The organism is Zestomonas carbonaria (assembly GCF_904061905.1).
In the GTDB taxonomy this organism is placed as follows: domain Bacteria; phylum Pseudomonadota; class Gammaproteobacteria; order Pseudomonadales; family Pseudomonadaceae; genus Aquipseudomonas; species Aquipseudomonas carbonaria.
This window is the reverse complement of record NZ_CAJFCI010000056.1, coordinates 1-57451: the sequence shown is the minus strand read 5'-3', so window position 1 is coordinate 57451 and position 57451 is coordinate 1. Positions and strand designations below refer to the sequence as shown.

Sequence of the window (57451 nt, the reverse complement as noted above, 5' to 3'; positions counted from 1 at the left end):
TTATGTACTCGTACCGAATCACCCTGCAAAACGTGCGTCGAACCGTCTCTGAACGCAATCATCAATGCTTTGGTAAGCTTGATGCCAATGCTGTCCATGTCGGTGCCGTAGAGATTGTCATTGGCGTACTTAACAATGCGATACGACTCTGCTTCGTCCGGAAACTCGTTTTCTTTAACTTGACGTAGGGTTTCATGTAGGAAGCTTCCTGTGCCACATGCCGGGTCAATTACGCTGTCCTCAGAGGTTATCTCCAGTGCCATAACGCAAGGTCGAATTACCCGTTGAGGTGTAAGAAACTGTCCTTCACCAGATTTTAGCGCGGACGCGCGAAATACTTGGAAAGCCTTGGATAAGACATCCATATCGTCCCCAAGTATACGGAACTGAGACAGCTCGACGACGACTCTATATAGAGTTGCGTCCGTAAGCTTTATCTCATCCTGATCATCTTGGTTGAACACACGGTTTTGTTGCTTAGCAAAGTAATCCTTGAACTGTTTGCGGATAGCCTCAGCGGTTTTTTGGATGCGGTTGTGCTCGCCTCCATAAACTCGGAACCGAACTGGTTCGTGTGAGTGTTTTGGCAGGGAGTAAAAAGCATCATTGTCAAGCTTCACCAGCATGACATGAAGCAGTTCGCGCAGTTGGTCTTCTCTACGCGTAGCTCTTGAGTCCTGCACCACAACCGTAGCGACCAAGCGCTTTAGTGCAGCAGTAAGCTCGACGTCGGTTGGTAAGCGTAGAGTTTTCCATGTCAATGGTGCAGAAGGGGGGCGCGTAAGGTCATCGTCTGGCTGAGGAAGTGCTGCCCCCTCAACTTCTAGCCACTCGTTGATGTGCTGCTTGTATATGGCGAGGCTTTGGCTGCCATTGGTCCAGTACCCCAGCTTGGCCATCGGCTCCATCGAAAGGTAGCGCATCAATTGTTCGCGGCCAGCGCTAATATCTGGGGCTTTGAACTCGAAAATCACCTGCATGGCATAGGACTGGCGACTATTGTCGGCGAAAGCAACCAGGTCTGCGGAGCCTGCGGTGCTGTACTTCTGCCCCCGCTCACGCTTCGATAGATCATGGGGCGTAGATGGGATCTGCCATTCTGGCTTCCACTGTAAACGGTCTGTTTGCCAGCCAAGGGCTTCGAGTTTGGCAATCACAGTTTGCCGGACAACTTCTTCAGGCTTCACAGCTTTCCTTAACGTCGAAAATGAAAGGGCACACTTTACCCTAGTCAGCCGAAATGTGAAAAATGAGCAGCTCATTTTTCAGGGTTTGCGGTGGGCGGGTGCTCGTGATGTCGAGTAAGCCTGATCAGGTGCTACCCATTACCGGGCGCTGCATCGAGAGTCCTTATGCGCACGTCTACAGCTTTGACTGGGCCAGGCTGTCGGGCACCTACATCGGGCAGGAGCTTTCTTTCAATTTCTAGCAGGTCGCCAGAGTTAATCTGACGACCTGGCGGTGACGTTGAGGTGGTATCTGGTACTACGCCCGCCACCCGGTAGTCGGGCAAGGCAGCCCTTTTCAACAAGATCGCTCAGATGGCGTGTGGCGGTGGCTTTCGAGACCTTGGCCACGGACTGGTATTGGGCGGCGCTGATGCCGTTTTCGAAACCTCTCTCGCCGCCATCGAGCAGGCGGTTAAGCACTTTAATCTGCTCGGCAGATAAGGCCTGGCTGCGGTGAGCCTGCCAGAAGCGCGCCTTGACCAGCACGCGGTCGATGCGAGCAAGGGCCTGCTCCAAGCTCTTGAGCAGCGTGGCGAGGAACCATTGCAACCATGCGGTGATATCCGGCGTGCCTTTCTGGCTTGCTTCCAGAATGCGGTAATAGCCGGCGCGGTCGTCGAGGATGCTGGCCGACATGGCGTAAAAGCGGATGGCCTGTTGCTCGCCCTGAGCCAGTGCCAGGTCGGTGATGGCGCGAGTAAGGCGGCCGTTGCCGTCATCGAAGGGGTGCAGGGTAACGAACCAGAAGTGCGCAATGCCAGCACGCAGAAACGGGTCGAGGCTGGCATCGCTACGGCTGCTCTCGAACCAGGCGAGGAAGTCGTTCAGTTGCGCTTCCAGCCCTGCACGGGGTGGGGCCTCGAAATGCACGGTAGGGCGGTCGAGCCGGCCGGAAACTACCTGCATGGGCTCTTCGCCGCGCAGCATGCCGATGCGTAGCGGACGGGCCAGCAGGTGGTCATCGCTGGGGAATAGCCAGCCATGCCAGGTGAAAAGCCGCTGCAGATCGAGTGGCTGCTGATAGCCGCGGGTGGCATCGAGCAGCAGTTCCGCCAGGCCTTCGGAGCGTAAGGTAATGCGGCCTTCTTCGTTCAGCCCCAGGCGCCGCGCCAGTGATGAACGCACGGAGCCGACATTCAGCTGCTCACCCTCGATGGCTGATGAGGTGACGATGTTCTGCAGCATGGCATCCAGGCTGCTCTGAACTTCGGTGTCGTTGCCCACAGCCCCGAGCATTCCCAGCAAGCGGCCCTGAGCCTGGCTGCAAGCGCGCAGCAGCGGGGCAAGCGCATCGGCCTGCCAGCTGAAGTGCGGCCAGTTGGGCTGCTGCCAGATCCAGAGCGGGTCATTCATGGGGGGCTGCTCGTCTGTGAGCCGGTTAGAGAACTTATTCGGCTCACTTGATGAGCCGAATAATGCCAACTATTCGGCTCACTGTCTAATCTTCACAGCCAGGCTGTCGGGTGTATATATCGTGTCGAGAATCAGTGCTTAGATTTTCGCGTGCGCGAAAATCACAGTCGAGAGGTGGGCTCATTTTCTGAGCCAAAGCTAATTCGGCTCCACCTTAGATCGCCCCTTCAGAGCGAAGTTGCTCCAGGGCTTGCGTGTACAAGGTCTCAGCATGCAGTGAGATCTCATCAATGGTCATGCGATTTAGGACAGACAAATAGTCCTCCCCGTCTGGCGTTATTGGTCTTGTGGGCCATGCGGTGCTCGTATTAGTAGCCATGCGGCGAAGCTCAGAAATCTTCCGTTGCTCAGCGGCGGCACAAGGTAGTGACTCCAAGGCAGCAGCAATGGCCAGTAGCTTGATCTTGTAGCGCTCTATGGCTTGATCAGCAGTCTCACCAGGCCTGACGATGAATGACATCAGCTCATTCTCTTCGTTGACGGCAAACCAGAGCGCTCGATGCAGCTCGTCCATGTCAGCAAACAGGCTCCTATACTCGGGTAGCAATAGAGCAAAGAGACTGTCTTTCTCTTTCTGTGTCATAGCATGCCCTCAGTGGCTCACGGAGCAGGGTGGCTGAAAATTCTTCCTGAGCCGATTGTAGTTTTTCGCGCCCGCGAAAATCGGTGCTGCCAGGAATTTTCGCGCGCGCGAAAAAAAGCGCGTGAACTGAATTCCATCGCACCGAAGCCGAAACAGGTGGTGTATCACCCCTCAACACCCCAGCTCTGACACGTGGCTCTGATGACTGTGCGAATACCCTGCTTGGTGTTTTCAATGCTTGTGGGCAGTTTTGAAAGAGCATCCAAGTCGACATGCTTGTTATAGTTCTGGGTGGAGTTTAAGTGTCTGGCTATTTGGTTGATATTTCTACCTATTGCCGATAGTTCGCGGACCATTGCTCGCAGCATCAGCACCTCCTTTTCAGTAGCGACTGGTGCGTTACTAACGTGCGACTGCACCAGTGCGGAGATCCACCTGCTGGTGGCCATTCCTTTTGCTTCTGCGCGCAGCTTCACTGAGTCCATTAGAAACTCTGCCAATGCAATGGTTAAGCGCTCCGTGCCTATTCGTTCAGGTACAGGCTCTGCTGCTTTGAGGGCTTCGTTTTTTCCTATCTCGGCTAATACCAGCCGCCTCAGAAGCTCTGAGGGGGTCAGGTTTTGGCTTTTTGCTGTGCGCTCAAATTGGCTTTTCTCACTCCGCCCAATCCTGGTTATTAGTGTTGCAGTTTTGATCGGCACTGGGCTTCTCCTGGGTGTTTGCCTATTTGTAATACGAAATACGCGCGAAAGCCTATCCTGCACTAGCTATTCAAGTTTCTCGATTTTCATGCCTATGGAGAACAAGTTGATAACAATAGGAGAACAAAACGAGAACAAAACGAGAACAAAACGAGAACAAAACGAGAACAAAACGAGAACAAGGCGTGAACAAAACGAGGGCGAGGTGTGGGCTAAAAGAAATCAACAGGTAAAAATTGGAAGGATTGGTGATTTTTTCGAAGCGCAGTGAAAGGTGTCTGGTTTTCCATGTTTATAGAGTTCGGCAGGTCGCCCTAATGGGGGGATTTGTGTTGTGCAGATTGCTTTGGGTGTGCGGCTTGGGGGAGGGGAGCAGGGGTTAATCGGCTTTTTCTCGGCTGGTGATTGGCGTGTAAAGCACGATTAGAAATGATTATAAAAGATTAGGGCTTTTGCCCTGGCTGCTCAAAGCCTCTGGTATCAAGGGCTGTACGGTGTTTTCGTAGTGGATTCGTTAGCCAGCGCTTCGGGGTTTTCTAGCCACCACTACGGTATTTTTTAGTCAGCGCTTCGGTATGTGCTAGCCACCGCTACGGTATTTTCTAGCCACCGCTACGGTACTCAGTGAGGACTTTTGGGTGGCCGTGGCGGTCGCTTGCCCAGGTGTTTTCGCTGCGTTTTTGTCGGCTGTCGTACGACCTGCACTGTCATCTTTTGGATGGAGTAGCTGAAGGGGTGAGCATGCTCATTGCTGGCCTGGGCCAGGGCATCCAGCGCTCTGCGCAGATTCTGCTCGCCGCTGCTTGCTGATTGATCATTGCTGCCGGCCAGGCGCAGGAGCGTTGCGATGCTCACTGGATATGGCTTGGCATGACTAGAAAAATAACCATGTAGCCATTGCGCCAATGGCTTGCCTGAAAGCGAGCGCCGGACATCCCAATCTATCCGTGTGAATGCTCCTTGTACGAATAGATCGCAGAGCTTTGGGTTCAGGCGTATGACATATCGACCGGTGCTTTCGTCTCGGAAAGCCTCGTCGATCAGGCTCCCCATATAGCTGTAGTTGCCATGCGTTACCTCCACTGCCGAGGCTTTCAAGCGGACTATGCAGTTATGCAGGGTTCTCCGGTTTGTACCAGCGTCGGATTTGCTTTGTAGTTTCAACAGCTGGTAGCTGGTCGTTCGTATCTCGTAACTCTGAGCGTTTGAGCGAGCAAGATGCAAAACTGTCTCCCATACATCCAGGTCGCCCTGGCCTAGGCCGGGGCCACTATAGAGGATTCGCATGTCTCCCTGAGCGTGTAGTTGCTCGCGGGAAATGTAGCGTCGACTGCCTCTAGTCGTTGCGGAAAATAGTGCTGAGCGGAGCACAGCGTTTGGTACGCCGCGGGTTTCCTCTGGCCAAAAAGGTATCTGGAAAAAAGGCATAGCTGCGGTAGGTTGGGCATGCTCTACCTTCGATTTGGGGCGCTCTAATGCTCTTTGCTGTATCCGAGCAACTTTGTCAGCTAGCTGCATCGTGGTTCGTTAGGCTTCGTCAATGAACTGAGCAATAGACACAACGCGAAAATAAACACGGCGACCGATTTTTATTCGTGCCGGTTTTAGTTTTCGGGAGATTTCATTGTCACCGGACAGGGTTATGCGTAGTCCTTCCGGGCTGCGGTGAAGTATTTCGGCTACTTGTCCTAGAGACAGGAGCGGTGAGCCCCCATTGCTGCTTAATATCAACTCTTCGGTAGTCATCGTTAGTTACGCCTACATGCGAAATGTAGGTTGAACTTTACGCAGCGTTATACTTAGGATGGAGACAGATTTTTTAGGTTTTGAGTTGACATGAAACGTGCCAAAAGCTTTGCTTTCCATCTCCAGTCGCTTCAGGCGTTTGATCATTGCGATCCGGAATTTGCCAAAGCTCTAGATCTGTTTTCTAAATCCTTGACTCCTTCCCATAGTCTGACATCTCGAAGGTATTCCGTCTGGTCAGCGGTCAGGTCGTTTTTAGATGAAATATTCGTGTGTGTGGTCGAGAGCTACTCTGGGGTATGGCAGGCTGAACTATTGGATCGCGTAAAGTTGTCAGAAATGTGTAAGAGTCCGCCGGTCTGGCGCGCTGATCCTAAAATCTTTGAGAGTCCTAGCGGTTATTGTCGGGCAGAGCTGAATGTTTTCAAGGTTGATAAGTTAGAGGTTAAGGCGGCTGATACGTTGTCGATCAACTGGCAGGTATCTAATCTTGAGCTGTGGGATGCAAATCTGAGGTATGCGATTCGAAGTGCCCAAGAAGCAGCGAGTGATTCAAATGAGTCTTCCTGTAATCGATTTTGCGGCACGCTGGATACTGTAAGGGGGCTTTTCGATTTTCTGGCTGCTCTACGCCCGGGCCGCACGATGCACTATGGCAATTGGCTGAGTGATAGTCGGACTAGGCCGCAGGCGACCTCATATTGCGCACTCTGTTGGCGTACGACCAAGCGTTGGGCGGCGTTTACGGATGCCGAGGATGGGGCTGGTAGATACTCCCCCGATGCTAGATGGCGTAAGTTGAGTAACCGCTACTGTGAGATCCACGATCCCAGTGATCCTGATTCCATGTATCACTGTGATCTTCCCTACAAGCCAGCATTTCTCCGCGAGCTGGAGGCTTTAATGCAGCGGGGTCGATCCGAATTTTTGTTTCGTTTTCCATTGCCAAATGGCGCCGATATACAAGAGCTGCGTAAGACTGCTTATGATCAGGTGCATGCGGGATTACGGCCCGCTACGACTTCTCTTTCAGTTACGCCGGGGCTGCGTGAAAGGGTTTGGGTGCTGCATAGAGAAGGGCTGCGCCAGGCTGAAATTGCTAGGCGGCTTGGCGTTTCTCGGCAGGCAGTATCTAAGGCCTGGAAAAGCCTTAAGGAGTTGGTCAGTCAGCGTCAGGCTGAGGTCTATATCAATCCTGTGACCGGAGAGCCAGATATAGCGCCTAGTGTGTTAGCTGATCTGGCATCACTCCACGCGCAGGGGGTGCCAATCGCTGAAATTGCACGGCGCACGCGGTTGCTGAAACGCACGGTTGAGGTTCTGATTTACCGCGCTGGCTGAAGCATTCGGTACGACCTTCTAATTCTGGCGTACTGCGGTGACAAGCTCGCATGATTCTAGGTGGGCTCCCCCAGGCCGGGCGGACAAGTCCGCCCGGCCTGGGGGAGCAGTATTGAGAGGCGGGTGATTCAGAACATTCTGGTTCATCCTGATTCGGGCGCGCTTGTGCTCAGGCCTTTACGTGTCCCTCTTGAGCCTATCCAATTTTTCGACCAAGTCCTCAGCCCGCAGGTGCGTGTAGCGCTTCAGCATCTGCATCGACTTGTGCCCGCTGATGGCGGACACCTCCTGGTCGGATAGGCCGCCCTCGACCAATCGGCTTACCGCCTCATGTTCTACTAGCATCAAGGTGTTGCTGACAAATATCCTTAAGAATCAGCACACTACCATCATGGTGTTGGTAGAAAGGAAAGGCCTATGCGGGTGTTCTACACGGATGAGAGTTTCGAGCTGAATGGCGTGCCCTTGCCAGGGATTCCGTTCCTGGCCAACGCCGATGCAGAGCTGATCGAGCCGGCCAATCGTTACCTTTTCCACATCGCGGTCGTGCGAGGGCGCACTCGTTCTCCTGCCACCTGGCGAACCTACGCTGACCACCTCTACGAGTTTTTCTCCTTCCTCGAAGAGAACGCTTTGTTCTGGAGCCGGGTGACTCAGGAGCACATCGCGGTCTGGCGCAACTCGATGCTGGATCGTGGCCTGTCCCGCTCCACGATCAACAAGCGCCTTTCGACCACCAGCGCGTTCTACACCTGGTGCGCTCGCCAGGGGTTGGCCGAACAGTTGCCTTTCGAAACCCAGGATGTGCTCGTGGCGAAGCCGAAAGGATTTCTGGCCCACGTCGATGCTTCAGGGAATCGTGTTCAGGCCAATGAGTTGACCTTGCGCATTCACCAGCAACTCCCCAAGTTCCTGAGCATCCCGGAAGCCGTCCAGTTTATCGGGGCGCTGTCGCCTCGCAGGACGCAACTGGTGGCCTACCTGATGTTGCTATGTGGTCTGCGTCGTGAGGAGGCTTGCGCGCTCGATGTTCGGGTCCTGCCGACGCCGGCCGGACATTCCTCAGGTAAGGCCATCAAGATGACACTCGATCCAAGCCTTACGCCGACTAAGGGCTCCAAGGAGCGTTGGGTGATGGTGCCATACGACCTGGCCGGTCACCTGTTCGACTACATGATGCGGGAGCGACCGAAACTCGCCCAGATGTACCGCAAGCATCATGGTGCGGAGACGACCAAGCTCTTCCTGACCAGGGCCGGCGATGCATTGTCATTGGATGGCCTGGATGTGAGCTTTCAGCGCGCGTCGGCCAAGTCTGGGGTGAAGTGCACGCCTCATCGCCTCCGGCATACCTTCGGCACCTACGAGTTTTTGCGCATGTCCGAGCGGCGCGGAACGGATGGTGCGTTGCACTGGGTGCGGGATCGTCTGGGCCATTCGAGCATCACCACCACCGAGGTTTATGTGCATGCGGCGGACTTACTGAAACATGATGAGGTGGACGGTTACGTTGAAGAAGTTCTGCAGCGCATGGGGAGTCGTTCATGATTGGCAGGAAGCGGGTCGTCCGGAAAGTCGAGTCCATCACTCTGGATGGAACTGTCGTCGATTTGCCGCCGGCATGGTGCTTCACCATCCGCTGTCAGCACCATGGTGAAATCCGCCTCGATTTCGCCCCCTGGCGCCGGCGTGGCCGCGACGATCTGGTGACGCATGTGCGGGATGCCGTGTGGTCGCTGCGACATGAACTGGTGGGGATTACCCTGCAAGGGATATTTCAGAACCTTGCCACTTACTTTTGGCCATTTCTGGATGACCTTGAGGAGAGCGGTTGCGCTGTTAGCCACTTGAGCCAGATTGACGAGAAGGTAGTCAGAGATTTCCTGGCGTGGCTCGAACGACGCATCGCTGGCGGAGGCCGGCGGGCCGGTCAGCCGCTGTCGCTCTCGGCGAAGAAAAACGGCTATTCTGCGCTGAAGACGGTACTGACCAACCGGATGAAAAAAACGCCGGAGTCGGTCAGCGCTCAGTTGAGGTTCCCCAAGTCGCCCTTCCCCAATATCAATCGGTTGGTGCCGAAGCGCGCGTCCTATAGCAAGGGCGAGCAGAGCAGGATCGTTGCAGCGTGCAATCAAGACTTGAAGCGGATCCACGACCAGCGAGGCGGAGACGCTTTGTCGTCGGCCCAGGTGTTGGCGGTGCACCTGATCGTCTTGGCATTGGCCACCGGCCGGAACTTTCAAGGCCTGCTTGAGCTGCGACGAGACAGCCTAAAACCCCATCCGCTCAAGGATCGGGAAGTCCTCATCACTGAAAAACGCCGCAGCGGTTCCACGCATGTCGCATCATATCGGGCGCAGGCCGCCGACCAGGGGGCTGAGCAAGAGCAAATACTCACGATCCCCACCACCGTGGGCAACCACTTCCGGTGGCTGGCTGAATTCACCCGCTCATTGAGCGATGAAGCGCGCGCCGAGGAACGCGACTTTGTGTTCCTGTGGCAGGTGCCCTATACCGGGCGCCACCCGAGATCCACCCGTCAGGGACGGGTCAACCGCTTCACCCAAGTGGATGCCCGAAACGCCATTGCGGATTTCGTGGCGCGGCATGGACTGGTCGATGACCGTGGGGAGCGCCTTCTCTTCAGCGTCGCTCGTTGCCGCCCGACTTTCGGCACCAACCTGTATGCCCGAACACGAGATATTCGCAAGGTCCAACTCGCGCTGGGCCATGCATCCGCCGAGACCACCGCACGCCACTATGTGTCGTTACCGGCAGTTGCTGAGCGGGATCATGTCTTTGTGGGTCAAGCGATGGTGGGCTGGATCACTTCCGCGGATGAGACAAAAGCCACGGCGCTGGCCGCCGATGGCAGGATTCCGCTGCAGAACGTGCACGAACTCCTGAGCGGCGGATACAACACCGTCGTTGCTCGCTGCAAGAATCCCTTTCGCGAGGGAGGAGAGGTTTGCGGCAAGTACATGGTCTGCTTCAGATGCCCGCAGATGGTGGTTTTCGAGGACGATCTCTGGAAGATGTTCAGCTTCTACAACAAGTTGCTTGCCGAAAGAAACAAGATCGCCCCGCATCACTGGGTCAAGACATACGGCTGGGTCATCAAGACCATCGACAACGACATAGCAACGCAATTTCCGGCTGACCTGGTCGAGGCAGCAAAGAGCAAAGCTAGGCTGACACCTCATCCCGCCTGGGCGGTCTCTGGAGCCGCGTTATGATCCCGCTGCCGCTTGACGTTACTCGCCTGGCAGGCCTGACTTTCCTGCAAAAAGCACGTCTGCCTGTCTCGGTCGCCGTCGATACAGCAGGCTCGCCGGTGGTAATCAGCCGGTACGAAGATGACGTCTGGAATTTCTGGCCGTACATCTCGCGGGAGAATGCCAAGGACGGTGAAAAGCGGATCATCTGGGGTATCGGGCTGCCGGACGGTTCAAGGCTGACCGACGAAGCGCATCGTAGCTTGCTGGCTTCGGCCAAGGATTTCATTTGGTCGCTTCATGTCGATCCCATCGAGGGCGGGAAGCGCCCGGGGCTGAAGACACTGATCTCCCTGATGGGCAACCTAGCGTTTCTGCTGCGTTGGATGGTCAGTCAAGGCATCACCAGGTTTGCCCAGTTGGATGGCAGAACCCTGGAGTATGTAGTGGCAGCCAAGGATGGAAAGTCCGCCAAAAGTACCGTGATGAAGAGGTTGCTCCTGGTCGAGAAGTTGTATGCGCAGGTGGGGAAGATCGATGACTGCCTGCCGTCTCATCCTTGGCCATTTGAAAGTGCTGCCCTGCTGGCCGGCATGGACCAACGCATGGCCCACCGAGTGCCGAAAACGCCGGTGATTCCCGAGTCGGTGTTCGTACCGCTTGCTCAGAAAGCCATTGAGTACGTTGAGCAGCGTGCGCCGGCGATCTTGGTCGTTCAGGCCGAGGCGGCGCAGGCCATGGCGGCAGCCGAGGCGCGTGGCGTGAAAGGGCATGCCTATCGACATGTCTTTGGTACGGAAGTGGCCAGGGCACACGGCTATGCAGGGCTCAGAGAACTGCATGCCGAAATGGCGCTACTCAGGACGGCCAGCTACATCTGCATCAACATGTTCTCCGGCCTGCGCAACTCCGAAATGATGTCCTTGGAGTCCGGGTGCATCTCAAGGGAGCCCGGAATCGATGGCAGCTACGAGTGCATCTGGTTGCATGGCACGATCTACAAGACCGGCGAGCGACCGCACAAATGGTTGGTCCCGCCGATTGTGGCGCGGGCGGTCGATCTCGCTGAGCGCATGATCGAGCCTTTCCAATCGATGCTTCGAGACGAAGAGAGGAGGCTTCGCAAGCTGGAAACCATCGAGTCGAAGCATGCAAAACGCTTGGCGGAAATTTCCAGGAGCAGGAACAAGTTGTTCCTAGCGACACACTATAGCCAGCAGGGACCGGTGGCCGTGATGCCGGGCGGTGCCGCCGTCAATAAATGGCTGAAGGATTTCTGCCAGCATTTCCAGATCCGTGACGACAACGGCGAGGTTTGGGATCTTGCCTCTCACCAGTTCCGGCGCACGTTTGCCTACAACTATGCTCGTTCGGAGCTGGGGGATCTGCTGTACCTAAAAGAGCACTATGGGCACTGGAGCCTCGACATGACCATGTTGTATGCCGACGGCGGGGCCGACGAGTACCAGATCGATAACGGCCTGCTGGACGACGTGGTGCGCGCTAAACAGGAGCGCCAAGCGGAGATACTGGCCGGTTACCTCGGCTCCGATACCCCCTTGGCCAAAGGTGAGGATTGGCTGGGCACGTGGCGCCCCATGGTTCGCACCGCCAAGAACAAAGACGAGTTGATTCAGGAGTTGAGCAGCACGATCACCCTCAACGGTACCGGGCATAGTTGGTGCGCCGGTAATGCCAAAGGGGGCAGCTGCGGTGGGCTGTGTCTGTTCGAGGCCGATATGTGCGTCGACTGCAATATGGCGCTGATCGGCCCTGAACACCTTCCTGTTTGGAAAGAAATTGCTGAGCAGCAACTAGTGGTGCTGCAACTACCCGATATGGGCGTACCGGCCAAGAGCCGGGCCAACCGCATTCTGGAGAAAGCGAATCAGGTGATCAGCAAACTCGATGGCAGTAGGTCGGAATCATGAGCGGCGTGGACACAGCAGGTAATCCCGAGGCGCTACGGGCGCACAAGGAAGCGTCGCAGCGGCAGACCCGCCAAGAGCTAGAGTTGGCGCTCGCTCGCCTGAGAAATGGCAATCCGCGCCGCGTTAAGCGCGGCGCTGCGATCAGCGCAACGACAGTGGCGAGAGAAGCGGGTATCGATCGATCCACGCTTTATCGTTTCCACGAGCCCATCCTGACGGCGATCCGCAAGTTCAACGAAACCATGCCGAAGCAGCAACTGGAGGCTAAGCAAGGGGAGCTGGGGGAAGCACGGGCCAAGGCCCGCGAGTACCGGGAGGCGCTGGAGGCGGCGCGAGATGAAATTACTGCATGGGCTCGTCAGAACTATTTGCTGACTCACCGCGTACGGGAGCTTGAAGCCACTATCCAGCAGCGCGACAAGCTCATAGCGGACTTGCAGACTAGATTGACCGTGACTGCGAAGTCGGTCTCGCTGAGATCGGTCGGCGGGCCCCGCGATCAAACTGAGTGAGCCCGGGTCACTTGCAGAACGCAGGTGGTCCCAGCCGACGGCGCCGTTGGCTCGGAACTTTCTTGCGCATCGCTTCCCTGAGTCGTTCGGCGGCTTCAGCAAGAACGGCAGGATCTGCCTCCCGAATAGCCTTCAGCAGTTCCTCGCGCCGCCGAGCCTTGCCCTCCAATATCTCGGCAAAGCTGCTGTCTGACTGGTGAAAGTCGCTCATCTGGGCAACCTCGCGGATAGGGCTGTTATTTAGAGGGTATCACGCAGACCGAACTGGCGTGGGCAAAGGCGCGGGGTTGCCCGTGCCGAGACTTTTGGCCCAGGCCTCGACTAGCTGGTGATCGACCACCAGGTCGGTGTCCACGTCAGCCAACGCTTCGCGTGTCAGATTGGTGTACCTTTCTTCGTCATCGTTCAAGCTGGTCATTTCGCTTACGCCTCGCTGCGTTTAAACCTCAGTCAGGCACATGGAAGACGAGCACGGTGAGGATGAACTCCCGATTTGAATCTCCGGAATGGTGAAAAACATAGCGATAACCGCTCTCGTGTTTCCACGGAAGCGTCCGCTTGTAGTTCGGATGCTTTTCGGCTATCTCCTTGATGCCGCTTAATACTGTCGTGGTATCCGTTCCCCGGTTGAACACTAGGATTGCAGTCTTGGTGTCACGCCAAGCCGTGTAGCCAAGCAGCTGGTCGATCGTCTCGCCAAACTTCTTTGGACCTTTCCAGAATTTGCACTCGGCAATGAAGACGTTGCGGCCGTTTTCGCGGAGAAGAATGTCCGTCTTCCCATTGAGATTGAAGGTTTCGCCAGTGGCACGCCCCTCGAACTGGCCATTCAACTGGAACAGGAACTGATCACGTAGGTGTTCCTCGTTCTGCTTTGCGAATGCGCTGGGCGAGCGCTCCATCAGTGCGGCCATGTTCTGCATGACGGTCAATGCATACTCATAGTGTTCCATAGCCCAAGTAGGCTCTGGCTCAAAAGGAGTAGAAGTTGCTGGAGGCAGCGTAGGCTGCGCTTTCCGGCGAACCTCTGGCACTGCGTAGGTTTTGGGGGCGTTCGCCCGAACTTTTACCGGGATCCCAAGTGATGCCATGCGATTCTGATTCGCGAGCAGCCGTCCGCGTCGGTTTTCGATAGCTTGTTCTGCACGTTGCCGAAGGCTGGCATTGAAGTCATTCACTTGCCCGCGCCCCCATTTCAAGTGTTCCTCAATATCATTGAGCTGACGATCAATGTCGGAGCGGATATCAGGCGCGCTGTCGTTGGCAAACTCGAAGGCCAGAACAAGCTCCTGCCCGCGCACGACCGCACGAGGCGGATTCATGCTGAACTGGTTCGAGCGACAATAAAACAGTTCTGATTCACCTTCGAACGGCACCGCGATTTCGATGCGTTGCCCGGGCATTAGTACAGGGCGGCTCTTGTCATCAACCCATCGGCGTGGGTCATACCTGACGTCAACCTGTGCTTCTTGCTCAGTTGCGTAGCACTGATCTCGAAGAAGCGAGACAGGCTCAAGGCAGTATTTCTGCCCTAAGTACTCTGCGAGATCTGCCGGTGCAGTATTGAGAAGGCGATTTGGATCCAGGCTTTCGACTTCCTTCTGCATAGCAGCGATCTGGTTTTGGATAACGGTTCCCAAATCGTGGGTGGAGAAAAGATAGCCCTTGCTTTTATCTAAATAGCGAAGCATGAGAAAGCGCCCTCAATTGCGCTGTATTCTTATAAGCGTGTGCTGAAGGTATCTCGAAATACCTCCAGCATGCCGAGTCAAGCTAGAGCCTTTACCTTGTTGTACAGGTCGTAAAGGTGAAGTGCCGACATGTCTAGAATCGGCTCATACATAAATGAATTTAAGTGTATGTTTTCAGGGGTCATGAGGTTGACTTGCGAAAGCACCAAGAGCGCATTTTCTTCCTGCGAGTAAAGTCCGGCATATTTCTCGTATAGTTTCAATGTTTGATTTTTAGTAATCGCGCCAACGAAATCCCCATCAGCTATTTTGCTTATCATAAATTGTTCTGCTTTGAGGCGGATGCCTATTGATAGAGTTACTTTAACCTCCAGCTCTACATGGTCATCGCCGTTAGCTGCGAGGGCATCAGCTTGGTCAAATATGATCTGTATTACTGGTAAGTCTGGCGAGGGTAGGTCAAGGTCAGACTTGTCTAGAAGGGTGGATCTATAAATGGATTGCAGGTCAGCAACTTTAACATTTTCGCTGTTTGGCTTTATATGGAGCAGAGAGGTAAGGGTTTCGTACGCGGCACTTTCTTTGCCGTGGCAATATTCCGCCAGATTGCGCACAAATGGAATGCTTGCGACCAGGCATGTGGCACTGTTGGCTAGTTCGCCTTTCCAAACTAAGAAAGGATCGTTTTGGTATTTTTCCTCTATAAACGAAAGAGAGCCCTCTTGCTTCTTGACAAAGAGCCTTCGCGCTCTGGCTATGCCTAGTCGGCTGCTAATTGTTCGATGAAAATCAAAGTTGTGTGTGAGAAAAATGATTCGGAAATATTCGATTTTCGATATTTCATTCAGGTATTCGATTATGGCATATTTGTTTTTGTAGTCAAACGAATCGGCGATATCGTCTATTATGAATATGGTGGGTTGCTGTGATTCGCGACGAGCGTGCACTTCAAAAAGTATATTGAGTATATACAAGGCTCGTTTCTCGCCTTGGCTCAGAACCTGAAGCAATTGCTCCTCGTCGACGCCGCGCACCCCTCTGCCGTCGTCAAATTCGAACCCAATATTAGGTGCATCACCTTTAAGTATTACGTCTTTTTGATTGTGAATGAAAAGTTTGAATGGCACATAGAAACGGTCGTTGAATTGGGCTACTACAGAGGCCCACTTGGTGCTCTCTGACTGCGCTTGTTTGGCTGTAAGTGCCATAACGTCTTTGGCGCTCTCATAAGCAGCATGGAACATGTCGATGGTAGTTTTGGAGAGGTTGAAATAGGCAAGCCACAGCTTTTCTCTGAAATGCGTGAAGTCACCTAACTCTGGCAGAATTTCGGGGTGCTCTGCCAGGTAATCCCGGAATCTCTTCAGTTCGGCATTCTTTTGAAGCTGCTTGTCAACAGCTTCAAACTTGGATGTTAGTTCTTTGTCGCCCAGGATGCGTTCTTTTTCCTTGCTGATTAGTGCATCCAGCTCCTTGGCTGAGGTGATCTCTACTTTGGATTCTCCGTTGGCAACGTTTAGAGAGTGGTGTGCTTCAAAAAAACCATTCGAGACAAGGCTCTTGGAAACGTCGCCGGCTCCGGTCGGATTGAATTTTTTACTTAGAACCGGGGACTGGTCTACTAGCTCTTGATATTTTCCTATGTATTCTTTAAGTTGCTTGCTTAACTCTCCGGACTTTAATGCTGCAAACGTTTTGTCATTAAATATCTCGGAATAAGATATGTTGGAGAATTGAATATTTCCATCTAGTGCTTTTGCCTGGCCAGAGAAAAAGTCATAGATGCTTTCGAATTTAAAGACTTCCTTCAATTCGGCAGTCGGCAGTGTCTTTCCAGCAATCCCTGCATGTTTCTTAAGCTCTTGAAGCAGTGTGCTCAAGGTCTCTTCGATAAGCTTCACTGCGCTCTCATACTTCTCCCTAAGAGCAGGATTCACGAGTAGTGTAGATGAGTTGGCAGATGAGTACCGTTCGACGTATGGTTTAACCACGAATACGGACTCGCTGGTAACGGCGCCCTCTGGTTCTGAGGTAATTGTGCGAGTGGTCGGTCTGTCTGGAAAAATCAGATCCTGGCTTTCACGCTTCTCTTGAATGTCAAGAAAGGTTCGAGCCAGCGAGGTCTTCATAAAGCCATTAGGGGCATAAATCGAATATGAATATCCGGCTTTAACTTTTCCTTCGGATCGAAATGTGAACTTTTCTTTAAGCTTTCGAATCCCGTAGCAGTTCTCTAATTCAATATCCAAGACATCCATATCAGGCCTCGTGAAGTGGGGGCAGGTTTAGATGGTTTTTCCTAGGGGTTCAGCTAGATTTTAGACTGGTAACACAAGATTGTCGGGTGCTGGTCACTCGCGACTTCAAAAGGAGGGCAGTGTGACTCAAATCCCGGATGACCACCGCGGTCACACAATATTTCCGCACGCCTCAGGTCCCACGGCTGGCCCGTGGGTTGCCTCGTACTCTACATGGCGCATCGAGCCGAACAACTCGTACCGCGCAGTCTGTCAAGGCACATTACCTGGCGTATACCAATCGCCTGAAGAAGCTCATGCTGCCGCAGTAGCTGAAGCGAAGCGCAGTCTCGATGCGTTAATCGATTAGAGGTGACCCAAACGATGCGCTGTATTGGGCAGTGGCACCTCGGAACCCAACGCTTCCAGCAAGCAGACAGGCGACCGCAGGCGTCATCCAGCACCGGCCGCCGCTTATGTCAGAAGGTTAAGGCTCCCCAATTCACACCATGCAAACGCACCTCTCTCACTGCGCCAACTGCGGCAAAAGAACGGTCACGGTTTGGCAAAACTCTAGCGCCTATTGCTCCGAATGCGGGGCTTCACATGCGGACATGGCTCAGAGGGGGATGAATACCGCCGGCCCTTGGGATGACTGCCCTTTCTGTCAGGCTCGTCATTACTATGAACTCGTTGACGGCGAGCTGCGGTGTGAGGAGTGCGGGCTTGCCGTAGATGTAGCGCGGGCAAAGGATGAATCGCGCCCGCGTCTGATCTCATGCAGGCCGACTCGGGTGACATCCGGCTCCCTTCTTGAACTCGAATATTTCAGCAAAGACTCGCCTCTGCCAGTAATGCTTTCAGTCAGCTGGCTCCCGCAACACGGTCATACTGACGTACGGCTTCTCACTGAAAATTTCCCGGCGAGCCCTGCCGTATGTCGTATCGCCATTGAAGTCCCGCTAGGGGCAACATCGGCAGTAGTGGTCGATCGGTCTGGACGGTCAAGGAGGTGCGAGATCCCGATCGGTTTTATATCAGTGCCTCATTCGCCCACGAAACGATCCTGGTTGCGCCGACTTCTCGGCTTCAACTGAAAAGTGCTGCGCCAGACGTGGACCCCAAGGTCACGTTAACGCGGAGCGTCCACAAGGTGTACGAAGCCGTGCAGGGGGGGCCATGTACTAAGTCATTGGAAAACCTGCCCACCGCAGTTCGCGAAAACCGTAGCGCATGAATTCTCCGAATTCTGCGAGCTCCCCTTATGCGCAACGCATGAGGCCGATGCGGTCAGGCTCGACCCTTATAGGGTAATAGCTGTGTTTTGCGAAACATTTGCAATGTTGGGAGAATTCGTGTCGCAGATCGTGGAAGCGCAGATCAGGCATGCCGAGTTTTGTTTTCAGCAAACCCCAGGTCTTCGTGAAGGCGTAGGGGCTCCGCTTGCCGTTTTTGCCCGGTTCACCAAAGAACACTAGGTCGCAGTCAATCGGTCGTACTGGATTGTTAAGCGCAGCCTGGAAGGTTTCTGTGGCCCATTTGCTGAGTGGGACGGTACGTGCGCTGTCGTTCTTGGTGTCAGAAAGGCGCACCACGCGCTTTTTCATATCGACCTGATGCCTGCGCAGGGATGTGATCTCGGATGAGCGCATGCCGGTTTCCAGGGCGATGCGGACGATCCAGCCGAGCATGGGGTTGCTGTGATTGTTCACGGCGGTCAGCAGGCGGCGTTCTTCTTCTGCAGACAAGCGCCGGTCACGGCCTTCGCCGGGGCTGGGTTTACGGATGTTCAGTACCGGGTTGAAGCTCAGACCCAGGCCCCACTCCTGAATCGCCACGGTGAACAGGTGGCTGAGCAGGGCCAGCTCCAGGCGCACGGTGTTGTTGCTGGTGGGCTTGCCGCGATTGGTGATCGAGGCCAGGCGGGTGTCGCGGTAGCCGGCGATGATTTCAGCGGAGAGGGCGGCCATGGAGTATTTGCCCAGGTGGCTGATCAGTTGCTGGGCTTTGGTGGCTTCGGCACGCTGGGTGGTCGGCTTCTTGGTGGGGCTGATTTCGCTGAGGTAGCGCTTCAGCGCCATTTCCAAGGTCATGCGTTCGGAGCCGCTGCGCTGGATGTACACGCCCCTGACCATTTCGTCTTCGGTGCGGCGTGCCCAGTCTTCGGCATCACGCTTGGTGCGGAAGGTTTTGGTGTTGGTCGGCCAGCCGGTTTTGCGTACCAGAGCCTTCCATGTGCCTGCTTCCGTTTTGACGATGGTGGCCATTTTTCTTTGCTCCGAAGGCGTGCCGCTGTACCGGCACTGTACTGAATTTGTACCTTTGGACTATAGGACTGGTCTAGCTGCTTTTGCTGCGGATATGAAAAAGCCGCGCAGTGCGCGGCTTTGAAGGTGGTGGGCCCACACGGACTCGAACCGTGGACCAAAGGATTATGAGTCCTCTGCTCTAACCAACTGAGCTATAGGCCCTCAGAAGGAGCGGCGGATTATACCGGCGCCTTGTCGGCGGCGCCAATCGTGTGGCGGGGGATCAGGAAGTGGCTGGCGAAAGTGTCGGCGGGCAGGGGTTGGCTGACCACGAAGCCCTGAATCTGCTCGCAGCCTTCGTGGGCGAGGAAGGTTTCCTGGGCCTCGGTTTCCACGCCTTCGGCGATCACCGTCAATTGCATGCTGCTCGCCAGGGCGATGATGGCGCGGGTGATGGCAACGTCGTGGGGGTCTTCGGGGAGGCCGCTGACGAAGGATTTGTCGATCTTCAGGGCGTCCAGCGGCAGGCGCTTGAGGTAGCTGAGGGAGGAGTAGCCGGTGCCGAAGTCGTCGATCGCCAGTTCCAGCTTGAGGGCCTTGAGTTCGTGGAGGATGGCCAGGGCTTCCTCGGTCTGGGTCATGATGAAGCCTTCGGTGATTTCCAGTTGCAGCAGTTCGGCGGGCAGGGCGAAGTCGTCCAGCAGGTCGGCGATGCGTCGGGCGAGTTGTGGCTGGCGCAACTGGGCGCCGGCGAGGTTGACCGACAGCGAGCCGAACGGCGCGTGCTGGCTGTGCCAGTGGCTCATCTGCCGGCAGGCTTCCCGTAGCACCCAGTCGCCGATGGGCAGGATCAGACCGCTTTCCTCGGCCAGCGGGATGAAGCGGTCGGGCGGGATTTCGCCGAGTACCGGGTGCCTCCAGCGGATCAGCGCCTCGGCGCCGGTCAGTTGGCGGTTGGCGAGGCAGATCTTGGGCTGGTAGTGGAGGCTGAATTCCTCGCGTTCCAGGGCGCGGCGCAGTTCGTGTTCGAGGGCCATGCGCTCGGTGGCCTGGAAGGTCAGGTCGCGGGTGTAGAGTTCGACGCGGTTGCGGCCCTTGGACTTGGCGCGGTACATGGCGGCGTCGGCGTTCTTGACCAGGGTGGCGACGTCCTGGCCGTCCCGGGGGAACAGGCTGATGCCGATGCTGGCGCTGATGAAGAATTCGTGGTCTTCGGCCGGGAAGGGGGCGCTGAAGCAGCTCAGCAGCTTGTTGGCGACCGACGCGGCGTCTTCCGGCTGGTGCAGGCCGGGGAGCAGGATGATGAATTCGTCGCCGCCCAGGCGGGCCACGGTGTCGATGTCGCGCAGTTGCTCGCGCAGGCGCAGGGCGATGCTTTTCAGCAGCAGGTCGCCGACCGGGTGGCCGAGGCTGTCGTTGATGTGCTTGAAGCGGTCCAGGTCGAGAAACAGCACGGCGCCCTGGCGGCCGTCGGTCTGCGCGTCGTGCAGCGCGGCGAGCAGCCGGCTCTCGAACAGCATCCGGTTGGGCAGCCCGGTGAGCGGGTCGTGGTGGGCCTGGTAGTCGAGGCGGGCCTGGGCATGCTTGAGGACGGAGATGTCGGCGAATACACCGACGAAGTGGGTAATGTCTCCGTTGGTGTCGTGCACGGCGCTGATGGTCAGCCATTCCGGGTAGAGCTCGCCGCTCTTGCGGCGGTTCCAGATTTCGCCTTGCCAGTGGCCCTGGGCCGTCAACTGGTGCCACATGGCGGCGTAGAAGGCGCTGTCGTGCTGGCCCGAGGCGAGCAGGCGGGGGGACTGGCCGAGTGCTTCCGCTTCGCTGTAGCCGGTGATTTCGCTGAAGGCGCGGTTGACGGCGGTGATGTGTTGCTGGGTGTCGGTGATCATCACGCCTTCGGCGGTGCTTTCGAACACGGTCGCGGCCTGGCGCAGCTTTTCCTGCATCAGTTGGCGCTCGGTGATGTCGCGGGCGATGGTCAGCATGCAGGGTTCGTCGCTGATGACGAGGTTCTGCACCGACAGTTCGCAAAGCCGGAGCTGGCCGTCGCGGGTGCGGATCGGAGCGATGAAGTCGCGCACGCTGCCTTCGTGCAGCAGTTGCTCGATCATGCGTTGACGGTCGTCCGGGTTGGTCCAGATGCCGAGTTGCAGGGTCGAGTGTTCCCGCGTTTCGTTGGCACCGTAGCCGGTGATGCGCGAGAAGCCTTCGTTGACGTCGATCAGCAGGCCGTCGCGCAGCCGGGTGATCAGCATGCCGTCCGGCGAGGCGTGGAAGGCGCGGGCGAACTTCTCTTCGGAGACCTGCAACTGTTCCTGGGCTTCCTTGAGCTGTTCGATGTCGCGCACCGCGACCACCAGGGCCGGCGTGGTGTCGAGCTGGATGCGCTGGGAAGAGATCAGCCCGGTGAACAGCTCGCCGTTACGGCGGCGGAAGGGCATTTCCAGGTTGTGCAGGTTCTGCTTCTGCATGCTGTCGAGCAGTGCCGGGGCAATGTCGGGAATGGCCCAGATGCCCAGCTCGCTGGAGGTCTTGCCGATCGCTTCGGCGGCGCTGATGCCCAGTTGCTGCTCGAAGGTGCGGTTGACCTTGAGCAGGCGGCCATCTTCGCGGCGGGCGATGACCTGGATGTCCGGCGAATGGTGGAACACCGAGGAGAACTGTTGCTCGGACAGGCGCAGGGCGCGCTCGATCTGCTTGGTTTCGGTGATGTCGATCAGCAGGCCGCGCATCAACAGGCCGCCGGCATGGTCGATCAGGGTGACGATGTCGCGCAGCCAGACGATCCGGCCGTCGGCGGTGAGCATGCGGTATTCGAGGGTGTGGTCGCGGCCGGCGGCGCTTTCGCTGGTGCAGTACTCGATGGCCTGGGCGGCGTCGTCGGGGTACAGGGTGCGTTGCCAGAAGCCGGGTTGCAGCCAGTCGGCCAGCGGATAGCCGAGCAGTTTCTCGGCGTGCGGCGAGACGTAGGTGAAGCAGTAGTCGGACAGGCGCATTTCCCAGGCCACCGCCGACAGGCTTTCGACCAGGCCGCGATAGTGCTGCTCGCTGCTGCGCAGTTCCTGTTCGAGTTCCGAGCGGCGGCTGATCTCGCTGCTCAGGCGGCGATTGATGCGCAGGATCATGGCCAGCACGGCCAGCACCACGAGCAGTATCGGCAGGCCGTAGAGCAGCGCGTCTCGCCATGCCTGGCGCTGGTCGAGTTCTGCGCCGACCCAGGGCTCCTGCAGCGCGGCGATTTCCGCGGCGCTGAGGTCGGAGAACAGTTTGTCGAGGATGCCGATGAACACTGCCTGCCGGGGCGGCGCGGCCATCGCCAGTTGATAGCGATAGGGAGTCTCGCCGCTGATGTAGAGCCCTTCCAGCTTGAGCTGGCGCAGGCTCCAGACGCTGGAGGCGAGGTCGCTGACGAAGGCGTCGGCCTGCTCGGTCGCCAGGGCCTGCAGGGCGGCGTTGACGCTTGGCAGGGGCAGCAGGTTGAGGTCGGGGTGCTGGCTGCGCAGCAGTTCGTGCGGGGCGTAGTCCTGCACGACGGCGATCTTCAGGCCGTAGAGGTCTTTCAGGGCGCGAGGCTGCGGACCGCCCTGGCGGGCGAGGATGACGACCGGGAAGTCGAGGTAGGGGCGGGTGAAGCGCAGGTAGGACTGGCGTTCCGGCGTCGACATGATGCCCGGCAGCAGGTCCAGGTCACCGGCCTTGGCCTGGGCCAGCACTTCGCTCCAACTGCTCGGCTCGATCGGCTGCAACTGGATGCCGAGGCGCTGTTCGATCAGCTTGACGTAGTCGGCGGCCAGGCCCTGGTAGCGGTTCTCTTCGTCGCGAAACTCGAAGGGGGGCCAGGACGCGTCGATGCCCAGGCGCAATTGGCGATGCTCGGCGAGCCAGTCGCGCTCCTCCTGGCTGAGCGTCAGGGCCATGCATGGCGTGGCAAGAAGCGCCAGGCACAACAGCAGTATGGCCGGCAGTCTCGGCATATTGGCCCATCCCCACGCGGTCTCTGATGGCAAAGTGTAGTCGTGGAGAGGGTGGGCCGGAAAGCAATCGCCAAGCCTGGCTCGAAAGGAGAGCGAAGCCCAAAGCAAAACCCCCGGCAGGGCCGGGGGTTCTGGTGTCACTCGTCGAGGAACGATCGCAGGTGTTCGCTGCGGGTCGGGTGGCGCAGCTTGCGCAGCGCCTTCGCCTCGATCTGACGGATCCGCTCGCGGGTCACATCGAACTGCTTGCCGACTTCCTCGAGGGTGTGGTCGGTGTTCATGTCGATGCCGAAACGCATGCGCAGGACCTTGGCTTCACGGGCGGTGAGGCCGGCCAGCACTTCGCGGGTGGCTTCCTTGAGGCTTTCCACGGTGGCCACCTCGATCGGCGACTGCATGGTGGAGTCTTCGATGAAGTCGCCCAGATGCGAATCTTCATCGTCGCCGATCGGCGTCTCCATGGAGATCGGTTCCTTGGCGATCTTCAGGACCTTGCGGATCTTGTCCTCGGGCATGTCCATGCGTTCGCCCAGCTCTTCCGGGGTCGGCTCGCGGCCCATCTCCTGGAGCATCTGCCGGGAGATGCGGTTGAGCTTGTTGATCGTCTCGATCATGTGCACCGGGATACGGATGGTGCGCGCCTGGTCGGCGATCGAGCGGGTGATCGCCTGGCGGATCCACCAGGTGGCGTAGGTCGAGAACTTGTAGCCGCGACGGTATTCGAACTTGTCCACCGCCTTCATCAGGCCGATGTTGCCTTCCTGGATCAGGTCGAGGAATTGCAGGCCGCGGTTGGTGTACTTCTTGGCGATGGAGATCACCAGGCGCAGGTTGGCCTCGACCATTTCCTTCTTGGCGCGGCGGGCCTTGGCCTCACCGATGGACATGCGACGGTTGATGTCCTTGATTTCGGCGATGGTCAGGCTGGACTCGTTCTGCAGGTCGGCGAGCTTCTGCTGGCAACGCTGGATGTCGGCCTGCAGGTTGCCGATCGCCTCGGCGTACTTGGCCTTGCCCTTGGCCAGTTCGGCGGCCCAGGCGTCGTTGACCTCGTTGCCCGGGAACAGGCGCAGGAAGTCGGCTCGCGGCATGCGGGCGTCACGAACGCAGAGCTGCATGATCGCGCGTTCCTGGGCCCGCACGCGGTCCAGGGCGCCACGCACGTGGGCGACCAGGGCGTCGTATTGCTTGGGTACCAGCTTGATCGGCATGAACAGCTCGGCCAGCGCTTGCAGCTCGGCGATGCTCTGCTTGCTGTCGCGACCGAATTTCTTCAGTGCCTTGCGGGTCTTCTCCAGTTGCTCGGACACGGCGGTGAAGCGGCGCAGGGCCTCTTCCGGGTCCGGGCCGCCGTCGCCTTCGGATTCGTCGTCGTCCGAGGATTCGGCTTCTTCGTCTTCCTCCTCGTCGCTGGCTGCCGCGGCGGCGCCGTTCTTCAGCTCGGGCACCGGGGCTTCGCTGGGTTCGGCGATGTCGTCGTCCGGGTCGATGTAGCCGCTGAGGACTTCCGCCAGGCGGCCACCTTCGGTGGTGACGCGCTGGTACTCGGCGAGGATGCTGTCGACGGTGCCGGGGAAGTGGGCGATGGCGCCCATCACTTCGCGGATGCCTTCCTCGATGCGCTTGGCGATTTCGATCTCACCTTCGCGGGTGAGCAGCTCCACGGTCCCCATTTCGCGCATGTACATGCGCACCGGGTCGGTGGTGCGGCCGATATCGGTTTCCACCGCGGCCAGCGCGGCGGCGGCCTCTTCGGCGGCGGCTTCGTCGGTCTCCGCCTCGGCCAACAACAGGGCGTCCGCATCCGGGGCTGCCTCGAATACGTTGATGCCCATGTCATTGATCATGCGGATGATGTCTTCCACCTGTTCCGGATCGGAAATATCCTCCGGCAGGTGGTCGTTGACCTCCGCGTAAGTCAGGTAACCCTGCTCACGACCACGGCTGATCAACTCTTTCAAACGAGACTGCTGTTGCGCTTTTCCGGACATAACACCCTATCCATTGAAGGTCTAGGCGGGCTGAAAACAAGCTGACCATTATAGCCGAGCACAGGCGTCACGCGCCAGTTGGGCTCGGCGTGATGGTGGAAGCGTTGCGGCTGAGGAGGTCGCGCAGCTCGGATTTTTCCTCTGCGCTCAACTCGCTGTTACGCGCTTTGCGGAGCAATTGCTCCAGGCTGCGCTCGCGTTGGCGGGCGGCAAGACTAGTTATAGTGTCGAAAAACTGTTGTTCAAGGTTGTCGGCGCTGATAAGCCATTCTTTCTCCGCCAGCGCCTTGAGCAGACGGCCCTGTTCGGTGCCGTGCCAGCGGGCGATCAACTGCAGGGAGCGCAGTTTCGGATTTTTCTGCAGGGCGCCGAGCAGGGCGACCAGTAATTGTGCATACGTGTCGTCTTCGCCGGCGAAATGGCTGACATCCTCGACCTTGTGGGCGAGTTTCGGATGATGCAGCAGGGTGCGCAGCGCGGTCAGGGTCGGCGATTCGACCTTGATCGGTTCGCGTGGTTTGCGCGGCGTGGCGTCGCGATCACCCTTCTTCCATTTGCCATCTTTCTTCCAGCCTTTGCCGTCGCCTTTCTGCCAGGTCTTCTTCGTTTCGTAGGCTTCGGCGGGCGGCTCGATGTGCTGGGAGTAGTCGGCGATATCGCCGTAATCCGGCTGGGCATCGTAGTAGTCGTAGGAGCCGACGGGCGGCTCGCTGGTCGGCGCGGGCGACGGCGCGTTCTGCGCCAGTTGGCCGAGCGCTTCGCCGTTGAGGCCGGTGATTTCGCCGAGGCGCTGGCGCATCAGCGTGCGCAGGTTGGCGCCGGGGATCTTGTCGAGCAGCGGCGCGGCCAGGGTGACCAGATGCGCCTTGCCCTCCAGCGAGCGCGGGTCGGCTTCCTCCATCAGGTGCTGGAAGAAGTAGTCGGCCAGCGGTTGGGCATGCTGGTTGATGCGGGCGCGGAACGCGTCGGTGCCTTCGCTGCGCACCAACGTATCCGGGTCTTCGCCATCGGGCAGGAACAGGAAGCGCGCGCGGCGGCCGTCCTGCAGGCTCGGCAGGGTGGATTCCAGGGCGCGCCAGGCGGCGTTGCGTCCGGCCTGGTCGCCGTCGAAGCAGAACAGGATGCTGGGCACGATGCGGAACAGGCGCTTGACGTGTTCCTCGCTGGTGGCGGTGCCGAGGGTTGCGACGGCGTTGCGCAGGCCCTGCTGGGCGAGGGCGATGACGTCCATGTAGCCTTCGACCACCATGATCTCGTCGAGATTGCGGTTGTGCTTGCGTGCCTCGAACAGGCCGTAGAGCTCCTGGCCCTTGTGGAATACCGGGGTTTCCGGCGAGTTCAGGTATTTCGGCTTGTCGTCGCCCAGTACCCGGCCACCGAAGGCGATGATCCGCCCGCGGCTATCGCGGATCGGGAACATCACCCGGTCGCGGAAGCGGTCGTAGCGCTTGCCGGTTTCCGCGTTCTCGATCAGCAGGCCGGCGTCGATCATCACCTTCTGCTGCAGGCTGTCGCCGCCCAGGTGCTTGAGCAGGTTGTCCCAGCCCGGCGGCGCGAAGCCGAGGCCGAAGTCGCGGGCGATCTCGCCGGTCAGGCCGCGGCCTTTCAGGTAGTCCACCGCGGCCTTGCGGGTCGGGTGGCTCTTCAGGGCCTGGCGGTAGAAGTCGGCGGCGGCGGTCAGCAGCGGGTAGAGCGGCGAATCGGTCGGCTGTCGCGGCGTGTTGCCTCGCTTGCCTTCTTCGCGCGGCACGTCCATGCCGGCGGCCTTGGCCAGTTCCTCGACGGCCTGGGGGAAGTCCAGGTTGTCGTGGTCCATGACGAAGCCCAGGGCGTTGCCGCCGGCACCGCAGCCGAAGCAGTAGTAGAACTGCTTGTCCGGGCTGACGGTGAAGGAGGGGGTCTTCTCCTTGTGGAACGGGCAGCAGGCGCTGTAGTTCTTGCCGGTCTTCTTCAACTGGACGCGCGAACTCACCACGTCGACGATGTCGGTGCGGTTGAGCAGGTCATCGATGAAGGATTGCGGGATCAGGCCGGCCATGGGGATTCAGGATAGTGGCGCGAGCGAAGCGCGAAAACAACAAAACTCCGCATATTCGCCGGTAGCGAAGCGGAGTCCGGTTTTGCTGCAGTGCGATGCCCGGACCAGGCCGGGCATTCGGAGCGTTGCGCGCTGTATCAGTACAGGCGAACGGCGCGGCGCTGTTCGCGCTGCACTTTCTTGGCGTGACGCTTGACGGCGGCAGCGGCTTTGCGCTTGCGCTCGGCGGTCGGCTTTTCGTAGAACTCGCGGCTGCGAACTTCGGCCAGCACACCGGCTTTCTCGCAGGAGCGTTTGAAGCGACGCAGGGCTACGTCGAAGGGTTCGTTCTCTTTAACTTTGACGGCTGGCATCCAGGTCGTACCTACATTGATTACCGGTGTTGGGGCGCGCTCCCGGCAGTCGGCTCGGGATGCGTCCGTTTTAAGGGTTGCGGATGTTACCGCCTCGCCGCCCGGAATGCAAAGCCTCTGATCGAAAACCGCTGGTCGGCGCAAGGGGGCGCGATTATCATGCGCGCCTTCTTGGTCTGCTGGTGTTGAAGGCACAGAACCCATGCTAGTGCTGGGGTTGGAAACCTCCTGCGACGAAACCGGTGTCGCTCTCTACGATAGCGAGCGCGGCCTGCTGGCCGACGCGTTGTTCAGTCAGATCGACCTGCACCGCATCTATGGCGGGGTGGTGCCGGAGCTGGCGTCGCGCGATCACGTCAAGCGTCTGCTGCCGCTGATCCGCCAGGTGCTGGGCGAGGCGGGCGTGGCCGTCGCCGAAATCGATGGCATCGCCTACACCGCCGGCCCCGGGCTGGTTGGCGCGCTGCTGGTCGGCGCCTCCTGCGCGCAGGCCCTGGCCCTGGCCTGGGATGTGCCGGCGCTGGGCGTCCATCATATGGAAGGCCACCTGCTGGCGCCGATGCTGGAGGAGACGCCGCCGCAATTCCCCTTCGTCGCGCTCCTGGTGTCCGGCGGGCATACGCAACTGGTGCGGGTCGACGGCATCGGCCGCTACCAGTTGCTCGGCGAGTCGCTGGACGATGCCGCCGGCGAGGCGTTCGACAAGACCGCCAAGATGATCGGTCTGGGCTATCCGGGCGGGCCGGAGATCGCCCGCCTGGCTGAACGTGGCACGCCCGGCCGCTTCGTTTTCCCCCGGCCGATGACCGACCGCCCCGGACTGGATTTCAGCTTCAGCGGCCTGAAGACCTTCACCCTGAATACCTGGCAGCAGTGCCAGGCCGCTGGCGACGACAGCGAACAGACCCGCTGCGATATCGCCCTGGCGTTCCAGCAGGCGGTGGTCGAGACGCTGACCATCAAGTGCCGCCGCGCGCTCAAGCAGACCGGCCTGAACAGCCTGGTGATCGCCGGCGGGGTGAGCGCCAATCGCGCGCTGCGCCAGGCGCTGGAAGCCATGCTCGGCGAACTGAAGGGGAGCGTGTTCTATGCCCGGCCGGCGTTCTGCACCGACAACGGCGCGATGATCGCCTACGCTGGCTGTCGGCGCCTGCTGGCCGGCCAGCACGATGGCCCGGAAATCGGCGTGCGCGCGCGCTGGCCGATGGAAAGCTTGCCGAGCTGCGAGCCACAAGCTGCAAGCTGCAAGTGAGCGCGGCGTTCTGCTTGAGGCTTGCCGCTGCTTTAAAAGTGCCGTTCGCGTCCGGCGAACAGGTCGCGTAGATTGCGCCGGTGACGCCAGACGATCAGGCCGGTCAGCACGGTCATCGGCAGCAGCGCGCCGGCCTGTTGCCAGGCCAGCAGCGGCAGGCTCAGCGGGGTGGCGATCAGGGCCGCCAGCGAACTGGTACGGGTCAAGCCGAAAACCAGCAGCCAGGCGCAGATGGCCAGCAGTGCGGCGGGTGGATAGATGCCGAGCAGCACGCCGGCGGCGGTGGCGACGCCCTTGCCGCCACGGAAGCGGAAGTACAGCGGGTAGAGGTGGCCGACCACCGCGGCGAGGCCGATCCAGGCCTGTTGCTGGACGCCGAGGCCGAACAGGGCGGCGGCCAGTACCGGCAGCAGGCCCTTGAGCAGGTCGCCGAGCAGGGTGAGGATGGCGAGTTTCCTGCCGGCGACGCGCAGCATGTTGGTGGCGCCGGGGTTGCCCGAACCGCTGGCGCGAGGGTCCGGGCCGCCGCTGAGGCGGCTGAGCAGGATGGCGAAGGACAGCGAGCCAAGCAGGTAGGCGAGGATCGCCAGAAGCCAAAACATGGTATCCATTCCGGGCAGGGTGGCCCTGATTCTAGCAGGCCGTTGAAAAACGTAGGCGAAGCCGCCGGGACAAGGCCAGAATGGCCGGGGCGCGGAGTTTGCGAGCTGTAGATGAGCGGCCCGGGGCCATTCTGACGTGGTATTGGCAGCGCAGGTGGAGATTCGGCAGCCTGCGACGGGGCGTTGACCCTTCTTGTGGAGCGGAGCGGTTGGACAACGTATTTATCGAGGGGCTGGAAGTCGACACCCTGATCGGGGCCTACGACTGGGAGCGCGACATCCGCCAGTGCCTGCGCCTGGACCTGACCTTCGCCTGGGACGTCAGCGCGCCAGCCGCCGAGGACGACCTTGGCAAGGCGCTGGACTATGCCAGCGTATCGGCGAGCATCGAGGCGTTCGCCCGCGCGGCACGCTTCGAGCTGGTGGAGACTTTCGCCGAGCGCCTGGCGGCGGCCCTGATGAGTGAGTTCGGCATCACCTGGCTGCGCCTGCGGGTGACCAAGCCGGGCGCCAATCCGGCGGCGAGGGGAGTCGGTGTGGAGATCGAGCGCGGATGTCGCTGACCCCGGTTTTCCTCGGCGTGGGCAGCAACAGCCAGCGCGAGGAACATATCGCCGCCGGCCTGGATGCGCTGGCCGGCTTCCTCCACGACCTGCGCTGTTCGCCGGTGTTCGAGAGCGAGGCGGTGGGCATCAAGAGCGGGCCCTTCTATAACCTGGCGGTGACGGCGCTCACCGACCTGCCGCTGCACGAGCTGGATCGCCGCCTGAAGATCATCGAGGCGGACAACGGCCGCTACGCGCCGAACCGCAAGGGCCTGCCGCTGGACATCGACGTGCTGTTGTACGGCGAGCAGGTCGGCAACTTCGACGGACTGGTGCTGCCGCGACCGGAAATCCTCAGGAACGCCTTCGTGCTCTGGCCGCTGGCGCTGCTGGCGCCCGAGAAGCTGTATCCCGGCGCGGGCCAGTCGTTTGCCGAGCTGTGGCGCGGGATGCGCAGCGAGCAGCGGCTGTGGCCGGTGGCGTTCCAGTGGCGCGGTGCCGAGCTGACGCCGGTGGAGCTGCTGCAGGCCTATCCGGCGCTGGCGTAGGTTTTTCGGCTTTCTATTGGGTCCCCGCGTTCGCGGAGATGACGTGGGGGCGGTGGCGTGGGGAGCCTGCGCGTGGGTCGCGGGCATGGCTCGCCTACGGGGTGCGGGCTTCCTTGTAGGCCTTGAGTGCCTTCAGCCGTTCGCGGGACAGTGCCTCGCCCAGCTCGGCGCCTTTCAGACCTTTTTCCAGCAACGGTTGCACGCTCACCGCGCGAGCGGCTGCGGCGGCGCCACGCAGGTAGTCGGCCTGCGGGTAGTCGCGCTGCTCCAGGCCGAGACGGCCACGGGCGTCCATCTCGCAGGCGGCGATGAATTCCTCGAAGCGCTGCGGGCGGCGGTAGATGTCGAAGCGTTGCAGCAACTCCAGCAGGGTGTTCGGGCGCAGCTCCAGGGCGCGGTGGCCGTGGGTGTGGAACTCGCCGACCAGCATGGCCAGTTCCGCGCAATCCCTGGGCGCCTTGCAGCGCTGGTTGACCTCGCCGATCAGCCTCACCCCTCGGTGTTCGTGGGCGATATGCCGTGGCCACTCGCTTTCCGGCGTCAGCCCCTTGCCCAGGTCGTGGAGCAGGCAGGCCCAGCGCACGGTGAGCGGCTGATGGTGCTCGGCGCACTGGCGCAAGACGGCCAGGGTATGCACGCCGGTATCGATCTCCGGGTGGTGGGCCGCCGGCTGCGGCACGCCGAACAGGGCGTCCAGCTCGGGCAGCAGTTCCGCGAGGGCGCCGCAATCGCGCAGCACCTGGATGAACACGTCCGGCCTCGGCTCCAGCAGCGCGCGGGAGATTTCCTTCCAGCTACGTTCGGCGGTCAGTGCCTGCAACTCGCCGGATTCGGCGAGTTGCCGCATCAGTTCCAGGGTTTCCGGCGCCACGGTGAAGCCCAGTGGCGCGTAGCGGGCGGCGAAGCGGGCGACGCGCAGCACGCGCAGCGGGTCCTCGGCGAAGGCCGGGGAGACGTGGCGCAGCAAGCGGGCTTCGAGGTCGCGCTGGCCGCCGTAAGGGTCGATGACCCGGCCCTGGTCGTCCTCGGCCATGGCGTTGATGGTCAGGTCGCGGCGCAGCAGGTCTTCTTCCAGGCTGACGTCCGGGCTGGCGTAGAAGGTGAAGCCGCCGTAGCCCTGGCCGCTCTTGCGTTCGGTGCGGGCGAGGGCGTATTCCTCGCCGGTCTGTGGATGGAGGAATACCGGGAAGTCCTCGCCCACCGGGCGGAAGCCCCGGGCCTGCATTTCCTCGGCGCTGGCGCCGACCACCACCCAATCGATGTCCGCCACCGGCCGGCCGAGCAGGCGGTCGCGCACGGCGCCGCCGACTTTGTAGATCTGCATGTAGGTCCTCCGTCAGGAAGACAGGATAACCGTTGAGGAGATGCGGCGGTCGTCAGCCGTAGCGCTTCTTCGCTTCGATGGCCAGGCCGTTGCCGATGCCGCCGAACAGGTTGCCTTCCACCGCGCGGGCGTTGGGCAGCATGGCGGCGACGCTGCGGCGCAGGGCCGGGATGCCGCTGGAGCCGCCGGTGAAGAACAGGGTGTCGACCTGTTCCGCGCCGATCCCGGCATCTTCCAGCAACTTGTCCACGCCGGCGCGGATACGTGCCAGGAGCTGGTCGATGGCGTTCTCGAACAGCGTGCGGTCGAGGTCGGCGGCCAGGCCGGGCTCGATGCGGCCGAGGTCGATGCGCCCTCGTTCGGTCTCGGTCAGGGCGATCTTGCTGTCTTCCACCTGGATCGCCAGCCAGTGCCCGGCGCGCTGTTCGATCAGGCTGAACAGGCGGTCGATGCCGGTGCCGTCGGTGATGTCGTAGCGCATGTTCTTCAGCGCCAGTTGCGCCTTCTGCGCGTACACCGCGTTGATGGTGTGCCAGGTGGCGAGGTTGAGGTGGTAGCTGGTGGGCATCGGCGCGTCGCTCTTCATCCGGCTGCCGTAGCCGAACAGCGGCATCACGCCCTGCAGGCTGAGCTGCTTGTCGAAGTCGGTGCCGCCGATGTGCACGCCGCCGGTGGCCAGGATGTCCGCCGAGCGATCGGTCACCTCGCGGCGTTCCGGGGCGAGGCGGACCAGGGAGAAGTCCGAGGTGCCGCCGCCGATGTCGACGATCAGCACCAGTTCCTCGCGGTCGATGCCGCGTTCGTAATCGAAGGCCGCGGCGAGCGGTTCGTACTGGAAGGAGACGTCCTTGAAGCCGAGTTTCCGCGCCACTTCGACCAGGGTGTCCTGGGCCAGGCGGTCAGCCTCCGGGTCGTCGTCGACGAAGAACACCGGGCGGCCGAGCACCACCTGCTCGAACGAACGTTCGGCCGCCGTTTCGGCGCGCTGCTTGAGCTGGCCGATGAACAGGCGCAGCAGTTCCTTGAACGGCAGCGCGCTGCCCAGCACGGTCGTCTCGCTCTTCAGCAGGCTGGAACCGAGCAGGCTCTTCAGAGAGCGCATCAGGCGGCCTTCGTAGCCTTCCAGGTATTCGTGCAGCGCCTGGCGTCCGTACACCGGGCGGCGTTCCTCGCTGTTGAAGAACACCACCGAGGGCAGGGTGGGCTTGCCGTCCTCCAGGGTGATCAGCGGCTCGACGCCGGGCCGCCACCAGCCGACGGTTGAGTTGGAGGTGCCGAAGTCGATGCCGAGGGCGTTGGCGGGCTGGGCGTGGGGCATGGCGCGGACGGCTCCGGAAAAAACGGCCGCGCAGTTTACGCGAGCCGCGGCCCGCTTTCAGCCCGGAGCGTCGTGCGTTCGTCCGATCACGTCACATCAGGCGGGTCGGCTGCCCGGCCGCGCGACGCTCCGCCTGCCATTCCTCCAGGTTCGGCGCGCCGTGCTCGCCATCCAGTTGGTGGACGATCTCGAAGTAGTCCTGCTTGAGCGGGTCCTTCATCACTTCTTCGCGCGGTTTGACCCGTACCGCGTAGATGCGCTGGACGTTCTGGTGGTCGAAGGCGCGCCATTCCTGCTCGCCCTTGAGCAGGCTGTAGCGATGACCTTCCAGGGCACGGACCAGCGCTTCGCTGTCCAGGCTGCGGGCGCGCTGCGCGGCGTCCGCCCACTGGTGGACGATGCTGTAGGCCGAGGCCGCCGAGCTGGACGGGTACGTCTGGTAGCGCTTGACGAATTCGGCGACGAAGGCCTGGCCGCGCGCGCTGTTTTCCTTCTCCGGTACCCGCCAGGTCCAGGGCTCGGTGCCGATGACGCCGGCCATGATGCCCGGCCCGGCCTGTTCGACCATGTGCTGGGTGAGGTTGGGCACCACGATCTGCATGCGTTGCGTCAGGCCCAGGTCGTGGGCGATGCGCATGGCACGCACCAGGTCTTCGCCGAACAGCACCAGGGCGAGGATCTGCGCGTCGCTGGCGGCGGCCTGGGTGAGGGCGTCGCGGTAGTCGGCCAGGTGCGCGCCGGGGAATGGCACGCGTACGCCAGGGTGGCGGGCGCCGTCCAGGCTGCCGGTGGTCTGGCGCAGCGATGTCTCGGTGGTGTGGCCCCAGGTGTAGTCGGAGGTGACGTAGAAGTAGCGGCGGTTCGGATATTGCCCGGCGAGGTACTGGCCCAGCACGCGAGCGCTCATCCAGGCGTTGTTGCTCTCGCGGAACATGTAGCGGTGGCCATCCTTGCCGGTGGTGTCGTTGGAGTAGGTGAGGGTGCCGAAGTAGAGCAGGCCGCGTTCGCGGGCGCGCTTGCCGGCGGCGATGGCGATGGCGCTGGAGGCGCCGCCGAACAGCATGGCCGCGCCATCGTCGGCCAGCTTGTCGACGTTGCGCACGGCCTTTTCGACGCTGGAGCCGCTGTCGTGGCTGGACAGTCGCAGCGACCGGCCGAGCACGCCGCCCCTGGCGTTGATCTCGTCGATGGCCAGCAACGCGCCGTGCATCTGGGCCAGCCCCTCCTCCTTGTAGCTGCCGGTGCGCGGGTAGTTGAGCCCCAGGGTGATCGGTTCGGCGGCTTGCACACAGGCGCCGATGCCGAGCCACAACGCGAGGGCGGCGGTCAGTCGTTTCATTGCTTGTCCCTGTTGTTATTGTTGGACAAGCGCGGTTTTACGCCTTGGCGCCGTGCAGCGGCATCAGCTATTGGTCGAATGCCGGGTGGCCTGGTTCGCATTTCGGCGAAGTCGTGGGGCCATGCCTGTCGAACAGGGCGGGCCCACGCCGTGAGAGGCGGGGCCGGTCGTATTCACATCAGGGCGGGTGGTTGCCCGGCCGCGCGGCGTTCCGCCTGCCATTCCTCCAGGCTCGGCGCGCCATATTCGCCATCCAGTTGGTGGACGATCTCGAAGTAGTCCTGCTTGAGCGGGTCCTTCATCACCTCTTCGCGCGGTTTGACCCGCACCGCGTAGATGCGCTGCACGTTCTGGTGGTCGAAGGCGCGCCACTCCTGTTCGCCCTTGAGCAGGCTGTAGCGGTGGCCTTCCAGGGCACGGATCAGCGCTTCGCTGTTCAGGCTGCGGGCGCGCTGCACGGCGTCCGCCCATTGGTAGACGATGCTGTAGGCCGAGGCCGCCGAACTGGATGGGTACGTCTGGTAGCGCTTGACGAATTCGGCGACGAAGGCCTGGCCACGCGCGCTGTTTTCCTTCTCCGGCACTCGCCAGGTCCAGGGCTCGGTGCCGATGACGCCGGCCATGATGGTTGGCCCGGCCTGTTCGACCATATGGTGGGTCAGGTTGGGCACCACGATCTGCATGCGTTTTGTAAGGCCCAGGTCATGGGCGACGCGCATGGCGCGCACCAGGTCTTCTCCGAACAGCACCAGGGCGAGGATCTGCGCGTCGCTGGCGGCGGCCTGGGTGAGGGCGTCCCGGTAATTGGCCAGGCTGATGCCGGGGAACGGTATGCGCCGTCCCGGATGCCTGGCGAGGTCCTGGCTGCCGGTGGTCTGGCGCAGCGAGGCTTCGGTGGTGTGGCCCCAGGTGTAGTCGGAGGTGACGTAGAAGTAGCGCTGGCCCGGGTACTGTCCGGCCAGGTACTGGCCCAGCACGCGGGCGCTCATCCAGGCGTTGTTGCTCTCGCGGAACATGTAGCGGTGGCCGTCCTTGCCGGTGGTGTCGTTGGAGTAGGTGAGGGTGCCGAAGTAGAGCAGGCCGCGTTCGCGGGCGCGCTTGCCGGCGGCGATGGCGACCGCGCTGGAGGAGCCGCCGAACAGCATGGCCGCGCCTTCGTCGGCCAGCTTGTCGACATTCTGTATCGCTCTCCTGACGCGTGATCCGCTGTCGTAGCTGGAAAGCCGCAACGGCCGGCCGAGCACGCCGCCCTTGGCGTTGATCTCGTCGATGGCCATCAGCGCTCCGCGCATCTGGGCAAGTCCTTCCTTCTGGTAGCTACCGGTGCGTGGATAGTTCAGTCCCAGGGTGATCGGCTGGTTTGCCTCCGCATAGGATGCGACGCTCAGCCACAGCATGAGGGCGGCGGTCAGTCGTTTCATCGAGTGTCCTTATTGTTCTGGTTGGGCGAGCACGTTGGCGTTCGTAGCGTAAGGCTCGGGTTCCCCTGTTGAACGGACACAGGTTTTCTTATCGGAGCTTTCAGAAAAGCCTTGGGTTCGGCGCGGGAGGAGAAGGGGTACGTCGTGCACACCGGAGGCGAGGCGGCGCCTGCGCATGGTGCCACCTCGCATGATGCGTTCGTCCCGGCCCGGCGGGGCCGGGAGATGTGTCAGAACAGGAAGTACCGCTGCGCCATCGGCAGCACTTCGGCCGGCTCGCACCAGAGCAACTGGCCGTCGGCCTTGACCTGGTAGGTCTGCGGATCGACCTCGATGTCCGGCAGGTAGCCGTTGTGGATCAGGTCGCTCTTCTGCACCGTGCGGCAGCCCTTGACCACGGCGATCTTCTTCTTCAACCCCAGCCGCTCGGGAACGCCCGCGTCGTGCGCCGCCTGGCTGATGAAGGTCAGGCTGGTGGCGTGGCGCATGCCGGCGTAGCTGCCGAACATCGGCCGGTAGTGCACCGGCTGCGGCGTAGGGATCGAGGCATTGGCGTCGCCCATCAGGCTGGCGGCGATGGCGCCGCCCTTGAGGATCAGCGTCGGCTTGACGCCGAAGAAGGCCGGGCGCCAGAGCACCAGGTCGGCCCACTTGCCGACTTCGATGGAGCCGACTTCGTGGGCGATGCCGTGGGTGATCGCCGGGTTGATGGTGTACTTGGCGATGTAGCGCTTGATGCGGAAGTTGTCGTTGCCGGGGGCATCCTCGGGCAGCGGGCCGCGTTGCTTCTTCATCTTGTCGGCGGTCTGCCAGCAGCGGGTGATCACTTCGCCGACCCGGCCCATGGCCTGGCTGTCGGAGCTGATCATGGAGAAGGCGCCGAGGTCATGGAGGATGTCTTCGGCGGCGATGGTCTCGCGGCGGATGCGCGATTCGGCGAAGGCCACGTCCTCGGCGATGCTCGGGTCGAGGTGGTGGCAGACCATCAGCATGTCGAGGTGTTCGTCGATGGTGTTGCGGGTGAACGGTCGGGTCGGGTTGGTCGAGCTGGGCAGCACGTTGGGCAGGCCGCAGGCCTTGATGATGTCCGGCGCGTGGCCGCCGCCGGCGCCCTCGGTGTGGTAGGTGTGGATGGTGCGGCCCTTGAACGCGCCGAGGGTGGTTTCGACGAAGCCGGATTCGTTCAGGGTGTCGGTGTGGATCGCCACCTGGATGTCGTAGCGGTCGGCGACCGCCAGGCAGTTGTCGATGGCCGCCGGGGTGGTGCCCCAGTCCTCGTGCAGCTTGAGGCCGATGGCGCCGGTCTCGATCTGTTCGATCAGGGGCTGCGGCAGCGAGACGTTGCCCTTGCCGGTGAAACCGATGTTCATCGGGAAGGCGTCGGCGGCCTGGAGCATGTTCGCCATGTGCCAGGGACCGGGGGTCACGGTGGTGGCGTAGGTGCCGGTGGCAGGTCCCGTGCCGCCGCCGATCATGGTGGTGGTGCCGCTCATCAGCGCTTCTTCGATCTGCTGCGGGCAGATGAAGTGGATGTGGGTGTCGATACCGCCGGCGGTGAGGATCATGCCTTCGCCGGCGATCACTTCGGTGGCGCCGCCGACGGCGATGGTGACGTCCGGCTGGATGTCCGGGTTGCCGGCCTTGCCGATGGCGGCGATGCGCCCGTCCTTGAGGCCGACGTCGGCCTTTACGATGCCCCAGTGGTCGATGATCAGCGCGTTGGTGATCAGCGTGTCGACCACCTCGGCGGCATCGAGCTGGCTCTGGCCCATGCCGTCGCGGATCACCTTGCCGCCGCCGAACTTCACTTCCTCGCCGTAGGTGGTGAAGTCCTGTTCCACTTCGAGCCACAGGTCGGTGTCGGCCAGGCGCACCTTGTCGCCGACGGTGGGGCCGAACATGTCGGCATAAGCCTGACGACTGATTTTCATGATCCTATTTCCCTCGGTTCGCTGGAGGCTAGAGGCTGAAGGCTGAACGAAAAAGCAACTCCCTCGTCCAGCCTCCAGCGCTCTTATCGGCTCTTATCGGCTTTACAGATTTCCCATCACCCGCCCGGCGAAGCCGTATACGCGGCGCAGGCCGGTCATTTCGACCAGCTCGACCTCGCGGCTCTGGCCCGGTTCGAAGCGCACCGCGGTGCCAGCCGGGATGTTCAGGCGCATGCCGCGCGCGGTGGCGCGGTCGAAGGCGAGGGCGTCGTTGGTTTCGAAGAAGTGGTAGTGCGAGCCGACCTGGATCGGCCGGTCGCCGCTGTTGGCCACGCTCAGGGTGACGGTGCGGCGGCCGGCATTGAGTTCGATCTCGCCATCCTGGATCTGATATTCGCCGGGGATCATGGGTGGGGCTCCTTTCAGTCGCAGCGGCAAGCTGCAAGCTTCAAGCGGCAAGTAGAAGCGGCTCCGGACCGCTCTTGCTTGTGGCTTGCCGCTAAACGATGGGTTGATGGACGGTCACCAGTTTGGTGCCGTCCGGGAAGGTGGCTTCGATCTGGATCTCCGGGATCATTTCCGGCACGCCTTCCATCACCTGTTCGCGGGTGAGCAGGGTGGTGCCGTAGTGCATCAGCTCGGCGACGGTCTGGCCGTCGCGGGCGCCTTCCAGCAGGGCGGCGGAGATGTAGGCCATGGCTTCCGGGTAGTTGAGCCTGAGGCCGCGGGCCAGGCGCCGCTCGGCGACCAGGCCGGCGGTGAAGATCAGCAGCTTGTCTTTTTCTCTGGGTGTCAGGTCCATCGCTTGCTCCTGTCGTAGGGTGGTTGTCGTTTTTCACATCCACCGGCTCATTGGCGGAAAACGCTTCGCGGTTTTCCGCCCTACGTGCTCCAGATTCTTGGTGATACGGCGGCGCGGCCCAGCAGGGCGGGACGCAGCAGGCGCCACAGGTCGATCAGCCAGGCGCGTGCGTGCAGCGCTTCGCTGGCGAGGCAGCGGGCTACCAGCAGGCCGGGCAGTTGGGTGAGGTCGCCGCGTACCTGGCTGGGCAGTTCGCGGCAGGCTTCGATCCATTCGCCGTCGATCTCGCCGGTGGCCAGCAGGGTGGCGAACACCGGTTGGCCGGCGAGGCCGATGGGCGAGTCGAGCAGGCCGTCGTCGCCGATGATGCGCTGGCGTTCGTGCCAGAGCGGACGACCGTCGCGGCGGATGTCCAGGCGTGCCTGGAAGTGCCCGGCATCGAAGCGCTCGCCGGCGGCCGGGCGACCGAGGGCGACGATGTCCCAGTACAGCAGGCGGGCGTCGCCTTCGAGCTCGATGCGTGTGCTCAGCTCGGCCTGGGCCGCTGAGTAGACGATGGTTTCCTGCGGCAGCCATTCCAGGGTGGCGCCGGGGGCGACGCGCAGGTCGAGGGACTGATAGGCCGGGCCGGCGGCGCGGTACCATTTGGCGGCGCCGGGGCTGGTCAGTTGCGCCCAGGCGTGTTCGCCGACGCGCACGTCGATGGCCAGCCGGTCGCCGCCGGCGATGCCGCCGGGCGGGTGCACGATGATGTGCTGGCAGACGTCCGGCCCCTCGGGGTAGAGGTGTTTCTGCACCCTGAGCGGGCCGAGGTGGCGGCGCTGCACCGGTGTGGTGCGTCCATCCCGGAGGGCATAGGCGAGCTCCAGTTCGGCGTGCCAGCTCGGCGTGAACAGGGCGGCGGGCAGGTTCATGGCAGGCGCGGAAGTCCGTGGGAATTTGACCACATGGCCAAGCAAGAGGCGTGCCCCGAACCAATCCGGTGCGCCGTTGCTTTTCAGCCAGGCCGTGTCTTGCTGTGACACTTCGGCCCCTCACCCCCGGCCCCTCTCCGGGGGGAGAGGGGAGTATCCGTGCGTGCCGTCGGGCTCCGTGCTTTCCCGCCGCGCCGTTCTTCCCCCTCTCCCTCTGGGAGAGGGCTACGTCGGGCGTTCAGATCGCCACCAGGCCGCGCACACCCTCGGCTTCCATGTTCTCGCCACGGCCTTGCTGGATGATCTCGCCACGGGCCATCACCAGGTACTGGTCGGCCAGCTCGGCGGCGAAGTCGTAGAACTGCTCGACCAGCAGGATGGCCATGTCGCCGCGTTCCGCGAGTTTCCTGATCACCGCGCCGATCTCCTTGATCACCGAGGGCTGGATGCCTTCGGTGGGTTCGTCGAGGATCAGCAGGCGCGGCTGGCTGGCCAGGGCGCGGCCGATGGCCAGTTGTTGCTGCTGGCCGCCGGAGAGGTCGCCGCCGCGTCGCGCCTTCATCTGCTCCAGCACCGGGAACAGCTCGTAGATGAATGCCGGCACCGTCTTGGCCTGGCCACCCGGAAAGCGGGACAGGCCCATCAGCAGGTTTTCCTCGACGGTCAGGCGCGGGAATATCTCGCGCCCCTGCGGCACGTAGGCGATGCCGGCGTGCACGCGCTGGTGCGGCTTGTGGTTGGTGATGGCCCGGCCTTCCCACTCGACCTTGCCGTCCTTGGCCGGAACCAGGCCCATCAGGCACTTCAGCAGGGTGGTCTTGCCCACCCCGTTGCGGCCGAGCAGGCAGGTGACCTCGCCGATCTTCACGTCGAACGACAGGCCGCGGAGGATGTGGCTGCCGCCGTAGTACTGGTGGAGCCGTTGGACTTGCAGCATGACGCGATTCCTCGTTTTCAAAGCCGCAAGCTTCAAGCCTCAAGCTGCAAGTAGAAGCCGGCACGGCGCCGCTTTTACTTGGGGCTTGCAGCTTGTAGCTTGCCGCTACTGTTAGCGTCCCAGGTAGACCTCGATCACCCGTTCATTCGCCTGCACTTCTTCCAGAGAGCCTTCGGCCAGTACGCTGCCCTGGTGCAGTACGGTGACGTGGTCGGCGATGGTGCCGACGAAGCCCATGTCGTGTTCGACCACCATCAGCGAGTGGGAGCCGGCCAGCGACTTGAACAGTTCGGCGGTGAATTCGGTCTCGGCGTCGGTCATGCCCGCCACCGGCTCGTCGAGCAGCAGCAGTTGCGGTTCCTGCATCAGCAGCATGCCGATCTCCAGGAACTGCTTCTGGCCGTGGGACAGCAGGCCGGCCGGGCGGTGGCGCGAGTGGCCGAGCTTGATGGTCTCCAGCACCTTCTCGATGTCGTCGCGCTGCTCGCCGCTCAGGCGCGCGCGCAGGCTGGCCCATACCGATTTGTCGGTCTTCTGCGCCAGTTCGAGGTTCTCGTACACGGTCAGCGCCTCGAACACCGTGGGTTTCTGGAACTTGCGGCCGATGCCGGCCTGGGCGATCTCCACCTCGCTCAGGCGGGTCAGGTCGAGGGTCTCGCCGAACCAGGCCTGGCCGGTGTCCGGGCGGGTCTTGCCGGTGATCACGTCCATCAGCGTGGTCTTGCCGGCGCCGTTGGGGCCGATCACGCAGCGCAGCTCGCCGACGCCGATGTACAGGTTCAGCGCGTTGAGGGCCTTGAAGCCGTCGAAGCTGACGCTGATGTCTTCCAGGGTCAGGATGGTGCCGTGGCGGACGTTCAGCCCGTCGCCGGCGCTCTGGCCGAGGCCGATGGCGTCGCGGCCGGTGCCGGACGGATCGAAGGCCGGTTCGAGCATGAGTTCGGGCGAGGCGTAGGCTCTCATTGCTTGTCCCCTTTCTTGAGCAGGCCGATCACGCCTTTCGGCAGGAACAGGGTGGCGACGATGAACAGCGCGCCGAGGAAGAACAGCCAGTATTCGGGGAAGGCCACGGTGAACCAGCTCTTCATGCCGTTGACCAGCCCGGCGCCGAGCAGCGGGCCGACCAGGGTGCCGCGCCCGCCGAGGGCGACCCAGATGGCTGCCTCGATGGATTGCGTCGGCGCCATTTCGCTGGGGTTGATGATGCCCACCTGCGGCACGTACAGCGCGCCGGCCAGGCCGCAGAGCACCGCGCTCAGCACCCAGATGAACAGCTTGTAGCCGCGCGGGTCGTAGCCGCAGAACATCAGGCGGTTCTCGGCGTCGCGCAGGGCGGTGAGCACCCGGCCGAACTTGCTGCGCGCCAGCCGCCAGCCGAGCAGCAGGCTGCCGGCGAGCAGCGCCACGGTGCACAGGAACAGCGCCGCGCGGGTGCCCGGCGCGGTGATGTCGAAGCCGAGGATGGTGCGGAAGTTGGTGAAGCCGTTGTTGCCGCCGAAGCCGGTCTCGTTGCGGAAGAACAGCAGCATGGCGGCGAAGGTCAGCGCCTGGGTCATGATCGAGAAGTACACGCCCTTGATCCGCGAGCGGAAGGCGAAGAAGCCGAACACCAGGGCCAGCAGTCCCGGTGCCAGCACCACCAGGGCGAGGCTCCAGAGGAAGCTGGAGGTGCCGTACCAGTACCAGGGCAGCTCGCTCCAGGCCAGGAAGCTCATGAAGGCCGGCAGGCCGTCGCCGGCGCTCTGGCGCATCAGGTACATGCCCATGGCGTAGCCGCCGAGGGCGAAGAACAGGCCGTGGCCGAGGGACAGCAGCCCCGCGTAGCCCCACACCAGGTCCAGCGCCAGGGCGACGATGGCGTAGCAGAGGATCTTGCCGACCAGGGTCAGGGTGTAGGCCGAGACGTGCAGGGCGTGGTCCGCCGGCAGCAGGTGCAGCAGCGGCAGGGCGACCAGCAGCGCGAGGACCAGGCCGCCGATGCCGGCGCCGACGCGCGGCCCGGCCTTGTCGAGCAGGGAGATGGATATCGGTCGTGTCATCAGTCGATCACCCGTCCCTTGAGGGCGAACAGGCCCTGCGGACGTTTCTGGATGAACAGGATGATCAGCGCGAGGATCAGGATCTTGCCCAGCACGGCGCCGATCTGCGGTTCGAGGATCTTGTTGGCGATGCCGAGGCCGAAGGCCGCCAGCACGCTGCCGGCCAGTTGGCCGACGCCGCCGAGCACCACTACCAGGAAGGAGTCGATGATGTAGCTCTGGCCGAGGTCCGGGCCGACGTTGCCGATCTGCGACAGGGCCACCCCGCCGAGCCCGGCGATGCCGGAGCCGAGGCCGAAGGCGAGCATGTCCACCCGCCCGGTCGGCACCCCGCAGCAGGCGGCCATGTTGCGGTTCTGGGTGACCGCGCGGACGTTGAGGCCGAGGCGTGTCCTGTTCAGCAGCAGCCAGGTCAGCGCCACCACGAACAGCGCGAAGCCGATGATCACGATGCGGTTGTAGGGCAGCACCAGGTTGGGCAGCACCTGGATGCCGCCGGACAGCCAGGCCGGGTTGGCCACCTCGACGTTCTGCGCGCCGAACACCACGCGCACCAGTTGGATCAGCATCAGGCTGATGCCCCAGGTGGCCAGCAGGGTTTCCAGCGGACGGCCGTAGAGGTGGCGGATCACCGTGCGCTCCAGGGCCATGCCGATGGCGGCGGTGACGAAGAAGGCCACCGGCAGGGCTGCCAATGGGTAGAGCGCCAGCGCGTCGGGGAAATGGCGCTGGAACAGCAACTGGACCACGTAGGTGGAGTAGGCGCCGAGCATCAGCATCTCGCCGTGGGCCATGTTGATCACGCCCAGCAGGCCGAAGGTGATCGCCAGGCCGAGGGCGGCGAGCAGCAGGATCGAGCCGAGGCTCATGCCGCTGAACGCCTGGCCGAGCAGGTCGCCGACCAGCAGCCGGCGCTTGACCTGGGCCAGGCTGGTCTCGGCGGCGGTGCGCACCGCATCGTCGCTTTCCGCGCCTTCGGCGAGCAGGGCTTCCAGGCGGGTACGCGCCAGCGGGTCGCCGGTCTCGCCGAGCAGGCGCACGGCGGCGAGGCGGATCGCCGGGTCGGGATCGACCAGTTGCAGGTTGGCCAGCGCCAGGGCCAGGGCGTCGCGCACGGCGTCGTCCTGTTCGCCGGCAATGCGGGCGTTGAGCAGTGGCAGTTGCGCCGGCCTGGCGCTCTTCTGCAGGGCCTTGGCGGCGGCCAGGCGCACGGCCGGCTCGTCGGCGAGCAGCCGGTGGCTGGCCTGGGCGGTGGCCAGCAGGCCGCGCAGGCGATTGTTCAGGCGCAGCTTCTTCGGCGTGCCGGCAGGCTCGGCTTCGCCTTCGGCGGCGCGGAACCGGCCGGCTTCCTCGATGAACGGGGTCTTCTCGCTGTCGGCGGCCAGGCGGCCGCGGTGCAGGGCGTCGAGCAGCGGCAGGCGCGCCGGATCGGGCTCGGCGGCCCAGTCCTCGAGCAGTTTGGCCTGCTTCGCCGGGTTGGCCGCGACGAAGTCGGCGGCGTCGCCGGCCTGGGTGGCCAGCGGCAGCACGAGCAGCGCCAGCGACAGCAGGAAGGGGTAGATGGCAGTGGGCATTTCAAGGTCCTTGGGCTGGGACGGAGGGTTGGCTCCCTCGCCTCCGGCCCCTCTCCCGGAAGGAGAGGGGGGAAGAGCACTTCGGCGTTGAAGGTTGGCTGCGGAGTTTCTGTCTGCGCCAAACCGGCCCCCTCTCCCTTCGGGAGAGGGTGAGGGGCGCGGTCGAGTCGCTCCGCAACCCTTCAGAGCCGCCCGATCAGTTCGACTTCACCGCGTAATCCGGCTTCTTGTCGTTGCCCGGGATGTACGGGCTCCACGGCTGGGCGCGGATCGGGCCTTCGGTCTGCCAGACCACCGAGAACTGCCCGTCCTCCTGGACCTCGCCGATCATCACCGGCTTGTGCAGGTGGTGGTTGGTCTTGTCCATGGTCAGGGTGTAGCCGGACGGCGCGGCGAAGGTCTGCCCGGCGAGGGCCTCGCGGACCTTGTCGACGTCGGTGCTGCCGGCCTTCTCGACGGCCTGCGCCCACATGTGGATGCCGACGTAGGTGGCTTCCATCGGGTCGTTGGTCACCGCGGTCTGGTAGTTGGGCAGGTTCTTGGCCTTGGCGTAGGCCTTCCACTTCTCGACGAAGGCGGCGTTGACCGGGTTGTCCACCGACTCGAAGTAGTTCCAGGCGGCGAGGTGGCCGACCAGCGGCTTGGTGTCGATGCCGCGCAGTTCCTCTTCGCCCACCGAGAAGGCCACCACCGGCACGTCGGTGGCTTCCAGGCCCTGGTTGGCCAGTTCCTTGTAGAACGGCACGTTGGAATCGCCGTTGACGGTGGAGACCACGGCGGTCTTGCCGCCGGCGGAGAAGCGCTTGATGTTGGCGACGATGGTCTGGTAGTCGCTGTGGCCGAAGGGGGTGTAGATCTCTTCGATGTCCTTGTCCTCGACGCCCTTGGCGTGCAGGAAGGCGCGCAGGATCTTGTTGGTGGTGCGCGGGTAGACGTAGTCGGTGCCGAGCAGGAAGAAGCGCTTGGCGGAGCCTCCGTCCTCGCTCATCAGGTACTCGACGGCGGGGATCGCCTGCTGGTTCGGCGCGGCGCCGGTGTAGAAGACGTTCGGCGACAGCTCCTCGCCCTCGTACTGGACCGGGTAGAACAGCAGGCCGTTGAGTTCCTCGAACACCGGCAGGACCGACTTGCGGGACACCGAGGTCCAGCAGCCGAACACCACGTCGACCTTGTCCTGGGTCAGCAACTGGCGGGCCTTCTCGGCGAACAGCGGCCAGTTGGACGCCGGGTCGACCACCACCGGCTCGAGCTGCTTGCCGTTCACGCCGCCCTTGGCGTTGATCTCGTCGATGGTCATCAGCGCCATGTCTTTCAGCGACGTTTCGGAGATCGCCATGGTGCCGGACAGCGAATGCAGGATGCCGACCTTGATGGTCTCGGCGGCCTGGATGGTCCAGGACATGCCCATGGCGGCGATGGATGCGGAAAGAGTGAAAGCCTTGATCAGGCTGCGACGTTGCATAGTGCGATCTCCATTCACGAAACGTGTTGTAGGTGGACTGCGTCGGCGATGCGTCGAGGTCTTCTTGTCGTCACCCGGCGAGCGGCGCGGAGTGATCCTTTCTACTGCGGCCTCGTCGGGCAGCCGAGCAATTGGCGTGCCGCCCTGGTGGAAAGGCCGCAGGGACGGGCGCTGCGGCCCGGACGGCGGCGTTGGCGGGGGAGGGTTCTGCACCATCGGGGTGCGTGGTCGTGTGCGCGAGATGGGCGATCAGGCTGGCGGCGGCGCGGCGTACGCTTGCCGGAAAGCTCGCAGGCCTTGCGGGACGGGGCTGGCGGAATTCCTGACCAGGCTGCCAGTTATTGGTGCGTGGGTGGTTCAGCCCAGGTAGTTCTTCACCCCGGTGAAGATGATCTGCGCCGCCAGCGCGCAGACGAACAGGCCCATCAGGCGGCTGACGATCTGCAGGCCCTGTTCGCCGAGCAGGCGTTCGATCAGGTCGGACAGGTAGAGCACCACGCCCACCGTGAAGCTGGCCAGGGCGATGGCCAGCACGGCGATCAGCTTGTCGTCCCAGTGGACCTGGCCGGCGCCCATCACCAGCATGGCGCCGATGGTGCCGGGGCCGACGGTGAGCGGGATGGTCAGCGGCACGATGGTCACGTCCTGCTGCACGTTGTCGGCCTGCACCGCCGGCTTGCCCTGGGCCATGCCCAGCGCGGAGATGAACAGCACGCTGCCGGCGCCGATGCGGAAGGCGTCGATGGTGATGCCGAAGATGGTGAAGATGACGCGGCCGAACAGGTAGAGCAGCACGCTGGCGATCACCACGCCGAGGGCGACCTTCCAGGCCAGCTTCTTGCGTTCCCTGATGGTGTAGCCGCGGGTCAGGGAAATGAAGCAGGACAGCACGAAGAACGGGCTGTAGAGCACCAGCATCTTCAGGTACAGGCTGAACAGCTCGGACATGCGGAAAGGCTCGCTGGGAGGGATGGCAATCAGTGTAGGAGTGAATCGGGTCGCGATTGGAGAAGCTGCCGCTACGACGGCTCGCGCTGGCGTCGGGCCTCGCGTTCGCCGACCCAGAACTCGATGAGTTCACGCAACTGCGACATCTCCACCGGCTTGGCCATGTGCCCGTCCATGCCGACCAGGCGGGCGCGCTCCTTGTGCTCGTTGAGGATGTGCGCGGTCAGCGCCACCACCGGGGTGCGGTCGCGGTGCACCTCGGCCTCCCAGCTACGCAACTGCTCGGTGGCGGTGAAGCCGTCGAGCACCGGCATCTCGCAATCCATCAGCACCAGGTCGTACTGCTTGGCCTTCATCGCCTGCAGCGCTTCGGCGCCGTTGCTGGCGGTGTCCGGGTGCAGGTTGAGCTTGCCGAGCATGCCGCGGATCACCTTGGTGGAGATGCTGTTGTCCTCGGCGACCAGGATGCGGAAGTCGGCCGGCACGTCCGGCGAGTTGCTGGCGGCCGCCATCTGCTCGGGGTGCGGCGGCGCGCCGTGCTTGCGCTGGCTCAGTTCGTCGGCGAGGGTGGTCTTCAGTGTGTAGCCGGCCACCGGCTTGGCGAGGATGCGCTTGATCCCGGCGTTGCGGGCGATGACCTTGCTCGGCGCGTTGCTGATGCCGGTGAGCATGATGATCAGGATGTCGTGGTTGAGGCTGGGGTCTTCCTTGATCCGCGCGGCGAGCTGCATGCCGGTCATCCCTGGCATGTCCTGGTCGAGCAGCACCGCGTCGAAGTATTCGCCGATGTGCGCCTTGGTGCGCAGCAGGGCGAGGGCTTCCTTGCCCGACGGCACCGCGCTGGCCTGCAGGCCCCAGGCGCTGCACTGCTGGAGGAGCACCTTGCGGCAGGTGTCGTTGTCGTCGACCACCAGCAGGCGGGCGCCCTGCAACGGGCCGTCGAGGTCGGTGGTCGGCTGCTCCAGGCGCTCGGCGTCCAGGGGCAGGGTGAGCCACAGGGTGCTGCCCTGGCTGCTGCCGCTCTGGATGCCGAATTCGCCGTGCATCAGGTGGATCAACTGGCGGGCGATGATCAGGCCGAGGCGGCCGCCGAGCTTGCTGGCGGCCAGGAAGTCACGGCTGTGCAGCTCGGCGTTGAGCAGCGCGGCGCGTTCGTCGGCCAGTAGCGGGTTGCCGCTGTCCTGCACGGCGATGCGCAGGTGCGGGCCGTGTTCGCCGCTTTCCAGCGCCACCACCAGGAGGATCTCGCCTTCGTCGGTCTGCTTGAAGGCGTTGTCGAGCAGGCTGAGGAGAATCTGCCGCAGGCGCGTCGGGTCGCCGGCGATCACCCGTGGCACCTGCGGCTGCATGAAGCTGACCAGCTCGATGCGTTGCTGCTCGGCCTTGGCGCGGAAGATGTCGAGGCAGTCGTCGATCAGCGCATTGAGGTCGAACTGCACGTCGTCCAGCTCGATCTGCCCGGACTCCAGCTTGGAGATGTCGAGGATTTCGTTGATCAGGGTGAGCAGTTCGTTGCCGGAGCTGTGGATGGTTTGCACATAGTCGCGCTGCTTGGCCGACAGCGGCGTGCCGAGCAGCAGTTCGGTCATGCCCAGCACGCCGTTCATCGGGGTGCGGATCTCGTGGCTGATCTTGGCCAGGAACTCGGCCTTGGCCTTCAGCTCGGCGGAGCTGGCGGCCAGTGCCTGCCTGCTGCTGAAGCGCTCGTGAAGGATGTTCTGCTGGCGTTCGCTGAGCGCCATGCTGAGGATGAAGCTGCTCAGCGCGCAGACCGACAGCAGGCCGAACGCCAGCCAGTCGGAGGGCACCGACCAGTAGCCGAACAGCGCCGGCAGGGCGCCTATGAAGGCCAGGCAGAACAGCAGGGTGCCCAGGCTGAACAGGCGCGCGGGGTGATAGCCGTGCTGCCAGTGGAACAGCGACACGGCGAAGATGCTCACCAGGGCGATCACGGTGAGCAGGTAGGTCGCCTGGTTGAAGTGCAGTTCGCTGGCGATCAGCAGCAGCGCGCAGGCCAGCACGATCAGCAGCCCTTCGCCGAGCAGCAGGCGGCGCACCACGGTGGTCGGGCAGACCCGGTCGAAGAAGCTGGCAGTGAAGCCCAGCGCGCAGAGCACCGCCAGCAGTATCGACAGGTTGCCGACCTGCGCCTGCAGCCCCGGCCAGTCGTTCAGCCAGGGCGTACCGATGCCCAGCAGGCTGAGCGCGGTCGCCAGCAGGCAGGCGAGAATGCCCGACAGCCACAGGCTGGCCGGGCTGCGGCTGTAGCCGAAGCGCACCAGGCTGTAGAGCAGCAGCAGGCCGAAGCAGCCGAGCAGGGCGCCGAACAGCAGGGGGCGGCGGTCGTCGCTGGCCATCAGCGCGGCGGGCTGGATCTCTATGGTCGGGCGCAGGGAGTGTTCCGAGGACAGGCGCAGATAGAGCTCCAGCGGTTCGTCCGCCTGCGGCAGGGGCAGGAGGAAGTCGCGGCTGGGCAGCGGCCGGCTGGACAGGGACTGGCGGCCGCCGGTGTGGATCTGCGAGAGCAGGTGGTCGCCACGCAGCACGTAGAGATCGAGCTGGCTCAGGTAGGGGGCGAAGACCCGCAGCAGGTGTTCCTGCTGTTGCGGCTGCAGCCGGTAGTGCAGCCACAGGGCCTGGCCGTCGCCGGGCACTTCCAGTTGGCTGACGTCGGTGGGGATGAGCTGGTTGGTGTAGCGTGGACTGCGCAGTTCCTCGAGGCCGAGTTTGCCGGCCGGGTCCAGCAGGGTGGACCATTGCGCGGAGGTGGCGGCCTGCGCGCCGAGCGAACTTGTCGCCAGCGCCAGCAGGCAGACGAGAAGTCCTATGGCAGTCCTGAGCCCGTGCACGGCGGAATCCCTTCGGTTCTTGAGGTGAGTGGCTCGATTATAGCCACGCAGCCTCCCCCGCGACCATGGCCCTGGGGACCAGGCCATATGGAGAGCGGGCTTCGCGCCAAGGATGGTGACCAGGTGCTTTCCCGTCCTGGATTTTCACCTGCAGCCCGCGCGCGTCGGCGCTTCCAGGGATTTCAATAGCATTAGACTAATGTCTAATAACGAGTTCGATTCGCACGTCTAGCCTTCCCCGTCAGAACAATCACAAGAAAGACGTCCGGGTACAGGGCGATCCACGCTCGTGCCGGCAGGACGTCACGGAGGCACTGCCATGAGCGTAGCAACGATAGACGACGCGGGACTCGTACCGGCCGGACCCATGACATCGGAGGAGCGAAAGGTCATCTTCGCCTCCTCCCTGGGCACCGTTTTCGAGTGGTACGACTTCTACTTGTACGGTTCGCTTTCAGCAATCATCGCGGCGCAGTTCTTCTCGGGCGTCAACCCCACGGCGGCATTCATCTTCGCCCTCATGGCGTTTGCCGCCGGTTTCGCGGTGCGGCCGTTCGGTGCGATCTTCTTCGGCCGGCTGGGCGACCTGGTCGGACGCAAATACACCTTCCTCATCACCATCATGATCATGGGCCTGTCGACCTTCATCGTCGGCATCCTGCCCAGCTACGCGGCCTGGGGCATAGCGGCGCCGATCATCCTGATCATCCTCCGGCTGTTCCAGGGGCTGGCGCTCGGCGGTGAATACGGCGGTGCCGCGACCTACGTCGCGGAACACGCGCCACATGGCCGGCGAGGGTTCTACACCTCGTGGATCCAGACCACTGCCACGCTTGGCCTGTTCCTGTCGCTGCTGGTGATCCTCGGCACCCGTACCTGGCTCGGCGAGGAAGAGTTCGCGGCCTGGGGCTGGCGGATTCCCTTCCTGCTTTCCATCATCCTGCTCGGCATCTCGGTGTGGATTCGTCTCTCCCTGAACGAGAGCCCGGCCTTCAAGAAGATGAAGGAGGAAGGCAAGACCTCCAAGGCACCCCTCACCGAGGCGTTCGGCCGCTGGGAAAACGCCAAGGTGGCGCTCGTCGCCCTGTTCGGCGGTACGGCGGGGCAGGCGGTGGTGTGGTACACCGGCCAGTTCTATGCCCTGTTCTTCCTGACGCAGACCCTGAAGGTGGACGGCCCGACGGCCAACATCCTGATTGCGCTATCGCTGCTGATCGGCACGCCGTTCTTCATCGTGTTCGGCTGGCTGTCCGACAAGATCGGCCGCAAGCCGATCATCCTCGGCGGCTGTCTCGTCGCGGCGCTGACCTACTTCCCGCTGTTCAGCCTCATCACCCACTACGCCAACCCCGCGCTCGAACGGGCGCAGGCCACTGCGCCGGTGACCGTGGTGGCCGATCCGAGCGAGTGCTCGTTCCAGTTCAACCCGGTCGGCACCTCGAAGTTCGTGACTTCCTGCGACATCGCCAAGAGCTTCCTGGCCCGCAACTCGGTGAACTACTCGAACGAAGCGGCCCCGGCAGGCACTGTCGCGAGCATCAGGATCGGCAACCAGACCATCGCCTCCTTCCCGGGAGCCGGCATGCCCGCCGATGAGTTCAAGGAGCAGGCCGACGCTTTCAACGTGACCATGACCGAGGCGATCCGCGCCCACGGCTATCCGGCCAAGGCGGACCCGGACCAGATCAACAAGCCCATGCTGGTGGTGCTGCTGACGATCCTCGTGCTGTTCGTGACCATGGTCTACGGCCCCATCGCGGCGCTGCTCGTCGAGCTGTTCCCGACGCGCATCCGCTATACGGCCATGTCGCTGCCCTACCACATCGGCAACGGCTGGTTCGGCGGCTTCCTGCCGACCACCGCCTTCGCCATGGTGGCCGCGACTGGCGATATCTACTACGGCCTCTGGTATCCGATCATCGTGGCGGTGATGACCTTCCTCATCGGCCTGTTCCTGATGCCGGAAACCAAGAACCGAGACCTGCGCCACTGGCACTAGCGTCGCGCCGAAACGAAAAGGCCCCGCAGATGCGGGGCCTTTTCGTAGCTGGGTTGATGGGTTGCACCCATCCTACGTGTTCGACCTTCCGGTCAGCCCTCGCCACGCTCGCGAGCGATGGCGCGGTAGCCGATGTCGGTGCGGTAGAACATGCCGTTCCAGCGGATCTTCTCGGCCAGGCGGTAGGCCTGCTGCTGCGCGGAGGACACGGTCGGGCCGATGGCGGTGGCGCAGAGCACGCGGCCGCCGCTGGTGACGATCTGGCCATCCTTCAGCGCGGTGCCGGCATGGAACACCTTGCCGTCGAGCTTGGCCGCCTCGTCCAGGCCCTCGATCGCATCGCCCTTGGCGTAGTCGCCCGGGTAGCCGCCGGCGGCCAGCACCACGCCCACGGTGGGGCGCGGGTCCCAGGTCGCCTCGACCTTGTTCAGCGCCTTGGCCAGGGCGGCCTCGACCAGCAGGACCAGGCTCGACTCCAGGCGGACCATGATCGGCTGGGTTTCCGGGTCGCCGAAGCGGCAGTTGAACTCGATGACCTTGGGCGCGCCGCTCTTGTCGATCATCAGCCCGGCGTACAGGAAGCCGGTATAGACGTTGCCCTCGGCGGCCATGCCGCGCACGGTCGGGTAGATCACCTCGTCCATGACGCGCTTGTGCACGGCGGGGGTGACCACCGGGGCCGGCGAATAGGCGCCCATGCCGCCGGTGTTCGGGCCGCTGTCGCCGTCGCCGACACGCTTGTGGTCCTGGCTGGTGGCCATCGGCAGCACGTGCTCGCCGTCGACCATGACGATGAAGCTGGCTTCCTCGCCATCGAGGAACTCTTCGATCACCACGCGGGCACCGGCGTCGCCGAAGGCATTGCCGGAAAGCATGTCGCGCACGGCGGCTTCGGCCTCTTCGAGGGTCATGGCGACGATCACGCCCTTGCCGGCGGCCAGGCCATCGGCCTTGACCACGATCGGCGCGCCCTTCTCGCGCAGGTAGGCCAGCGCCGGCTCGACTTCGGTGAAGTTCTGGTAATCGGCGGTGGGGATCGCGTGGCGGGCCAGGAAGTCCTTGGTGAACGCCTTGGAGCCTTCCAGTTGGGCTGCGGCGGCGGTGGGGCCGAAGATATCCAGGCCGCGCGAGCGGAACAGGTCGACCACACCGGCGACCAGCGGGGCCTCGGGACCGACGATGGTCAGTTGCACGTTCTTCTCGGCGAAGTCGGCCAGTTGCTCGATGGCCAGCACGTCGATGGCGACGTTCTCGCACTTCTCCTCGGTGGCGGTACCGGCATTGCCCGGCGCGACGAAGACCTTCTCGACGCGCGAGTCCTGCGCCACTTTCCAGGCCAGGGCGTGCTCGCGACCGCCGCTGCCAATCACTAATACGTTCATGAATCTCTCCTGCGGAGAGAGCCTCAAGCCTCAAGCCTCAAGCGGCAAGGAAAAGCCGAACGGGACGGCTCTTGCTTGCAGCTTGCAGCTCGCAGCTTGCGGCTCGCTGTTAATGGCGGAAATGACGCATCCCGGTGAACACCATGGCGATGCCGGCTTCGTCGGCTGCCGCGATCACCTCGTTGTCGCGCATCGAGCCGCCTGGCTGGATCACCGCGGTGATGCCGGCAGCGGCGGCGTTGTCGATGCCGTCGCGGAACGGGAAGAAGGCGTCCGAGGCCATCACTGCTCCTTTCACTTCCAGGCCGGCGTGCTCGGCCTTGATGGCGGCGATGCGCGCGGAGTTGACGCGGCTCATCTGGCCGGCGCCTACGCCGACGGTCTGGCGGTTCCTGGCGTAGACGATGGCGTTGGACTTGACGAACTTGGCCACTTTCCAGGCGAATACCAGGTCGTGGATTTCCTGTTCGGTCGGCGCGCGCTTGGTCACCACCTTGAGGTCGGCCTCGGTGATCATGCCGATATCGCGGCTCTGCACCAGCAGGCCGCCGTTGACGCGCTTGAAGTCCCAGCCGGCGGCACGTTCGGCCGGCCACTCGCCGCACTCCAGCAGGCGCACGTTGGCCTTGGCGGCGACCACGTCACGGGCGGCCTGGGAGACCTTGGGCGCGATGATCACTTCGACGAACTGGCGGTCGACGATGGCCTTGGCGGTCTCGCCGTCCAGCTCGCGGTTGAAGGCGATGATGCCGCCGAACGCGGACTCGGTGTCGGTGGCGTAGGCCAGGTCATAGGCCTTGCGGATGCCACCCTCGTTCTCCGGCACCACGGCGACGCCGCAGGGGTTGGCGTGCTTGACGATCACGCAGGCCGGCTTGACGAAGCTCTTCACGCACTCCAGGGCGGCGTCGGTGTCGGCCACGTTGTTGAACGACAGCTCCTTGCCCTGCAATTGCCGGGCGGTGGACACGCTGGCTTCGCCCGGCGCCGCCTCCACGTAGAAGGCCGCGCTCTGGTGCGGGTTCTCGCCGTAGCGCATTTCCTGGGCCTTGATGAACTGGCTGTTGAAGGTGCGTGGGAAGGCGCCGCGATCGTCGGTGGAGAGGGTTTCGGCCGACTGGTCGATGGTGCCCAGGTAGTTGGCGATCATGCCGTCGTAGGCAGCGGTGTGCTCGAAGGCCTTGAGTGCCAGGTCGAAGCGCTGGGCGTAGGTCAGGCCGCCGGCTTTCAGCGACTCGACGATGCCGGCGTAGTCGGAGGCGTTGACCACGATGGCGACGTCCTTGTGGTTCTTCGCCGCGCTGCGGACCATGGTCGGGCCGCCGATGTCGATGTTCTCGATGGCGTCGGCCAGGTCGCAGCCGGGCTTGGCCACGGTGGCGGCGAAGGGATAGAGGTTGACCGCCACCAGGTCGATCGGCTTGATGCCGTGCTGCTCCATCACCGCGCCGTCCAGGGCGCGACGGCCGAGGATGCCGCCATGGATCTTCGGATGCAGGGTCTTCACCCGGCCGTCCATCATTTCCGGGAAACCGGTGTAGTCGGCGACTTCCACGGCGGCGATGCCGTTGTCCTTGAGCAGCTTGTAGGTGCCGCCGGTGGAGAGGATCTCCACGCCGAGGGCTGCCAGCTCACGGGCGAATTCGACGATGCCGGTCTTGTCGGAAACGCTGATCAGGGCGCGGCGGACGGGAAGGCGGAGGGAGTGGTCGGTCATAACGGTTCCATCAGAGGTTTAGCTCAAGCTGCAAGCCGCGAGAGAAGAGCGCTTCTGCTTGGGGCTTGAGGCTTATGGCTTGTCGCTTTAGAGAAGATCGTACTGCTTGAGCTTCTTGCGCAGGGTACCGCGGTTCAGGCCGAGCAGTTCCGAAGCCTTGGTCTGGTTGCCCTTGACGTAGTTCATCACGGTTTCCAGCAACGGCGCCTCCACCTCGGAGAGCACCAGGTTGTAGATGTCGGAAACTTCCTGCCCGTCCAGATGGGCGAAATAGTTGCGCAGCGCCTTTTCCACACTGCCGCGCAGGGTTTGCCCTTCTTCGCTCGGCGACTTCAGGTGTTGTTTCAGGTTGACGTTGTCGCTCACAGATGCAGTTCCACTCACTAATGTCTCGGTCATCGTCGTCATGCCGCCACCCCTTCTCCCTTGTTATGACGTTCGGCGAAAAACTGCCGTACCTTGGCGCATTGCGCGTCCGTGTGTTCCAGACGATTGAATTCGGCACGGAACTCCCGGGCGCCCGGGAGTGTCGCCAGGTACCAGCCGACGTGCTTGCGGGCGATGCGCACGCCCATCAGGTCGCCGTAGAAGGCATGCAGCTCGGCCAGGTGGCCAAGCAGGATGCGTTCCACTTCGTAAAGGGATGGCGCCGGCAGTCGTTCGCCGGTGCGCAGGTAATGGTTCATTTCGCGGAAAATCCACGGTCGCCCCTGGGCCGCGCGGCCGATCAACAGGGCGTCGGCGCCGGTGGCGTCGAGCACGGTCCTGGCCTTTTCCGGTGAATCGATGTCGCCATTGGCGAACACCGGGATCGACACCGCCTGCTTGATCGCGGCGATGGTCTCGTATTCGGCCTCGCCGGTGTACAGGTCGGCACGGGTGCGGCCATGTACGGAAAGCGCCTGGATGCCGGCCTGTTCGGCGATTTTCGCCACGCTCACGCCATTCTTGTTCGAGCGATCCCAACCGGTGCGGATCTTCAGGGTAACCGGGACCCCGACCGCCCCGACCACGCTTTCCAGGATGTCCGCCACCAGGCGTTCGTCCTTCATCAGCGCGGAACCGGCGGCCTTGTTGCAGACCTTCTTGGCCGGGCAGCCCATGTTGATGTCGATGATCTGCGCGCCCAGCGCGACATTGGCGCGCGCCGCTTCGGCGAGCATCTGCGGGTCGCCGCCGGCGATCTGCACCGAGCGGGGCTCGGGATCGCCGGCGTGCGGCAGGCGCAGGCGCGACTTGCGGGTATTCCACAGATTGACGTCACTGGTAACCATCTCCGAGACCACCATGCCCGCGCCGAGGCGGCGGCAGAGCTGGCGGAACGGGCGATCGGTGACCCCTGCCATGGGGGCCAGGATCAGTTGGTTGGGCAGTGTGTATGGGCCGATGCGTACCGCCGACATGGGTCTTCCCTGCCTATGCGGGCCGGGTGTGAACGGCTGCGTCGTGAATGACACAGGTTCCACCGGGCCGTGTGGGGCCGGATCTTGGTTTGGAAAAAAGGGTGGGCATGATACCCGCTCTCGATGACTGGATAAAGGCTGTTTTGAACAAATTCTGAACAGCTATCGGCTTATCGCGGGCGGTTGTTAGATGGCCGGGAACGCCCGCCCGGCGCCCCTGCGCGCTACTCCGGGGAGTGGAAGCTGAGGCTGTAGTTAACCGCCTTCGCCCCGGGGTCGAGTATGTCCAGGGAGATGTGGATCGGCGTCTGCGGCGGCATCTCCGTCTGTCCGGCCAGCTCGCCGGCGAGGTACTCGCTGGGCTTGAAGCGACGACTGGCGAGCAGTTGGCCGTTGAGGTCGGCGAAGCGGATTTCCAGCAGCGGGAACGGCTGGGAGAAGGGCGCGCGGTTGTAGAGGATGGCGTCGACCACCAGGGCGCCGGAGAACTCCGGATGGCTGCGTACCACCAGGTTGCTGCTCTTGATCAGGGTGATGTCGACCTTGGAGGGCAGGGTGCAGCCGATTTCCGGGCAGATCTGCTCGAACCACGGGCGGTAGCGGTCCTGGCGGGCCAGTTCGTCGAAATGGTAGGCGACGTACTGGCCGCCCAGGGCGAACAGCGCGACCAGGTTGAGCAGGCCCCAGGCGATCCAGCGGCCCCAGGGGCTCTTGGGCGGCTGCCAGTCGAGTTGCAGGGGCTCGTCGGTGAGGTCGGCCAGGCTGTCGTCGCGCAATGGCGCGGCGCCGCGTCCTGCCGCGCCGAGGGGCGGCAGGGCGGAGAAGGAGGGTTCTTCGGCGGGAGGCGTGTCGTCCTCCTCGCGGGCGGCGCTGAGGCGCAGGTCGTCGTCCGCCGCATCGATATCCTGGGTGTCGTCCAGGTCATCCAGCGAAGGCTCCCGGCGCTTGTCATCGGTCTCGATGATGGGCTCGGCCGGCGTCGCCGGCGCGGCGGGGGGCGGCTCCGGAGCGACCGGCTCGTGGGCGTTTTCCTGGCGCAGCAGGGCTTCGGCCCAGGTCTCGTCGTGCGGGTCGCGGCCCGTATCGGGGGCGCCCAGCAGGCGCTCGGTCGACCTGGGGGCCTGTTCCAGGGAGAGGAATTCCTGGGTGAGCTGCTGCTCCTGTTGCTCCAGCTTGGCCAGTTCTTCGTCGAGGTCGAGGCTGTCGAGATCGAGGTCGTCGTGGATCCAGAGGGTATCGGAATCCTTGTCCTGCGGCGCTTTCGGGGCTTCCGGCTCGGCGGGCTTCGGCGCGGGGGCTTCCGCTGTCGGTGCGGCCGGCTGCGGCTTGACCGGCTGGGCCTGGGGCGGCTGCGCGACCGGCGGCTTGGGCTGGACGAACGCGCCCGGCTGGTCGATCAGCAGTTGCTGGCCGGCATTGAACACCTGCATGCAGGCTCCACACCGCACGGCGCCACGCGCCGCTCCGAGCTGCGCGCGAGTGACGCGGAAGCTGGTGCTGCAATGCGGGCAGCGGGTGACGAAGCTGTCGATCATGCGGTGGTCCGGGCGTACGAAGGGCGGCGGCTAGTCTAACTGATACATGGGGGGGAACTGCACTAGGGCGATGAAAGCGGGGGCTGTGGGAGGGGAGGGGCCGATAAAAGCGCTGGAGGCTGGAAGGCTGGACGAAGCGGCGGTTCGGCTTTTGTAGGGTGCGCCGCACGCACCGTTTGCCCTGGCGCCAGCAGAGTGCTTCGCCGGAAACATGGATGTCAGCCCCGGATCGGTGTGCATGGCGCACCCTACGTGGAGGCCTCCCGTCATCCCCGCGAACGCGGGGACCCAATAAACAGCCACGTAGCCCGGATTTCATCCGGGCTACTCGTCCGCTGTTGTAGGAGCCAGCTTGCTGGCGATGCTTTTGCGTTGCCGGTGATCGCGCGCATGGCGCGCTCCTACA

45 protein-coding genes, 1 tRNA gene and 1 pseudogene (1 of these 47 cut by a window edge) are annotated in these 57451 nt (G+C 62.6%); 9 read left to right on the top strand and 38 right to left on the bottom strand.

What is annotated here, in order from left to right; translation table 11 throughout:
* From PSEWESI4_RS14230 to PSEWESI4_RS25325, 6 genes are all read right to left on the bottom strand, one after another.
* On the bottom strand, positions 1-1187 hold the 5' portion of the coding sequence (locus PSEWESI4_RS14230; protein ID WP_187671870.1) for a restriction endonuclease subunit M. Its footprint begins 472 nt before the window's first position; only the first 1187 of its 1659 coding nucleotides appear in the window; the start codon lies at positions 1185-1187; the stop codon falls past the left edge of the window.
* 255 nt (positions 1188-1442) lie between these two features.
* On the bottom strand, positions 1443-2582 hold the full coding sequence (locus PSEWESI4_RS14225; RefSeq protein WP_187671869.1) for a Fic family protein: 1140 nt from the start codon (positions 2580-2582) through the stop codon (positions 1443-1445).
* Between the two features lie 214 nt (positions 2583-2796).
* Entirely contained in the window at positions 2797-3225 is a 429-nt protein-coding gene (locus tag PSEWESI4_RS14220) for a hypothetical protein (protein ID WP_187671868.1), read from the bottom strand.
* A 164-nt stretch (positions 3226-3389) separates the two neighbouring features.
* Entirely contained in the window at positions 3390-3926 is a 537-nt protein-coding gene (gene mobC / locus PSEWESI4_RS14215; protein WP_187671867.1) for a plasmid mobilization relaxosome protein MobC, read from the bottom strand.
* A gap of 621 nt (positions 3927-4547) precedes the next feature.
* Complete coding sequence (gene trfA / locus PSEWESI4_RS14210) at positions 4548-5444, bottom strand: plasmid replication initiator TrfA (RefSeq protein ID WP_187671866.1); 897 nt, start codon at positions 5442-5444, stop codon at positions 4548-4550.
* Between the two features lie 9 nt (positions 5445-5453).
* A complete protein-coding gene (locus tag PSEWESI4_RS25325; RefSeq protein WP_328821897.1) occupies positions 5454-5672 on the bottom strand; it encodes a DNA-binding protein in 219 nt (72 codons plus the stop codon).
* Positions 5673-5762: 90 nt separating this feature from the next.
* Here PSEWESI4_RS25325 and PSEWESI4_RS14205 point away from each other — a divergent pair, with 90 nt between their 5' ends.
* Positions 5763-7013: a hypothetical protein gene (locus PSEWESI4_RS14205; protein WP_187671865.1), complete on the top strand. Its 1251-nt coding sequence runs from the start codon at positions 5763-5765 to the stop codon at positions 7011-7013.
* A 177-nt stretch (positions 7014-7190) separates the two neighbouring features.
* Here the strand turns inward: PSEWESI4_RS14205 and PSEWESI4_RS25200 are convergent.
* Positions 7191-7352 (bottom strand): annotated as a pseudogene (locus PSEWESI4_RS25200) (tyrosine-type recombinase/integrase); the annotation flags it as partial.
* 78 nt (positions 7353-7430) lie between these two features.
* Here PSEWESI4_RS25200 and PSEWESI4_RS14200 point away from each other — a divergent pair.
* From PSEWESI4_RS14200 to PSEWESI4_RS14185, 4 genes are read left to right on the top strand one after another with little or no spacing between them, the layout of a single operon-like run.
* Positions 7431-8561 carry a tyrosine-type recombinase/integrase gene (locus PSEWESI4_RS14200; protein WP_187671864.1) on the top strand — a complete coding sequence of 377 codons (1131 nt, stop codon included), beginning with the start codon at positions 7431-7433 and terminating at the stop codon, positions 8559-8561.
* Entirely contained in the window at positions 8558-10249 is a 1692-nt protein-coding gene (locus PSEWESI4_RS14195) for a tyrosine-type recombinase/integrase (protein WP_187671863.1), read from the top strand. Before PSEWESI4_RS14200 ends, PSEWESI4_RS14195 begins: the two co-directional genes overlap by 4 nt.
* Positions 10246-12159, top strand: a complete 1914-nt coding sequence (locus tag PSEWESI4_RS14190; RefSeq protein ID WP_187671862.1) for a site-specific integrase — start codon at positions 10246-10248, stop codon at positions 12157-12159. Before PSEWESI4_RS14195 ends, PSEWESI4_RS14190 begins: the two co-directional genes overlap by 4 nt.
* On the top strand, positions 12156-12671 hold the full coding sequence (locus PSEWESI4_RS14185) for a hypothetical protein (protein ID WP_187671861.1): 516 nt from the start codon (positions 12156-12158) through the stop codon (positions 12669-12671). The genes PSEWESI4_RS14190 and PSEWESI4_RS14185 overlap by 4 nt, the downstream gene beginning before the upstream one ends.
* 7 nt (positions 12672-12678) lie before the next feature.
* Here the strand turns inward: PSEWESI4_RS14185 and PSEWESI4_RS14180 are convergent, their stop codons facing one another.
* From PSEWESI4_RS14180 to rpsU, 10 genes are all read right to left on the bottom strand, one after another.
* Complete coding sequence (locus tag PSEWESI4_RS14180; RefSeq protein ID WP_187671860.1) at positions 12679-12882, bottom strand: hypothetical protein; 204 nt, start codon at positions 12880-12882, stop codon at positions 12679-12681.
* A 39-nt stretch (positions 12883-12921) separates the two neighbouring features.
* On the bottom strand, positions 12922-13089 hold the full coding sequence (locus tag PSEWESI4_RS14175; RefSeq protein ID WP_187671859.1) for a hypothetical protein: 168 nt from the start codon (positions 13087-13089) through the stop codon (positions 12922-12924).
* A gap of 28 nt (positions 13090-13117) precedes the next feature.
* Entirely contained in the window at positions 13118-14362 is a 1245-nt protein-coding gene (locus PSEWESI4_RS14170) for a hypothetical protein (protein WP_187671858.1), read from the bottom strand.
* Between the two features lie 77 nt (positions 14363-14439).
* Positions 14440-16620, bottom strand: coding sequence for a hypothetical protein (locus PSEWESI4_RS14165; RefSeq protein WP_187671857.1), 2181 nt, complete (start codon positions 16618-16620; stop codon positions 14440-14442).
* A 1241-nt stretch (positions 16621-17861) separates the two neighbouring features.
* The gene (locus tag PSEWESI4_RS14160) at positions 17862-18866 is read right to left on the bottom strand and encodes a tyrosine-type recombinase/integrase (RefSeq protein ID WP_235978943.1); all 1005 of its coding nucleotides are present in this window, start codon (positions 18864-18866) and stop codon (positions 17862-17864) included.
* Positions 18867-18993: 127 nt separating this feature from the next.
* A tRNA-Ile gene (locus PSEWESI4_RS14155) sits at positions 18994-19070 on the bottom strand.
* A 17-nt stretch (positions 19071-19087) separates the two neighbouring features.
* Positions 19088-22822: a bifunctional diguanylate cyclase/phosphodiesterase gene (locus PSEWESI4_RS14150; protein ID WP_187671856.1), complete on the bottom strand. Its 3735-nt coding sequence runs from the start codon at positions 22820-22822 to the stop codon at positions 19088-19090.
* A gap of 137 nt (positions 22823-22959) precedes the next feature.
* Entirely contained in the window at positions 22960-24813 is a 1854-nt protein-coding gene (gene rpoD, locus PSEWESI4_RS14145) for an RNA polymerase sigma factor RpoD (RefSeq protein ID WP_187671855.1), read from the bottom strand.
* Positions 24814-24880: 67 nt separating this feature from the next.
* Positions 24881-26851: a DNA primase gene (dnaG, locus tag PSEWESI4_RS14140; protein WP_187671854.1), complete on the bottom strand. Its 1971-nt coding sequence runs from the start codon at positions 26849-26851 to the stop codon at positions 24881-24883.
* 137 nt (positions 26852-26988) lie between these two features.
* Positions 26989-27204: a 30S ribosomal protein S21 gene (gene rpsU / locus PSEWESI4_RS14135; RefSeq protein WP_003255575.1), complete on the bottom strand. Its 216-nt coding sequence runs from the start codon at positions 27202-27204 to the stop codon at positions 26989-26991.
* Between the two features lie 202 nt (positions 27205-27406).
* Between rpsU and tsaD the strand changes: the two genes are divergently transcribed.
* The gene (tsaD, locus tag PSEWESI4_RS14130; RefSeq protein ID WP_187671853.1) at positions 27407-28456 is read left to right on the top strand and encodes a tRNA (adenosine(37)-N6)-threonylcarbamoyltransferase complex transferase subunit TsaD; all 1050 of its coding nucleotides are present in this window, start codon (positions 27407-27409) and stop codon (positions 28454-28456) included.
* Between the two features lie 32 nt (positions 28457-28488).
* On the opposite strand, the gene plsY is transcribed toward tsaD, so the two are convergent.
* Positions 28489-29058, bottom strand: a complete 570-nt coding sequence (gene plsY / locus PSEWESI4_RS14125; protein ID WP_187671852.1) for a glycerol-3-phosphate 1-O-acyltransferase PlsY — start codon at positions 29056-29058, stop codon at positions 28489-28491.
* Between the two features lie 209 nt (positions 29059-29267).
* Between plsY and folB the strand changes: the two genes are divergently transcribed.
* On the top strand, positions 29268-29621 hold the full coding sequence (gene folB / locus PSEWESI4_RS14120) for a dihydroneopterin aldolase (protein WP_187671851.1): 354 nt from the start codon (positions 29268-29270) through the stop codon (positions 29619-29621).
* Positions 29612-30151 carry a 2-amino-4-hydroxy-6-hydroxymethyldihydropteridine diphosphokinase gene (gene folK, locus PSEWESI4_RS14115; RefSeq protein WP_187671850.1) on the top strand — a complete coding sequence of 180 codons (540 nt, stop codon included), beginning with the start codon at positions 29612-29614 and terminating at the stop codon, positions 30149-30151. The genes folB and folK overlap by 10 nt, the downstream gene beginning before the upstream one ends.
* A 94-nt stretch (positions 30152-30245) precedes the next feature.
* Here folK and PSEWESI4_RS14110 read toward each other — a convergent pair whose 3' ends face one another.
* The 15 genes from PSEWESI4_RS14110 to PSEWESI4_RS14040 form a co-directional block, all read right to left on the bottom strand.
* A complete protein-coding gene (locus tag PSEWESI4_RS14110) occupies positions 30246-31475 on the bottom strand; it encodes a multifunctional CCA addition/repair protein (protein ID WP_187671849.1) in 1230 nt (409 codons plus the stop codon).
* 52 nt (positions 31476-31527) lie between these two features.
* A complete protein-coding gene (locus tag PSEWESI4_RS14105; protein WP_187671848.1) occupies positions 31528-32793 on the bottom strand; it encodes an Hsp70 family protein in 1266 nt (421 codons plus the stop codon).
* 91 nt (positions 32794-32884) lie between these two features.
* Positions 32885-34132, bottom strand: a complete 1248-nt coding sequence (locus tag PSEWESI4_RS14100; RefSeq protein ID WP_187671847.1) for an ABC transporter substrate-binding protein — start codon at positions 34130-34132, stop codon at positions 32885-32887.
* Positions 34133-34305: 173 nt separating this feature from the next.
* Positions 34306-35553: an ABC transporter substrate-binding protein gene (locus PSEWESI4_RS14095; protein WP_187671846.1), complete on the bottom strand. Its 1248-nt coding sequence runs from the start codon at positions 35551-35553 to the stop codon at positions 34306-34308.
* A 230-nt stretch (positions 35554-35783) separates the two neighbouring features.
* Complete coding sequence (gene ureC / locus PSEWESI4_RS14090; protein ID WP_187671845.1) at positions 35784-37484, bottom strand: urease subunit alpha; 1701 nt, start codon at positions 37482-37484, stop codon at positions 35784-35786.
* A 102-nt stretch (positions 37485-37586) separates the two neighbouring features.
* Positions 37587-37892 (bottom strand): urease subunit beta, encoded by a 306-nt coding sequence (locus PSEWESI4_RS14085; protein ID WP_187671844.1) that lies wholly within the window; start codon positions 37890-37892, stop codon positions 37587-37589.
* A gap of 91 nt (positions 37893-37983) precedes the next feature.
* Positions 37984-38286, bottom strand: coding sequence for an urease subunit gamma (gene ureA / locus PSEWESI4_RS14080; RefSeq protein WP_187671843.1), 303 nt, complete (start codon positions 38284-38286; stop codon positions 37984-37986).
* Positions 38287-38366: 80 nt separating this feature from the next.
* Positions 38367-39200, bottom strand: coding sequence for an urease accessory protein UreD (locus PSEWESI4_RS14075; RefSeq protein WP_187671842.1), 834 nt, complete (start codon positions 39198-39200; stop codon positions 38367-38369).
* A gap of 238 nt (positions 39201-39438) precedes the next feature.
* Complete coding sequence (gene urtE / locus PSEWESI4_RS14070) at positions 39439-40137, bottom strand: urea ABC transporter ATP-binding subunit UrtE (protein WP_187671841.1); 699 nt, start codon at positions 40135-40137, stop codon at positions 39439-39441.
* Positions 40138-40248: 111 nt separating this feature from the next.
* Positions 40249-41100, bottom strand: coding sequence for an urea ABC transporter ATP-binding protein UrtD (gene urtD, locus PSEWESI4_RS14065; protein WP_187671840.1), 852 nt, complete (start codon positions 41098-41100; stop codon positions 40249-40251).
* The gene (gene urtC / locus PSEWESI4_RS14060) at positions 41097-42176 is read right to left on the bottom strand and encodes an urea ABC transporter permease subunit UrtC (RefSeq protein WP_187671839.1); all 1080 of its coding nucleotides are present in this window, start codon (positions 42174-42176) and stop codon (positions 41097-41099) included. The genes urtD and urtC overlap by 4 nt, the downstream gene beginning before the upstream one ends.
* Entirely contained in the window at positions 42176-43750 is a 1575-nt protein-coding gene (urtB, locus tag PSEWESI4_RS14055) for an urea ABC transporter permease subunit UrtB (RefSeq protein WP_187671838.1), read from the bottom strand. The genes urtC and urtB overlap by 1 nt, the downstream gene beginning before the upstream one ends.
* 196 nt (positions 43751-43946) lie before the next feature.
* Complete coding sequence (gene urtA, locus PSEWESI4_RS14050; protein ID WP_187671837.1) at positions 43947-45212, bottom strand: urea ABC transporter substrate-binding protein; 1266 nt, start codon at positions 45210-45212, stop codon at positions 43947-43949.
* A gap of 357 nt (positions 45213-45569) precedes the next feature.
* The gene (locus PSEWESI4_RS14045; RefSeq protein ID WP_187671836.1) at positions 45570-46160 is read right to left on the bottom strand and encodes a MarC family protein; all 591 of its coding nucleotides are present in this window, start codon (positions 46158-46160) and stop codon (positions 45570-45572) included.
* Between the two features lie 71 nt (positions 46161-46231).
* On the bottom strand, positions 46232-49009 hold the full coding sequence (locus PSEWESI4_RS14040) for a hybrid sensor histidine kinase/response regulator (protein ID WP_328821894.1): 2778 nt from the start codon (positions 49007-49009) through the stop codon (positions 46232-46234).
* A 319-nt stretch (positions 49010-49328) separates the two neighbouring features.
* Between PSEWESI4_RS14040 and PSEWESI4_RS14035 the strand changes: the two genes are divergently transcribed.
* Entirely contained in the window at positions 49329-51008 is a 1680-nt protein-coding gene (locus PSEWESI4_RS14035) for an MFS transporter (RefSeq protein WP_187671834.1), read from the top strand.
* Positions 51009-51100: 92 nt separating this feature from the next.
* On the opposite strand, the gene purD is transcribed toward PSEWESI4_RS14035, so the two are convergent.
* The 5 genes from purD to PSEWESI4_RS14010 all read right to left on the bottom strand — a co-directional run bounded on the left by purD (position 51101) and on the right by PSEWESI4_RS14010 (position 57045).
* The gene (gene purD / locus PSEWESI4_RS14030) at positions 51101-52390 is read right to left on the bottom strand and encodes a phosphoribosylamine--glycine ligase (protein WP_187671833.1); all 1290 of its coding nucleotides are present in this window, start codon (positions 52388-52390) and stop codon (positions 51101-51103) included.
* A gap of 109 nt (positions 52391-52499) precedes the next feature.
* Positions 52500-54107, bottom strand: a complete 1608-nt coding sequence (gene purH / locus PSEWESI4_RS14025; protein ID WP_187671832.1) for a bifunctional phosphoribosylaminoimidazolecarboxamide formyltransferase/IMP cyclohydrolase — start codon at positions 54105-54107, stop codon at positions 52500-52502.
* An 87-nt stretch (positions 54108-54194) separates the two neighbouring features.
* A complete protein-coding gene (gene fis, locus PSEWESI4_RS14020; RefSeq protein WP_187671831.1) occupies positions 54195-54515 on the bottom strand; it encodes a DNA-binding transcriptional regulator Fis in 321 nt (106 codons plus the stop codon).
* Positions 54512-55510 carry a tRNA dihydrouridine synthase DusB gene (dusB, locus tag PSEWESI4_RS14015; RefSeq protein WP_187671830.1) on the bottom strand — a complete coding sequence of 333 codons (999 nt, stop codon included), beginning with the start codon at positions 55508-55510 and terminating at the stop codon, positions 54512-54514. Before dusB ends, fis begins: the two co-directional genes overlap by 4 nt.
* Positions 55511-55734: 224 nt before the next feature.
* Positions 55735-57045, bottom strand: a complete 1311-nt coding sequence (locus PSEWESI4_RS14010) for a DUF3426 domain-containing protein (protein WP_187671829.1) — start codon at positions 57043-57045, stop codon at positions 55735-55737.
* Positions 57046-57451 lie beyond the last annotated feature (406 nt).

Excerpts from the sequence above, each read along its gene's own strand:
- urtE (WP_187671841.1), bottom strand. The coding sequence starts at position 40,137 with ATGCTGCAAGTCCAACGGCTCCACCAGTACTACGGCGGCAGCCACATC.
- PSEWESI4_RS14195 (WP_187671863.1), top strand. The coding sequence starts at position 8,558 with ATGATTGGCAGGAAGCGGGTCGTCCGGAAAGTCGAGTCCATCACTCTG.
- PSEWESI4_RS14100 (WP_187671847.1), bottom strand. The coding sequence starts at position 34,132 with ATGAAACGACTGACCGCCGCCCTCGCGTTGTGGCTCGGCATCGGCGCC.
- PSEWESI4_RS14105 (WP_187671848.1), bottom strand. The coding sequence starts at position 32,793 with ATGCCCCACGCCCAGCCCGCCAACGCCCTCGGCATCGACTTCGGCACC.
- rpsU (WP_003255575.1), bottom strand. The coding sequence starts at position 27,204 with ATGCCAGCCGTCAAAGTTAAAGAGAACGAACCCTTCGACGTAGCCCTG.
- PSEWESI4_RS14075 (WP_187671842.1), bottom strand. The coding sequence starts at position 39,200 with ATGAACCTGCCCGCCGCCCTGTTCACGCCGAGCTGGCACGCCGAACTG.
- ureC (WP_187671845.1), bottom strand. The coding sequence starts at position 37,484 with ATGAAAATCAGTCGTCAGGCTTATGCCGACATGTTCGGCCCCACCGTC.
- PSEWESI4_RS14035 (WP_187671834.1), top strand. The coding sequence starts at position 49,329 with ATGAGCGTAGCAACGATAGACGACGCGGGACTCGTACCGGCCGGACCC.
- purD (WP_187671833.1), bottom strand. The coding sequence starts at position 52,390 with ATGAACGTATTAGTGATTGGCAGCGGCGGTCGCGAGCACGCCCTGGCC.
- PSEWESI4_RS14175 (WP_187671859.1), bottom strand. The coding sequence starts at position 13,089 with ATGACCAGCTTGAACGATGACGAAGAAAGGTACACCAATCTGACACGC.
- PSEWESI4_RS14190 (WP_187671862.1), top strand. The coding sequence starts at position 10,246 with ATGATCCCGCTGCCGCTTGACGTTACTCGCCTGGCAGGCCTGACTTTC.
- urtD (WP_187671840.1), bottom strand. The coding sequence starts at position 41,100 with ATGAGAGCCTACGCCTCGCCCGAACTCATGCTCGAACCGGCCTTCGAT.
- PSEWESI4_RS14180 (WP_187671860.1), bottom strand. The coding sequence starts at position 12,882 with ATGAGCGACTTTCACCAGTCAGACAGCAGCTTTGCCGAGATATTGGAG.
- PSEWESI4_RS14045 (WP_187671836.1), bottom strand. The coding sequence starts at position 46,160 with ATGTCCGAGCTGTTCAGCCTGTACCTGAAGATGCTGGTGCTCTACAGC.
- PSEWESI4_RS14205 (WP_187671865.1), top strand. The coding sequence starts at position 5,763 with ATGAAACGTGCCAAAAGCTTTGCTTTCCATCTCCAGTCGCTTCAGGCG.
- PSEWESI4_RS14110 (WP_187671849.1), bottom strand. The coding sequence starts at position 31,475 with ATGCAGATCTACAAAGTCGGCGGCGCCGTGCGCGACCGCCTGCTCGGC.
- rpoD (WP_187671855.1), bottom strand. The coding sequence starts at position 24,813 with ATGTCCGGAAAAGCGCAACAGCAGTCTCGTTTGAAAGAGTTGATCAGC.
- fis (WP_187671831.1), bottom strand. The coding sequence starts at position 54,515 with ATGACGACGATGACCGAGACATTAGTGAGTGGAACTGCATCTGTGAGC.
- trfA (WP_187671866.1), bottom strand. The coding sequence starts at position 5,444 with ATGCAGCTAGCTGACAAAGTTGCTCGGATACAGCAAAGAGCATTAGAG.
- urtA (WP_187671837.1), bottom strand. The coding sequence starts at position 45,212 with ATGCAACGTCGCAGCCTGATCAAGGCTTTCACTCTTTCCGCATCCATC.
- PSEWESI4_RS14200 (WP_187671864.1), top strand. The coding sequence starts at position 7,431 with ATGCGGGTGTTCTACACGGATGAGAGTTTCGAGCTGAATGGCGTGCCC.
- PSEWESI4_RS14165 (WP_187671857.1), bottom strand. The coding sequence starts at position 16,620 with ATGGATGTCTTGGATATTGAATTAGAGAACTGCTACGGGATTCGAAAG.
- ureA (WP_187671843.1), bottom strand. The coding sequence starts at position 38,286 with ATGGACCTGACACCCAGAGAAAAAGACAAGCTGCTGATCTTCACCGCC.
- purH (WP_187671832.1), bottom strand. The coding sequence starts at position 54,107 with ATGACCGACCACTCCCTCCGCCTTCCCGTCCGCCGCGCCCTGATCAGC.
- PSEWESI4_RS14150 (WP_187671856.1), bottom strand. The coding sequence starts at position 22,822 with ATGCCGAGACTGCCGGCCATACTGCTGTTGTGCCTGGCGCTTCTTGCC.
- PSEWESI4_RS14095 (WP_187671846.1), bottom strand. The coding sequence starts at position 35,553 with ATGAAACGACTGACCGCCGCCCTCATGCTGTGGCTGAGCGTCGCATCC.
- urtB (WP_187671838.1), bottom strand. The coding sequence starts at position 43,750 with ATGCCCACTGCCATCTACCCCTTCCTGCTGTCGCTGGCGCTGCTCGTG.
- PSEWESI4_RS14185 (WP_187671861.1), top strand. The coding sequence starts at position 12,156 with ATGAGCGGCGTGGACACAGCAGGTAATCCCGAGGCGCTACGGGCGCAC.
- PSEWESI4_RS14170 (WP_187671858.1), bottom strand. The coding sequence starts at position 14,362 with ATGCTTCGCTATTTAGATAAAAGCAAGGGCTATCTTTTCTCCACCCAC.
- plsY (WP_187671852.1), bottom strand. The coding sequence starts at position 29,058 with ATGTTTTGGCTTCTGGCGATCCTCGCCTACCTGCTTGGCTCGCTGTCC.
- PSEWESI4_RS14225 (WP_187671869.1), bottom strand. The coding sequence starts at position 2,582 with ATGAATGACCCGCTCTGGATCTGGCAGCAGCCCAACTGGCCGCACTTC.
- PSEWESI4_RS14085 (WP_187671844.1), bottom strand. The coding sequence starts at position 37,892 with ATGATCCCCGGCGAATATCAGATCCAGGATGGCGAGATCGAACTCAAT.
- PSEWESI4_RS14010 (WP_187671829.1), bottom strand. The coding sequence starts at position 57,045 with ATGATCGACAGCTTCGTCACCCGCTGCCCGCATTGCAGCACCAGCTTC.
- PSEWESI4_RS14160 (WP_235978943.1), bottom strand. The coding sequence starts at position 18,866 with ATGGCCACCATCGTCAAAACGGAAGCAGGCACATGGAAGGCTCTGGTA.
- urtC (WP_187671839.1), bottom strand. The coding sequence starts at position 42,176 with ATGACACGACCGATATCCATCTCCCTGCTCGACAAGGCCGGGCCGCGC.
- dnaG (WP_187671854.1), bottom strand. The coding sequence starts at position 26,851 with ATGGCCGGCCTGATCCCGCAATCCTTCATCGATGACCTGCTCAACCGC.
- folK (WP_187671850.1), top strand. The coding sequence starts at position 29,612 with ATGTCGCTGACCCCGGTTTTCCTCGGCGTGGGCAGCAACAGCCAGCGC.
- dusB (WP_187671830.1), bottom strand. The coding sequence starts at position 55,510 with ATGTCGGCGGTACGCATCGGCCCATACACACTGCCCAACCAACTGATC.
- tsaD (WP_187671853.1), top strand. The coding sequence starts at position 27,407 with ATGCTAGTGCTGGGGTTGGAAACCTCCTGCGACGAAACCGGTGTCGCT.
- PSEWESI4_RS25325 (WP_328821897.1), bottom strand. The coding sequence starts at position 5,672 with ATGACTACCGAAGAGTTGATATTAAGCAGCAATGGGGGCTCACCGCTC.
- PSEWESI4_RS14220 (WP_187671868.1), bottom strand. The coding sequence starts at position 3,225 with ATGACACAGAAAGAGAAAGACAGTCTCTTTGCTCTATTGCTACCCGAG.